Origin of the sequence: Mycobacterium sp. (assembly GCF_040509115.1) — a bacterium.
In the GTDB taxonomy this organism is placed as follows: domain Bacteria; phylum Actinomycetota; class Actinomycetes; order Mycobacteriales; family Mycobacteriaceae; genus Mycobacterium.
This window is the reverse complement of sequence record NZ_JBEVLO010000359.1, coordinates 1-48,153: the sequence shown is the minus strand read 5'-3', so window position 1 is coordinate 48,153 and position 48,153 is coordinate 1. Positions and strand designations below refer to the sequence as shown.

Genomic DNA, 48,153 nt, shown 5'->3' with positions numbered 1-48,153 from the left:
CCCCCGCGCTCGGCGAGCACGCCCTTGGCCTGCTCGATGATCAACCGGGTGTTCAGCGCCATTTGAAGCTGCTGGTTGACCATCTCGGAACGCGTGAGGATCCGTTGATGCAGGATGCCGATGGCGGCGACGTCGGCGAGGGCCTGAGCGACGGAGACGTCGGCGGGCGGCATGTCGCCGACCTCGGCACGGAACAGATTCAGTGCGCCGACCCGCTCGGTGCGCAGCCGCAGCGGCAACGCGGTAACCGAACGGAATCCGTATTCCGTGGCCCGCTCTGCAAACGCCGGCCAGCGGGTGGCTTCCGCACTCAGGTCGGGGGCGGTCACCGGCTCGCCAGCGCGATACGCCTCGAGGCACGGGCCAACGTCGGCCTCCACCTGGAGGACTTCGAGCAACCTGGTCTGCTCACTGCTGGAGGCGAAGACGTGAAGTTCGCCCTTCGAGTCGCCGAGCAGGATGCCCGCCGCAGTGATGGGCAGCACGTTCATGCTGGTGTCGATGAGCTGCTGCGCCAGCTCGATTACGTCGTAGTCCGCGACCAGCGTGTCTGCCAGGCCAACGAACGCATTGGCCAAGCGCTCATAGCGATCCATCGCACGTCCCTCCCTGCTGAAGCGTCCCACGGATGTCGCAGGGCGCGAAGTCGAACTCGAGGTTCATCGGCCTCATGTTCGTTGTGCCGCCTCTCGCGGCTCCCCGTCGCTATCAAAGCGGAGTTTGCGCTGCACGACGTCTCGCGCAACTTCGGTGAGCATCCGACCGTTCGCGAACGCGAAGGCCTGCATCCGAACGAAGGCCTCGTGAGCGGTGACGCCGAGTTGCGCCACGATCATTCCGGTGGCCTGATGCACCTCTCTGGTGCTCAACGGCTGGTCCCACCACGGGCCGAGGGTGTCGTCGACCCGCCCGGTCCGCCCCACGGTCAGCAGGATCGCGGTCACCAGCTCGGCGACCGCAACGCTGGCGGCGAAGTCTTTGGCGTTCAAGGCTTCCGGCCGATCGCGGTACAGGTCCAGCACGCCGACGCGGATGGCGCCCACCTCCAGCGGGAATGCGTACAGCGCGCCGACGCCGTTCTCGACCGCCGCTGGCGCGAAGTTCGGCCATTGCCCACCCGGGAACCACAGATCCGACGCCAGCATCGGTCCGCCCGTCCTCACCGCGTCCAAACCGGGCCCCTCACCGAGGGTGATCTGAGCCCACTCGACCCTCTCGGCGACTTCGTCGCTGGCGCAGAGCACTTCGAGCCCCGCTCCGTCGACGTGGACGGCGATGGCTGCCCGTCGTACCGGGAGCGTGCTGACGCAGGCCTCACACAGGCTGGCTGGCCCGTCCCCGTCGGCCTTCAGCCTGCTCAGTTCGGCGAGGAAGCGGGCGCGGGTCCCGAGCGGGTCGGTCACGTCCACGTCAGCCCACCTCACCCTCTATCGTCGGGCGGGTTGCCTCGCTCGGCCACGGACACGCACACCAACCTCGACACTACGGCGTACGGCCGTGCGGTGATAGCAGGATGGCACCCTAGGTGTCGCCGCTGGCCGTGATCCACTCGTCGGTGAATTCGTGGATCTCGCGGATACCGCTCGCGAGCTGCACGGCGACGAAACCGGCAATGGTGCCGCCGAGCAGCGGGACGCGCACGTCGACCGTCCCCCGGCCGATCATTCGCGAACCGCCGTCTGCCGGCGTCACCGACAGCTCGCCGTGACCGGAGACGGGGGCCCCCGGCGCGTCGACGTTGATCGTTCCGCGCAGGATTCCGTCGTCTCCGGCGCGCCAGGACTCGACCTGCACGATCCGAAGAGCGCCGCCAGGCAACAGGTTCATCGGCGGCGGCAGCTGCTCGACCCCGAAGTGGAGGGTCATCGTCACCGTGGTGGTGCCGTCGGTGCCGGTGGTCAGCGATTCCAGCGTGGGTCCGCCTGCGTCGAACTTCGAGAGCCTTGCCCGCCAGTAACTTTCGTTACTAAAGGCGGCGTGGATGCTCGCGACGGGGAAGGGTGACTCGGCGGTCAGTTCGAAGGAGCGCGGCACGGTGCCACGCTACTGGTAGCCAGGGTCTGGCGGGCGCTAGAGTCGGATCCATGCGCTTCGGACTGTTCATTCCGCAGGGTTGGCGACTCGATCTGGTGGACGTACCCCCCGCCGAGCACTGGGGGGTGATGAGGGACCTCGCCCAGTACGCAGACGACGGCCCGTGGGATTCGCTGTGGGTCTACGACCACTTCCACACGGTGCCGGTTCCGACGGGCGAGGCGACGCACGAGGCGTGGTCGCTGATGTCGGCGTACGCGGCGACGACGTCGCGGATCAAGCTCGGCCAGATGTGTACGGCGATGAGCTACCGCAACCCCGTGTACCTGGCCAAGGTCGCCGCCACCGTGGACGTCATCTCCGGCGGCCGGGTGCAGATGGGCATCGGCGGCGGTTGGTACGAACACGAGTGGCGCGCATACGGTTACGGGTTCCCCTCAGCCGGAGTCCGGCTGGCTCGCCTCGACGAGGGCGTCCAGATCATGCGGGACGCCTGGCGCGACGGCACCGTCAGTCTCGACGGCAAGCACTATCAGGTCGACGGCGCCATCGTGCAACCGAAGCCGTTGCAGGACAACGGTATTCCGCTGTGGATTGCGGGCGGCGGCGAGAAGGTGACCCTCAAGATCGCCGCCAAGTACGCGCAGTACACCAACTTCGTCTCCGAGCCCGAGGGGTTCGCCCACAAGTCGCGGGTGCTCGAAGCCCACTGCCGGGACGTGGGCACCGATTACGGCGCCATCGTGCGGTCGGCCAACTTCAACGCCGTCGTCGGATCGTCCGAGCTCGAGGTCGCCGACCGCGTCGAGCGGATCCGCGCCAGGCAGATCGCCAAGGCCGATGCGGATGCCGTCGAGGGGATGCTGTCCAACGTCACCTCGACCGACTCCGCCAGCGGTACCCCGGAACAGATCGTCGAGCGGCTGACCCGGATGCGCGATCTGGGCTGCGAGTACGCGATCCTGTACTTCCCCGAGGCCGCCTATGACCGCACCGGCATCGAACTGTTCGAGCGCGAAGTCATCCCCGCGCTGAGCTGATCAGCGGGCCGCGCTGGCGCTAACCCTCGGGCGACGACAGCTCCCAGACCGTGTTCGACATCGCGTTGGCCACCGCCGCCGCGGTCGCGGGGCCGTCCTGTCCCTCCGTGCAGGCGAACACCCGGATGATGACGTTGTTGCGGCGGCGGGCGTCGCCGGAGCAGCGCCACTCCTGATCCACCAGGTCGGTCTGCTCCGCGGTCCACGCATACGAGTCGGCCGTCGACTCCGCGATCTTCGGCATCCAGGTGTAGCCATCGGAGGTCCGTCGTTCCTGGTCGTCGCACTCCTTGGCCATGTCGCCTGCGGACTCGAACGCCGTCGTAGCGGCCTCGGCGTCGGGGTAGACGGCTGCCACCTCGAGCACGATGTGATCGGCGTCCTGATCGTCACTGGGGGCGTCGTCGAGCTTGCGCAGATAGAACCCGTCCCAGTCATCGCCGAGCAACGCCACCTGGCCCTTGATGCCGAGGATCTCGCAGTCCTCGAGATCGCTGTCGTCCAGCGGGCTGTCGGTTTCGTACAGGTCGGGCAGGTCGGCGCCCACGATGTCCTCGACGGCGGCGGCGTCGATGATCACGCTCTCGGTCTGCCCGCCGTCGACCGGCTTACTGGCTTGATCGGAGATCCATTGGGCCGAGCCCTCGGCGGTCTGCGTGCACCCCGTCGTCAGAGCCCCGACGCAGGCGGTCACGGCAACGGCGACCAAGAATCGCTGACGGCTCCCCATGCGCTGATTTTAGGCGCGCCGAACGTCGGCCGCAGAGGTTTGCCCGTCCGGCAGTTAGATGGCAGGCCCCAGCAGGTCGTCGGCGTCCTTGATGACGTACCCGTAGCCCTGCTCGGCCAGGAAGCGCTGTCGGTGGGCGGCGTACTCGGCGTCCAGACTGTCGCGCGACACCACCGAGTAGAACACCGCGCCACCGCCGTCGGCCTTGGGACGCAGCAACCGGCCCAGCCGCTGTGCCTCCTCCTGCCGCGAGCCGAAGGTGCCCGAAACTTGCACCGCCACACTGGCTTCCGGCAGATCGATGGAGAAGTTCGCCACCTTGGACACCACCAGGGTCTGGATCTCACCCGTGCGGAATGCCTCGAAGAGGGTCTCGCGCTCCGCGGTCTTCGTCGATCCCTGGATCACCGGGGCGTCGAGCTCGACGCCGAGCTCGTCGAGCTGATCGAGATACGCACCGATCACCAGCGTCGGCTCGCCTGCGTGACGCGCGAGGATCGACTTCACCACCGCGATCTTGGTGTGCGCCGTCGCGCACAGCTTGTAGCGCTCCTCGGGCTCGGCCGTCGCGTAGATCATCCGTTCGTTGTCGGTCATCGTCACGCGGACCTCGATGCACTCCGCCGGAGCGATCCAGCCCTGCGCCTCGATGTCCTTCCACGGCGCGTCGTAACGCTTGGGACCGATGAGGCTGAACACGTCGCCCTCCCGGCCGTCCTCGCGGATCAGCGTCGCCGTCAACCCCAGGCGTCGCCGGGACTGCAGATCGGCCGTCATGCGGAACACCGGTGCGGGCAGCAGGTGCACCTCGTCGTAGATGATCAGGCCCCAGTCACGGCTGTCGAACAGCTCCAAGTGGCGATACTCGCCCTTGGTCCGCCGCGTGATCACCTGGTACGTCGCGATGGTGACCGGTCGAATCTCCTTGCGCTCGCCCGAGTATTCGCCGATCTCCTCCTCGGTCAGCGACGTGCGGGCGATCAGCTCGCGTTTCCACTGTCGACCCGCAACGGTGTTGGTGACCAGGATCAGGGTGGTCGCGCCTGCCTTCGCCATCGCCGCAGCGCCGACCAACGTCTTGCCCGCACCGCAGGGCAGCACCACGACGCCCGAGCCGCCCGCCCAGAACGAGTCCGCAGCCATCTCCTGGTAGTCGCGCAGCTGCCAGCCGTCCTGCGCCAACTCGATGTGGTGCGCCTCCCCGTCGACGTAGCCTGCCAAATCCTCCGCGGGCCAGCCGATCTTGAGCAGCATCTGCTTGATGTGACCGCGCTCGCTGTTGTGCACGATGATCGTGTCGTCGTCGATGCGGGCGCCGAGCATGGGGGCGATCTTCTTGTTGCGCAACACCTCTTCGAGCACCGCCCGGTCGAGGCTCACCAGAACCAACCCGTGCACGGGGCTCTTCACCAACTGCAGGCGGCCGTACCGCGCCATGGTGTCGACGATGTCGACCAGCAGCGGCTGCGGCACCGCGTAGCGCGAGAACGAGACCAGCGCATCCACCACCTGCTCCGCGTCGTGACCCGCCGCGCGGGCGTTCCACAGGGCCAGCGGCGTGATGCGGTAGGTGTGGATCTGTGCGGGGGCGCGCTCCAGTTCGGCGAACGGTGCGATCGCCGCGCGAGCCGCGCCTGCGAGCTCGTGGTCGATCTCGAGCAGCACCGTCTTGTCGGACTGCACGATCAACGGGCCGTCAGTCATGCGTGGACTCCATCCCGACCATTATCCCGACTCCGCCGACACGACCGACGTCACACGGTGGATCGCGAACTCTCGCACCCTCCCGGCGGCCGGATCGTAGGCGGTCAGCTGGCCGCCGCGGACGTTGATCGGGGCGACGACGCGCTGAGTGGCCACCCCGGCGGGATCGACGTAGCCGATGACGACCGACGCCTGCCGGTGCGCTGCGCTGTGCAACTGGGCCATCGCCTCGGCGGGATCGAGGCGGGTGCCGTCGAACGGAGTGGCCGCCACCTTGCGCAGCACGGCGACGATCGCGCCGAGAGTCTGCGCCGAAGGACCCTGCGGCGGCCGGTAGCCGCGCCTGCGGGTCGGGGCGGGCACCCGGGCGCCGCGCGAGCGGATGTCGACGATGGTCCCCGACGAGTCCTCGGCGGCGGGCGCGAAGCCCGCGGAGCGCAGCGCAGCCAGCACCTCACCGATCGGCGACTGCGACACCGCGACCGTGGGCGCCAGCGCACGGACGTCGAGACGCTCCAGCGCGGGCGCGGAGATGGCCTGGGCGAGCAGCGAGGGGTCCTCGCAGCGGATGAAGGACGCCGCCATCCCGACGCGCAACTGGCCGTGGCGCCGGGCCACGTCGTCGATCAGATACGTCAGCCCCTGGGGCACTGGCGTCTTCGAGTGCTTCCCGAACAGCGTGTGCAGCTCGCTCGCGGTACGGCCCGCGTCGAGGGCCCGCCGGACCGATGCCTCACTGATCCGGTAGACCATCGCCGCGCCCGCCGACTCGACCGTGGCCACCTCGGACAGCTGCTCGGCGAGAACGCGGTCGAGCGGCCCAGGCACGGTGACCGTCAGGTCGGCCTGCAGCAAGAAGTAGTCGATCGGGGCGGGCAGCGCCTTGCCCATGGCCTTGACGACGTCCTCGTCAGGGTCGCCTGCGAGCAGTTGGCGGATCGGGGTCGGCATGGCGCCACGCCCGAGCGCGCCGACGGCATGTGCCTCGGCGATCAGGTCCGTGACGGGTTTGGGCTGCAGCCGCGCCGCCCATCGGGGTCTTCTCCACGTCAACGCCACCGACGCGCTCGCCGCGTCGACGCCCGCCCCTGGCGGCAGGGCCGCGACCGTGGCCAGCAGCAGACGCCGGTCCAGCGGTGCGGCGGTCGAATACAACGAATCCGAGAGCGCCGCATACGGTTTGTCGTCGGGTCCGCGTTGACCGATCAGGCTGGGGCGGGCCGAGAGGTCCAGCCAGGACGACGCGATCAGGTGCCAGCGCGCGGCGGTGGTGGACTCGATGAAGCGATCCGCTGCCACCGTCGGCGTCCAATAGGAGCCGGTGCCGTCGGTCGGGTCGGGATCGGGGATGCCCGGCGCGATGAGCGCCGCAGCCGCCGCCACTTCGAGGATGAGGCCGAGCCGCTGGTCGTCGATGCCGGTGTTCTTGGCCAGGCGCTTGAGCTCGCGAATTCCGAGACCGCCGCTGCGCAGCTCAGGGATGGGCGATGCGGACAGCGTCTCGAGGACGACGTCGATCTCGCGCAGCAGGTCGATCGCCGAACCGGCCGCCGCGGCGTCGACGTCCCGCACCGTCGTCGTCGCGATCGTCGGGTCGGGCGCGACGAGCCCCGTCGGTCCTGGCGACTCGCCGCGCAGCACCTGGCCGACGAGGCGCGGCAGGATCACCGTGTCGGCGTCCACCTGGCGCAACAGGCCGACCGACAGCAGTCGCTGCACGGGGCGCTCGGGCGGGGTGCCAGGCGCGGCGTCGCGGGTACGGCCGATCGGCGACCCCTCGAGGAGACGATTCAACAGGTCGCGCTGGGGTTGGTCGACGTCCTCCAGCAGTTCGACGATTCGATCGGCGTCGAGCCCGTCGGCTTCGAGGGTGACCTGGCCGGGATGCCAGGCCAGGCCCGCGGCGGCTTCCGGCGCCACCCGGACGGCGGTATCGCCCCAGACGATGCCGCGGGACACCAGCTCCTGCAGGGCGGCGGTGACGTCGTCCCGACCAGATCCCCCGGTCGCGTCGCTCCTGCCCGCCGTCCCGGCCCGGTCGCCGAGCAGGGCATACAGCTTGGTCAACGGAACCCCGTCGCCGCCGTCGGCGTGCAGCACGAGCAGCGCGTCGAGGATCACCAGGGCGAGGAAGTCCAGCCCGTCCGTCGCAGCCTTAACGGACTGGCGCGATTGCGCCCTGGCGGCCAGCGCGGCGATCGACCCCGGCGGTGGTTGGGCGAGGTCTGGCCGCAACTCCAGTAGTCGGACGAGCTGCTCGTCGGTCAGCTCGGCCAGCCATGCGCCCAACGGCACGACGGGAGCTGATTCGGACATTGCTCACCAGCCTAAGCCAGCACGTCGGTGAGAACCTGCGTGAGCCACCGCTCTCGCCAGCTCAGGCCGCGCCTGCCACAATGTGGAGCGTGGCTGACAAGAAACCGCAGAAGAACCGGTACGTCGACAACGGCTGGCCGGCCACCGAAGAGGGTGACCATCCAGTGAGCGAGCTCGCCGCCGACCGTACCGGAGCGCTCTCCCCGTTCGGCGAAATCACGTTCCCGTTGCCCGCCGAGGACCTGCCGTACACGCACCCGGTCACCGTTATCAACAAGTAGCGTGACCGACGGGCCCGAGCGACTGTCGCACCTCGACGAGTCGGGTGCTGCGCACATGGTCGACGTGACGGCCAAGCAGGCCACCAAGCGGACCGCCGTCGCGACGGGCGTCCTGCGCACGCGCGCCGACGTCGTCGACATGATCACCACGGGCGGACTGCCCAAGGGCGATGCGCCCGCCACCGCCAGGGTGGCCGGCATCCTGGCGGCCAAGCGAACCAGCGATCTGATACCCCTGTGCCACCAGCTGGCACTCACTGGTGTCGACGTCGAATTCGATTTCGGCACAACGGATGTCACCATCACGGCTACCGTCCGTACCACCGATCGCACCGGTGTCGAGATGGAAGCGCTGACCGCGGTCAGCGTGGCCGCGCTGACGCTGTACGACATGTTGAAGGCCGTCGACCCCGCAGCGACCATCGACGCAATACAGGTGGTGCGCAAGGACGGCGGCAAGACCGGCACCTGGGAACGGGAGCGATGAGCGCTTCCGCGACGAGTAGGAGGCCCCGAGCATGAACCGAACGGCCAGGGTGATCATCGCGTCAACGCGCGCGGCCACCGGCGTGTACGACGACCGCACCGGCCCGGTGATCGTCGACTGGCTGGCCAACCGCGGCTTCGAGGTCCCCGGCCCGGTGGTCGTCTCCGACGGCATCGGGGTGAATCACGCGCTGTTCGCCGCGCTCGGCGAGCGCGTCCACCTCATCCTCACCTCCGGCGGCACTGGCATCTCACCGACCGACGGAACGGCTGACGCGACGGCCAACGTCGTCGACTACCAGATTCCCGGTCTCGCCGACGCGATCAGGAGCTCCGGGCTACCCCACGTGCCCACGTCGGTGCTGTCACGCGGTGTGTGCGGGGTCCGCGACGGCACGCTGATCATCAACCTGCCCGGCTCACCGGGCGGAGTGAAGGACGGCCTCGGCGTGCTCGACGACGTTCTCGAGCATGCGCTGGATCAGCTCGCAGGCCGCGACCACTCCCGATGAGCGCCACGGTTCTGCGGGCGGAGCTCAGCGAGGACGTGATCGACCTCGCCGAGCACGAAGCGCTGGTCGCGCACCGGGCGGCGGGCGCCGTCGTCGGCTTCGTCGGGCAGGTCCGTGACCACGACGGAGGCCGGACGGTCACGCGGCTCGAATACTCGGCGCACCCGAGCGCACGGCAGGTGATCGCGGAGGTCGCCGCCGAAGTGGCCCGCGACAGCGAGGGCGTCCGCGCCATCGCGGTCAGTCACCGCATCGGCACGCTCAGCATCGGTGACGCCGCGCTGGTCGCCGTCGTCGCCGCCGACCACAGGAGGGCGGCCTTCGAGACCTGCGCGCTGCTGGTCGACACCGTCAAGGACCGACTACCGGTGTGGAAACACCAACTGTTCGTCGACGGATCCGACGAATGGGTCGGATCCGCCTGACGACAGCGGGTTAGGGAAGCGGCGCCGGGGGAGGCGGCAGCAGCGGCACGGCCGGATCGGCAGGAGGCGGCGGCACCGCGCCGTCGACCGGAGCGGCGGGCGCGAGCGGCACGTTGGGGCCGGGAGCCTGGTTCGGGTACGGGGTGTTCATCCCGCGTTGCGCCAGCCCGAGCAGCAGGGCTTCCTTGCCGCTGATGTCCTGGTTCTGCACCGCGTGGTACAGGTCCTTGAGGTAGCTGACGTTGGGGGACTCGGCGCCAGCGGCGTTCGGATCCATCGTCGAGCCCGGCGGCAAGGCGTCCGGGCTGGCGAGGTGCGGCATTCCTTCGGCAGGGACGGGAGTTCCGTCGGCTGACACGGCGACCGGGGCCAGCGGATCGGGTGCGGGGGCAGCAAGCGGGGCCAGCGGATCGGGTGCGGGTGCGGCGATCGGGGCCTGCGCATCAGGGGCCGGTGGCAGCGGCGGTGCGGGCTGTGGGAACACGGGCTCCTGGGGAAGAGGCGTTCCGTGCAGTGCCCACGCCTGCGGCGCGTCGGGGGTGGTGGGAGCGACGTCCCAGTTGGCGACGCTCTCCGCGGGGATCGGGGCGGAGGGCAGCTTCAGCGGGCCGAGGCCCGGCGGCAGCTCGGGTGCCGGCGGCGGCATCGGTGCGTCCAGTGAGACGGCAACGGCTTCCGGCGGGGGCGGCGGGAGCATGGGGTCGGCCGGGGGCGGCACCGGCGCGTCGAGCGAGACGGCCTGGACCTCGGGCGGCGGGGGCGGGAGCATCGGGTCGGCCGGGGGCGGCACCGGCGCGTCGAATGAGACGGCCTGGACCTCGGGCGGCGGGGGAGGAAGCATCGGGTCGGCCGGGGGGAGGGGGGCGTCGAGAGCGACGGCCTGGGCCTCGGGCGGCGGGGGAGGAAGCATCGGGTCGACGGGAGGCGGCACCGGCGCGTCCAGACCGACGGCCTCGGGGGGCGGCGGCGGTGCGAACGGATCGATCGGCGGGGGAAGTTCACCGGCCTGCTCGGGGTTGTCCAGCGGAGCCGGGGCGTCCGCGAGCACGTTGCGCGGCGTGGCGCTGGACAGGCCCGTCCCGCACACCGGCCAGGCGCCGCGGCCCTGGGTGGCCAGCACCCGCTCCGCGATCGCGATCTGCTGGTCCTTGGTGGCGAGGTGTGCCGCCGGGGCGTACTCACCGCCACCGTGGCCGGACCAGGTGCTCGGCGAGAATTGCAGCCCGCCCTGATAGCCGTTGCCGGTATTGATGGCCCAGTTACCGCCGGATTCACAACCGGCGACCCTGTCCCATTCGCCGTCGGTTGCTGCGCCTGCCTGCGCCGCGAAGGCGAGGCTGCCACTACCGATCACGGCGCCGGTGAAGGCGATCTTGGCGACGCTTGCTGCTGATGTAGTGGTCTTGCGGTGCCGTCCACTCATGGGTACAGAAGGTCCTCTCGTCCACGCCCACGAGGTCAGCTGTCGGGTTCGGGCTTGAGAGGTCGCCCGGCCGTCACCTTTCGGATCCGGCTTCACCCCAAGAAGTCGAAATCGACTCCTGGTCCTGCAAACTCGGTGGACCGGTGGGTCCCCCGCCTCCATCCCTGAGGTAGGTCTTGACCATGCCCGACGGATGGAGCTCGGCGTATCGGGCGTGGCGGGCCACCGATTAGGGTCGCGTGGCTTGGGAACTGACCGTAATGGGTACTTCGAAGATCGTCACCTTCGACCGGTGTCGGCGTTTTCGCACGCAGCAAATATTGTGAGAACGTTAAAAGGGCAGCACGGCGTGGCGTTTACCTAGGGTTTTATGCCGGTGAACTGCGGGTGTGGCACTTTGTGATCATTCCGTAATGTGATGCAAATCACGCTCAACCGCCCGCGAACGGCGGTAACACATCGAGCGTCTGGTTTGTTTGGAGCCGTTTTCCGCGATCGCGGACGGCGATGCCGTCGCACAGAAACGAGCAGCGATCCAGCACGCCTGCCAACGTCGCATCTCGGGCGCGCAGCGCCGTGACCAGGTCGGTAACCGTCGCACCGGCGGCAATCGCGACGACCTCGGTCTCCACGCCTGCCGCTGCTCTCGCCGCCGCGAAGTAACGCACGGTGACGTCGATGGTCGTCGCCGTCACGTCAGCCCCCGATGGCGCTCATGGGCCGCACCGGCTGGGTGAAGCCCGGCTCGTTGATGCCGTGTCCCGCCGGCTTGGCCCACATCGCGTCGCGCCAGGCCGCCTCGATCGCATCGTCGTCGGCACCCCGGCGCAGCTGGAGCCGCAGATCGGTCTCCTCGCTGGAGAACAGACAGCTGCGGACCTGACCGTCGGCCGTGAGCCGGGTGCGGTCGCAGGCCCCGCAGAACGCGTGCGACACCGACGCGATGACGCCGACCACGGCAGGACCGCCGTCGACGCGCCACAGCTGCGCAGGCGCAGACCCCCGCGGCTCCGCGTCCGGCACCAGCTCGAAGTGCTGACGGAGCGCACTCAGGATCTGGTCGGCACCGATGGTCTGATCGCGCTGCCAACTGTGGCCGGCGTCCAGGGGCATCTGCTCGATGACCCGCAGTTGATAGTCGTGGGCCAGGCAGAAGCGCAGCAGTCCGACCACGTCGTCGAGGCCCGTCGCAGGATCGAGGACGGCGTTGACCTTCACCGGGGTCAAACCCGCCTCCGCGGCCGCGGCAAGGCCGGCGACGACGTCGCTCAGGCGGTCGCGGCGGGTGATGCGGGCGAAGTTCTCGGCGTCGACGGTGTCCATCGACACGTTGACCCGGTCGAGGCCTGCCGCCTTGAGGGCAGCGGCCCGCCTGGCCAGACCGATCCCATTGGTCGTCACCGAGATCTCGGGGCGTGGCCGCAGTGCCGCCGCCGCGGCGATCGCCCCTTCGAGGTTGCGCGACACCAGCGGCTCGCCGCCGGTGAACCGAACGGCGGTGACGCCCAGCCGGGTGACGGCGATGTCGAGCAGCCGCGCGAGCTCGTCGGGACGCAGCAGATCGTCGCCGGGAAGCCAGTCGAGCCCCTCGGCGGGCATGCAGTAGGTGCAGCGCAGATTGCAGCGGTCGGTGAGCGACACCCGCAGGTCGGTGGCCACCCGCCCGTACGTGTCGATCAGCGGGCCACCGGAGGGTGCCTCACCGACAGCGCGTGCCGTCCTGCGCACCGACGGGACGCCCAGTGCAGTCACGGTCACGGAAGGGACCCCACCGACGAGGGCACGATCTCTTTGCCCAACGGGAACAGCGACACCGGAATCAACTTGAGATTGGCCACCGCCAACGGGATTCCGATGATGGTGATGGCCATCGCGATCGCGGTGAGGACGTGGCCGATCGCCAGCCAGATCCCGCACAGGATCACCCAGATGACGTTGCCGATCATCGCCCCGGGCCGCGGCCCCGGCTTCTCGACGACCGTCTGGCCGAAGGGCCACAGGGCGTACATGCCGATCCGGAACGCGGCGAACCCGAATGGGATGGTGACGATGAGGATGAAGCAGATGATGCCCGCGGCGAAGTATCCGAGCGCCAGCCACAGGCCACCAAAGATCAACCAGATGACGTTCAGGATCAAGCGCATGTTTCCCCTCCAGCGGTGGTTCCCAGACTACCGACCAACGTCGGGCAGGGGGTTAATAGGTAACTGCCGGCGAGGAGGCCTTGTAGGATCATCGCATTCGCGTCCTGCATAGGCGGGACGCGTTCGTCATGTGATCGAACGTGTAGAGCCAAGCAAGAGCGGGTGAGAGCAGTGCCGACCGGCAAGGTGAAGTGGTACAGCGCCGAGAAGGGCTTCGGCTTCGTGTCCCAGGAGGACGGGGAGGACGTGTACGTCGGATCCTCGGCGCTTCCCTCGGGCGTCTCAGAGCTCAAGGCCGGTCAGAAGGTCGAGTTCGGCATCGCGGCCGGGCGTCGCGGCCCGCAGGCGTTGAGCCTCAAGGTGATCGAACCGCCGCCCAGCGTGGTCCGGACGCGCCGCGAAGCCACGACGGTCGAGCACAAGCACACCCCCGACGAACTTCACGGCATGGTCGAGGACATGATCACCCTGCTCGAGGGCGCTGTGCAGCCCGAGTTGCGCAAGGGTCGCTACCCCGACCGCAAGACGGCCCGCCGGATCTCCGAAGTCGTCAAGGCGGTTGCGCAGGAGCTCGACGCCTAACCAGACTGGGTGCGTGGCCTACGTCAATCCCGCGGGTGAGTTCAACCGCGACACGAAGTACATCGAGACCCGTATCACCGTCGACGGGCGCGACGGCTACCCCGTCGAGCCGGGCCGCTATCGGCTCGTCGTCGCGCGCGCCTGCCCGTGGGCCAACCGGGCGATCATCGTCCGGCGCCTGCTGGGGCTGGAAGACGTTCTGTCGATGGGTCTTTGCGGACCCACCCACGACGAGCGCAGCTGGACCTTCGATCTGGACCCCGGCGGGGTTGACCCCGTGCTGCAGATCCCACGTCTGCAGGACGCCTACTTCAGGCGCTACCCGGACTATCCCAAGGGAATTACGGTGCCCGCGATCGTCGACGTCCCGACGGGTGCGGTCGTCACCAACGACTTCCCCCAGATCACGCTGGACCTGTCAACGGAATGGTCGGCCTTCCATCGCCCGGGTGCGCCGCAGCTCTATCCCGAGCCATTGCGCGACGAGATCGACGAGGTTGCCGCGCGGATCTACACCGAGGTGAACAACGGGGTGTACAGGTGCGGATTCGCGGGCTCGCAGCCCGCCTACGACGCTGCCTACGACCGCTTGTTCGTCGCCCTCGACTGGCTGACCGAAAGGCTTGGCGGACAACGCTTTCTGGTCGGCGACTCGATCACCGAGGTCGACGTCCGACTGTTCACCACACTGGCCCGCTTCGACGCCGTGTACCACGGTCACTTCAAGTGCAACCGGCAGAAGCTCGCCGAGATGCCGGTGCTGTGGGCGTACGCGCGAGATCTGTTTCAGACCCCGGGCTTCGGCGACACCATCGACTTCGTCCAGATCAAGGAGCACTACTACGTGGTCCAGGCCGACATCAACCCGACCCGGGTGGTGCCGAAGGGGCCGGATCTGTCGAACTGGCTGGAGCCGCATGGTCGGGAGGCGTTGGGCGGCAGACCCTTCGGCGACGGGACACCGCCCGGGCCGACGCGTGAGTCAGAACGGGTGCCAGCGGGACACTCGATCGGTTAAGGCCATTCGGTCGGTTAGGGCCATTCGGTCGAGACCGACCACTCGGCGTGGCGCCACTCCAGTTCGGTGCCGGACTCGTCGACCGCGAGTGTCTTGAGCTGCACGGCGATTCCCGCCAGCCTGCCCCGTTCGGGGTCGGTGGTCGCAATGGTGACGGCCAGCCGGTCGCTGCCGGGCAGGTACTCGGTGATCTTCGGTGGCGTCTGCTCCCCGTAGTCTTGGCGCAGTTCCCACCAGCTGCGGGCGATCGCCGGCGGTAGTGACAGCTGCACCGCGTCGCGGTCGTTGACGACGAGGTGGCCGATGGTTCCTGGTGATTCGCAGGCACCGTTGGTCCTGGGTTGGCAGTAGAAGTACGGACCGACGCGCACCAGCTGACCGCGCGTGTAGGCGCTGATCTCCGGAAGCTCCGAGGTCGGGGTGCGGCTCAACTGCCAGACGAGGACGCCGGTGGCGATGGCGCCGAGCAGGGCGACCGACGCGAGGATGGCGATGACGCGCTTCATTCCCGGCTTTCCTGTTGGGCGAACACCGGCCGGTTCCCGCCGAGCCCGGGGATCAGGGAGTCGCCGCCGTTGCTGACCAGCGTCTGCGCGAGGCCGAGGATCAGCATTGCGCTGATCGCGGTGAAACCCGACCAGAGTTCGGTGTAGATCAGTACGCCCGTCGCGCCGCCCGCTACCCACGCGAGCTGCAACAGTGACTCCGAGCGGCCGAAGGCCGAGGCGCGCGACTCCTCGGGAAGATCGTCTTGCAGCGAGGCGTCGAGCGATGCCTTCGCGACGGCGCTGGCCGCCGAGGAGATCAGCGTGGCGAACGCGGCGACGTACATGCTGCCGCTGACGGCAGTGGCCAAGGCCACCACGGTCACGGCGATCGTCGCGCGCACGACCAGGCGCGCCGGGTGTCCGAGCTGGAGTCGGGCGGCGGTGAAGTTGCCGCCGAAGTTGCCGATCCCCGCGGCGGCGCCGATCAGGCCGAGGGTCTGCAGCTGTTCCCAACCGCTCTCGCCTTGGGACTTGGCCACGAAGGCCGGGTACAGGAACAGGAAGCCGATCATCACCTTGATGGTGCAGTTGCCCCATAGTGACGTAATGATGTTGCGCCCCAACGGTTGTCGCGTCGCCTTGCCTGGCTTGGAGAAGACGGGCGGCCCGAACTGATCGCCTGCGCCGTGGTAGCTCAGCGTGGTCGGCACCTCGCCCTCGGTGATCTCCACCCACTTGGGGATGCGCATCGACAGCGCGGCGCCCGCGACGGTCACGGCTACCGTCACGTACAGCGCCCCCGGCAGGCCGAACAGCCCGAAGAGGTACTCCACCCCCGCGGCGATTGCCCCGCCGAGGATGGTCCCGCCGAGCAGGCCGAACATGGTCAGCCGTGAGTTGACCCGCACCAGGTCGATGGACGGCGGGAGCACCCGCGGGGTCACGGCGCTGCGGAGCACGCTGAACGACTTCGACAGCACCAGCATCCCGAGCGCGCAGGGGTACAGCACCCACGGCGGGAAGCTACCGGTGGCGCTGTCGTAGTTGGCGATCAGGACCACGACCAGCGCAGTGCGCACCGCGAACGACGTGGCAAGCGCAACGCGACGGCCGTGCTGCAGCCGGTCGAGCGCGGGACCGATCAGTGGGGCGATGACGGCGAACGGGGCGATGGTGATGAGTAGGTACAGCGCGACCTTGCTCTTGCTCTCACCGGAGGCGGCCGCGAAGAACAAGGTATTGGCCAGCGCGACGGCCATCGCCGAGTCGGCGGCGAAGTTGGCCATCACGGGGTACGTCAGTGCCGTCAGCCCGGACTTGTCGGCTCCGTCTGCCGTCGCGGCCTTCTGAAAGAGCCCGTACATCTTCGAGCCCATTTCGCGGCTGCGCCGAGCGGCCCCGCCGCGCCCCGGTTCCTGGCGCGCCGACGGTCCCGAGTCGTAGAGATCGTCGCCGCCACCCGTGCGCGTCTTGGCATCGTCGATCGGCGGAAGCCAGCGGTTGGCGCTGGAGGCGTGACCGCCCCGGCCCGCTCGTCCCGCGCCGGCCGGAGAGTGAGGGTAGTTCGCCATGCCGGGGTGTTGCTCGCCGGGCGGACGGGGTGGGTGGTACCGAGGATCGCCGGGACCCGTTGGGGGGTCACTGCTCGATCCGGTCACGGCCTCGATTGTTCCCCATGCGATCCCCTGTCGCCCGCAGGGCGGCCGGTGTGGCTTTGCTCGCTGGTCGTGAGGCAGTATTGGGGGCGATGGATGCCATGATCGAACCCGCCGAGCACGACGCCGACGGCCTGCTTGCCGACGAGCAACGAACTCCTGCGGACCTTGCCGCCGTCCTGATGGGCGCCGTCGAGGTGGCCAGGGCGGCGATCGTGGAGTTCGAGGGGGCGGCCGCCGAAGAACTGGTCGGCGAGTACCTTGGCGCCAGTTTCGAGGACACGACGGCCGCCACGCACCGGTTCCTGGCCACGATGCCGGGCTATCAGGGCTGGCAGTGGGCGGTCGTCGTGGCGGCCCACCCTGGTTCGGATCACGCCACCATCAGCGAAGTGGTGCTGGTGCCAGGTCCGACGGCGCTGCTGGCGCCGCAGTGGGTGCCGTGGCACGACAGGATCCAGCCGGGGGACCTGAGCCCGGGGGATCTGCTCGCGCCCCCCGCCGACGATCCGCGCCTGGTGCCGGGTTATTCGTCCTCAGGGGACGAGGAACTCGACGAACTGGAGGCCGAGGTCGGCTTCGGTCGTCGCCAGGTGCTCAGCGGCTGGGGTCGGATGGAGGCGGCGCAGCGCTGGAACGACGGTGAGTACGGGCCGGGTTCGGCGATGGCCCGCTCGACCCGCAAGCAGTGCCGGGACTGCGGCTTCTATCTCCCGCTGACCGGTTCGCTGGGCACGCTGTTCGGGGTGTGCGCCAACGAGATGTCGGCCGACGGGCACGTGGTGGCGGGCGAGTACGGCTGCGGTGCGCATTCCGATACCCCGCCGCCTGCCACGATCGGTTCGCCGATGTTCGATCCGTACGACGACGGCGTCCTTGACATGACGCAGGACGTGCCGTCCGAGGCCACGCTGGGCGTGCCGTCCGATACGTCGCTGGACGTGCCGTCCGAGGCCACGCTGGACGTGCCGTCCGATACGACGCTGGACGCGCCGTCCGACACGACGCAGTCCTGACCGCCGCTCAGCTCTCGGCCGCGGCCTTGATGCGGCCGAGCGATGCGTTCATCCCGTCGATCAGCTCGCGTTCGAAGCTCGGCACTCCACCCATGAAGGCACCGATCGCGAGGTTCGACAGCGGCTTGACCCCGTTCTCGGCGTGGCGGCTCTCGATGACGCGGGTGCCGGTCGCGGTCGGTTCCAGCTCGTAGGTCCAGACGGTGTTGTTGGTGTTGACCCGGAAGGCGAGCTTGCGTTCGGGGATGAACTCGGTCACTTGGCTGGTGGTGGGCCAGACGAGCAACTTGCGACGGTTCACGTTGATGGTTCTGGTACCCGCACGGAGCGGGCCCAATGCCCGCATGACGCGGCATTGGGGACTCCACTGCGGCATGCGGCGCAAGTCGGACACCAACGCCCACACCTTCGCCGGTGGTGCGTCGATGTCGATCTGCGCTTGTAACAACGGTTCTGCCATCAGTCCTCCGTCATGTCAGGCCGCTCTGCGCGCCGCGGGATCCGCGCCGGAAGGCCCGACGCTGCCACAGGAAGATCGACGTGCCGAGCACGCCGACGCCGAGGCCCGCCACGCACACCGGCCGCCAGTCGTGCAGGCCGGGCACCGTGAAGGCCAACACCACCGCGACGAGCCAGCCCGCGGCGATCGTCACGATCACGGGCCACGGGCGCAGCAGAGCGTCGGGCAACGCCGGGGGCTCTGCCGGGGGCTCTGCCGGGGGCTCTGGCGGGCCGTCCCGCTGCGGCGTCGTCGCATCCATTGCGGACCAACCTAACCGATGGTTTGACGGGTGTCGGTACTGTTTGCGTCGTGAACGACGCCGATGCCCGGCTGGCCAGTGACCTGTCGTTGGCCGTCGTGAGGTTGGCGCGTCAGCTGCGTTTCCGTCGTCCCGACTCACCGGTGTCGCTGTCGCAGTTGTCGGCATTGGCGACGCTGGCGAAGGAGGGGCCGATGACGCCAGGCGCTCTTGCCCTCAGGGAGCGCGTCCGGCCGCCGTCGATGACCAGGGTCATCGCATCGTTGGCCGAGCTGGGATTCGTCGACCGCAGCGCCCATCCCGACGACGGACGTCAGGTTCTGGTGGCGGTGTCCGCGTCGGGGCAGGAGCTGATCGAGGTCGAGCGCCGGGCCAGCCGGGAGTGGCTGCAGCAACGGCTTGCGGCGCTCACGCCCGAGCAACGCAAGACGCTGCTTTCGGCCGCCGACCTGATGCTGACCATCGTGGACGAAGGCACTTGAGCGCACCCAGCGCCGAGATCAACGTCGTCGACGTCGACGATCCCACCGATCCGCGGCTCGACGACTTCCGGGACCTCAACAGCATCGACCGCAGACCCGACCTACCGAGCGGCAAGGGTCTCGTCATCGCCGAGGGCGTCCTGGTGGTGCAGCGGATGTTGGCCTCGCGCTTCGCCCCTCGGGCGTTCCTCGGCACCGATCGCAGGCTCGGTGAGCTGACCGAGGACCTGTGTCGCACCGATGCGCCGTTCTACCGGGCCGCCCCGGAGGTGATGGCCGAGGTCGTCGGCTTCCACCTCAACCGCGGCGTGCTTGCGGCCGCCCCCCGGCCGCCCGAACTCACGATGGAACGGGTGCTCGACGGTGCCCGCACCGTCGCGGTGCTCGAAGGCGTCAACGATCACGAGAACCTGGGGTCGGTGTTCCGCAACGCGGCTGGACTGGCCGTCGATGCGATCGTGTTCGGCACGGGCTGCGCCGACCCGCTGTACCGGCGGGCGGTGCGGGTATCGATGGGGCACGCGCTGCTGGTGCCCTATGCGTGGTCGTCGGCGTGGCCGCAGGACATCGAGGTGTTGCGCGACAACGGTTTTCGCATGCTTGCGATGACTCCCAACCCCGCGGCGGGCACGTTGGCGGAGACGATGCCTGGCCTGATCGACGACAAGGTCGCGATTCTGGTCGGCGCAGAGGGGCCCGGTCTGACCGAGCGGACGATGCGTGCCAGCGACGTGCGAGTGCGCATCCCGATGGCGAGGGGCACCGACTCCCTGAACGTGGCGACCGCTGCCGCGCTGGCGTTCTACGAGCGAGCTAGGCTCGCCTCGTGACCGAGGACGCCACGCCACCGGGGACGTCAGGAGCAGAAGTGCCCTGGGGTACCGGGCTGACGGTGGCGGCGTTCGTCGCGGCCGTGACGGCGAGCGCGATCATCGTGTTGAGCCTCGGCCTCACCAGGGTGCATCCGCTGCTCGCGGTCGGCCTGAACCTGGTGGCCGTTGGCGGGCTGGCCCCGACCGTGTGGGGCTGGCGGGCGCGCCCGGTGTGGCGCTGGTTCGTGCTGGGCAGCGGTGTCGGCGTGGCCGCTGGCTGGCTGGCATTGCTGGCGATGGCGCTCGGCTCGTTGGTGGCGTAGGTCCCGCTGCGCTAGGCACGCATGTTGGTGCGGGCGGCAGCTAGTCGACGCCGCCCGCTGCGAACTGGCCTCTACGGCGCACTGCCTACGGTTGGGTACCGGAGCGCACGCCGAGCAGGACGTCCTCCCAGCCGGGAACCTCGGGGCGCTTGCGGCGCGGCTTGGGCTTGGGTTTCGGCTGCGCGTTGGTTGGCGCCGGTTCGGGTGCCGGCGCGGCGGGTTCGGGCAGAACCGGTTCGAGCGGCTCGGCGAAGTCGAGGGTGGGCACGGCCGCCACCGACCGCAACGGTGGGCGGTCGAAGTTGGGATCGATGAGCTCGGCGGCCGCGTCGTCGAACGCCGTCGCCGTGCCGCCGTGCGCGCCGGGCACGAACCGGAAGTGGGCGACGTTGTCGGAGCGGCCCGCCTTCCAGGACAGCTGAACCGTCCAGCGACCGTCTTCGTTGCGCCAGGCGTCCCACGCCGTGGCGTCGGGGTCGAGACCGCGTGCCACCAGCGCCGTCGACACCGTCTCCAACAGCGTCAGCACGGCGGGTCCGTCGGCGAGCACGGGATGCGAGGCGGTGGCCAGTTCGGCGGCGCGGGAGCGTTCGAGCAGCACGGGATGCGCGAATCGCTCGACACGGCTGGCCTCGGCTCCGGCGGAGCTCGCGACCTGTTCGACGGATGCGCCCGCGCGGATCCTGGCTTGAATCTCCTTGGGGGTCAGCACCGTTGGGACCTCGTCATCGACTCGTGGTGGGCTGACGGCCACCCGCTCACCGCTCAGCGCGGCTCGAAGGCGGTCGTCGGGACGCAGAATGTACTTCTCGCCGGAGTCGGCCGTTTCGCAGATGATGCGTGTGCCATCGACGTCGAGTCCGACGACCTTCAGTTCCCGCATTTTGCGACCTCCTAGGGCGCGGCTTAACGGCTCACCCTACGTCGTTATCCACCCGTAACCGGGCTGACACGCTGGTCCGGCTACAGGCGTTCGACGACCCAGTCCACGCAGGCGGTGAGGGCGCTGACGTCGTCGGGGTCCACGGCGGGGAACATCGCGACGCGAAGCTGGTTGCGGCCGAGCTTGCGATACGGCTCGGTGTCCACGATGCCGTTGGCCCGCAGGGTGGCGGCCACGGCCCCTGCATCGATCTCGTCGGCGAAGTCGATGGTGCCGACGACCTGCGAGCGCAGGGCGACGTCCGTCACGAAGGGGGTGGTGTAGCTGGTGGCCTCGGCCCAGGAGTACAGCCGCGAGGACGAGTCGGCGGTGCGCTTGACCGCCCAGTCGAGCCCGCCGTTGCCGTTGAGCCAGTCCAACTGGTCGGCCATCAGCACCAGCGTGCCGATCGCCGGGGTGTTGTAGGTCTGGTTCTTGAGGCTGTTGTCGATGGCGATGGGCAGCGACAGGAAGTCGGGCACCCAGCGGCCAGATGCGGCGATCTGCTCGACCCGTGCCAACGCGGCCGGGCTCATGATCGCCAGCCACAAGCCGCCGTCGGAGGCGAAGTTCTTTTGGGGCGCAAAGTAATACGCGTCGGTGTCGGTGATGTCGACGGGCAGGCCACCCGCTGCGGACGTCGCGTCGATGACGACGAGCGCATCTCCATCGGGACGTCGTACCGGCACTGCGACACCGGTCGAGGTCTCGTTGTGTGCCCACGCCACGACGTCCACGGAAGGGTCCGACTGGGGCTGCGGGGCAGTGCCTGCGTCGGCCTTGACGATGATCGGATCGCCGACGAACGGGTTGGCCGACACCGCCGAGGCGAACTTGGCGCTGAACTCACCGAAGGTCAGGTGCAACGAGCGCTTGTCGATCAGACCGAACGCGGCGGCGTCCCAGAACGCGGTCGAGCCGCCGTTGCCGAGGATGACCTCGTAGCCGTCGGGCACCGAGAACAGCTGTCGGACGCCGTCGCGGACCCGACCGACGAGGTTCTTGACGGGAGCCTGCCGGTGCGACGTGCCGAACAGGTCGCCTGCCGCCGCGAGGGCTTGCAGCTGCTCCGGTCGGACCTTCGAGGGCCCGGAGCCGAAGCGGCCGTCCTTGGGCTTGAGTTCGGCCGGAATGGTGAGCGCCATGGCGACCAGCCTAAAGAACTAACCCAGGAGCGAAGCGACCGGACCTCGGACTCGGTCGTGGGCACCACCGTCGACTATGACCTACATCACATGTGACCGGGATAACGCGGCTGGCCCACAACGGACGGAACGCCCTGTTCAATTCCCGGGACCTCCGGTACCGTCTTAGACATCAAGCCCGCATATGTAAACCTCGAGTAGGAGGCACGGAATGGCTGTGACGCGAACCGTTCGGCGCTGGCGCAAGAACATGGACGTGCTCGATGACACCCGATACGTGGAAACTCTCACCACGCTGTCCGAGGGGTCGGTGCGGCGCAACTTCAATCCATTCACCGACATCGAATGGGATTCACCGGAGTTTGCCGTGGTCGAGAACGACGAACGGTGGATTCTGCCGAGGACAGATCCGCTCGGCGCTCACCCGTGGTACCAGGCCCAGTCGAGAGAACGTCAGATCGAGATCGGCATGTGGCGTCAGGCCAACGTCGCCAAGGTCGGCCTGCACTTCGAATCGATCCTGATACGCGGGCTGATGAACTACGCGTTCTGGACCCCCAACGGCTCGCCCGAGTACCGCTACTGCCTCCACGAGTCGATCGAGGAGTGCAACCACACGCTGATGTTCCAGGAGATGGTGAACCGCATCGGGGCCGACGTGCCCGGCATGCCGCGGATGCTCAAGTGGCTGTCGCAGTTCATCCCGCTGGCCGCAGGCCCACTGCCCATCGTGTTCTTCTTCGGCGTGCTCGCCGGCGAGGAACCCATCGACCACACGCAGAAGAACGTGCTGCGCGAGGGCAAGGCGCTGCATCCGATCATGGAACGCGTGATGGCGATCCACGTCGCCGAGGAAGCGCGCCACATCTCGTTCGCCCACGAATACCTGCACAAGCGGGTGCCTGTGATGGGTCGACGGCAGCGATTCATGCTGTCGCTGCACGTGCCGATCATCATGCGCGTGCTGTGCCAGGCGATCGTGGTGCCGCCGAAGGCGTTCTGGAAGGAGTTCGACATCCCGCGGTCGGTGAAGAAGGAGATCTTCTTCGGGACGCCCGAGGCTCGTCAGTTCCTACGCGACATGTTCGGCGACGTTCGGATGCTGTGCCACGACACGGGATTGATGAACCCGCTGGCCAAGCTGATCTGGCGGATCTGCAAGATCGACGGCAGGCCAAGCCGCTACCGCAGCGAGCCGCAACGCCAGCACGTGGTGTCCGCCGCCTAGGGGCGGGTCTGTCATGCCCCACGTCGTCACCCAGTCGTGTTGCAGCGACGGGTCCTGTGTCTACGCCTGCCCGGTGAACTGCATCCACCCGGCGCCCGACGAGCCCGGCTTCGCCACCGCGGAGATGCTGTACATCGATCCCGTCGCATGTGTCGACTGCGGGGCGTGCGTCTCGGCGTGCCCGGTCGGGGCGATCTCGCCCGACAGCAGGCTCGACGACCCCCAGCTGCCGTTCGTCGAACTCAACGCGGCCTTCTACCCGAAGCGCGATGGCAAGCTGCCGCCGACGTCCAAGCTGGCCAGCGTGATCGAGGCCCCGGTGGTGCACGCCCGCCCGGGCGGTCCCCTGACGGTGGCCGTCGTGGGATCCGGTCCTGCCGCGATGTATGCCGCCGACGAGCTGCTCACCCAGCGCGGCGTCCGCGTCAACGTGTTCGAGAAGCTGCCCACCCCTTACGGTTTGGTACGCGCAGGGGTGGCACCCGATCACCAGACCACCAAGCGCGTCACCCGGTTGTTCGACCGGACGGCGCGGATGCCCGGTTTTTCGTTCTACCTCAACGTCGAGGCGGGCAAGCACGTCACCCACGCCGAACTCCTGGCGCACCACCATGCGGTGCTGTACGCCGTCGGTGCCCCCAACGACCGCCGCCTCGACGTCGAGGGCATGGGCCTGCCCGGCAGCGGGACCGCCACCGAACTCGTCGCATGGATCAACGGTCATCCCGAATTCGCTTCACTGCCGGTCGATTTGAGCAATGAGCGGGTGGTCATCGTCGGAAACGGCAACGTCGCGCTGGACGTCGCACGCATTCTGACCAGCGATCCCGACCAGCTCGCTCGCACCGACATCTCGGACCACGCGCTGGCAGTTCTGCGCGATTCGCGCGTCCAGGAGGTCGTGATCGCGGCCAGGCGGGGGCCCGCGCAGTCCGCCTTCACGCTGCCGGAACTGATCGGGCTGACGGCGACGTGCGACGTGGTGCTCGACGCGACCGACCACGACCTGGTGTTGCGTGATCTGGCCGAGCAGCCGGATCCGTTGACCCGCAACAAGCTCGAGATCCTCGCCAAGCTCGGCGACGCCGCCGCCCCGACCGGACGCCCGCGCATCCGGCTGGCCTACCGGTTGACGCCACAGCGGATCCTCGGTGAGCAGCGCGTGGCGGGGATTGCCTTCACCGAGACGGGTGGCGGCGAGGTCAGGCGGCTGACGGCCGGTCTGGTCTTGACGTCGATCGGCTACCGCGGCAAGCCAATTCGGGACCTGCCGTTCGACGACGCCACCGGCACCGTTCCGAACGAGGGTGGCCGGGTGCTCGACCCCGTTTCGGGTGGGCCGCTGAAAGGCGCGTACGTGGCGGGGTGGATCAAGCGCGGTCCGACGGGGTTCATCGGGACGAACAAGTCGTGCGCGGCCCAGACCGTTCACGAACTCGTCGACGACTTCAACGCGGGAAACCTGGCCGACCCGGTCGCGCGCCAGTCGGCACTGGCGAAGCTGATCAAGGCGCGCCAGCCCGACGCGATCGACGGGGCGGGCTGGAAGGCGATCGACGAGGCCGAGATCGCCCGCGGTGGAGCCGATCGGCCCCGCGACAAGTTCATCGCCATCCCCGACATGCTTGCTGCCGCGGCCACCGCGCAGGAACCGTCGCTGGGGCAACGGTTGCTCGCGAGCCTGCGCCGCTAGCCCGTCGGCGGGCTACTCCTGGCTCATCGCGGCAGCGATCTCCTCCATGCTGACCTCGCGCACGGGCTGCCCGAGCGACCACTGATGCCCGAACGGATCCACGACCATGCCGAAGCGATCCCCCCAGAACTGATCCTCCAGCGGGGCGACGACGACTGCGCCTGCATCGACCGCCCGCTGGAAGGCCGCCTCGACGTCGGTCACCTGCAGATGGATCGTCACGGGCGTGCCGCCCAACGCCTTCGGCGTCGACGACTTGCCATCGGCGTGTTCGGGGAAGTCGTCGTTGAGCATGACCGTCGACCCGTTGACGGTCAGTGCGGCGTGCACCAGCCTGCCGTCGGGGTGGGGCACCCGGCCGAGTTCGGTGGCGTCGAACGCCTTGACGTAGAAGTCGATGGCCGCCGCGGCGTCGTCGACGACGAGCATGGGGGACAGGGACGGCTGAACTTCGATGGCCATGGGAGTTCCTCTCGACGGTGGGTGTCGAAACTACCGACTGGCCGAACGGACCATTCTCATCGCGGACTCACGTGACAGAGAAGGAGCGCGGGAGTTCGGTGCGCCCCGTCAGGGCCAACAGCAGCTGTTCCCCGTCGCCGAACGCGACTGCGATGCGAGCGGCCAGCACGGTCGCCTCCTCCACCGCGGCTGCGGGCGGCTCGAAGGTGAGCCCGGTCGCGCGGGCGATGTCGAGGCCGTGCACCGTGAGCTCGAACACCCGGGTCGGCAGGTAATTGCTCAATCGAATGCCCATGCCGCCGATCACCTGGATCAATGGATCATCAACTGCGGCAAGGTCGTCGAGCGCGCGTTCCAGCAGGGTGTCGACCGCCGCGGCTGGTTGATCACCCAGGTCTCGGCCCGCCTGCCTGCCGCGTTCGACGATCGCTGCGGCGCCCGCGTTCGACGTGAAGTCGCGCACCATCGCGTAGTAGGCGGCCGCGCTCGCGATGTCCTCGCGGTCGGCTGGTTGCCGCAGGTAGCTGCTCACGGTCACCAGCGAGCGCGACGTATGCCCCACCAGCGACCGGAGCTCCCAGTCGCCCAGACCCGGCCCATCCCACGCTGATTCGGGGATGGCGCGGACCTGCGCGGCGAACGCCAGGGCCGCCGCGGTGAAGGTCTGGACGCTCGTCACGAAGCCGCGATCTGGTCCCAGCCCTCGACGGATTCCGGACTGCGCGCGTCGGGGCCGACGTAGATCGCGGCGGGCCGCACCAACTTGCCAAGTCGCTTCTGCTCGAGGATGTGGGCGCACCACCCCGCGGTGCGTCCACAGGTGAACATGGCGGGCATCATCTTCGCGGGGACGCCCGCGAAGTCGAGGATCACCGCGGCCCAGAACTCGACGTTGGTTTCGATCGCGCGGTCGGGACGGCGCTCCCGCAACTCGGCCAGCGCGGCCTGCTCCAGGGCGGCCGCCACCTCGAAGCGCGGGGCCGCCAGGCGTTCGGCCGTGGCGCGCAGGACGCGTGCCCGCGGGTCCTGGGCGCGGTAGACGCGGTGGCCGAAGCCCATCAGCTTGTCCTTGCGGTCGAGGATGCCCTTGACCACAGCGCGGGCGTCGCCGGAGCGCTCGACCTCCTCGACCATCGGAAGGACTCGGGCAGGTGCCCCACCGTGCAACGGGCCGCTCATCGCACCCACCGCGCCGGACAGCGATGCCGCGACGTCCGCGCCCGTCGACGCGATCACCCGCGCCGTGAAGGTCGAGGCGTTCATACCGTGCTCGGCGGCCGTGACCCAGTACGCGTCGATGGCCTCGACGTGGCGCGGATCGGGATCACCCTTCCAGCGCGTCATGAAACGCTCTGTCACGGTGGAACATTCGTCGATCGTGCGCTGTGACACCGCAGGCTGGTGGATACCACGGGCCGACTGCGCCACGTAGGACAGCGCCATCACCGAGGCGCGTGCCAACTGATCACGGGCGGTGTCGTCGTCGATGTCGAGTAGTGGCAGATAGCCCCAGATCGGGGCGAGCATCGCCAGCCCGGCCTGCACGTCGACCCGGACGTCGCCGGTGTGGATCGGCAGGGGGAATGGTTCGGCGGGGGTCAGTCCGCGCCCGAACCGGCCGTCGACGAGCAACGCCCACACGTCGCCGAACGTGACGCGCTTGCTCACCAGGTCCTGGATGTCGACGCCGCGGTACCGCAGCGCGCCGCCGTCCTTGTCCGGCTCGGCGATCTCGGTGGTGAACGCGACGACGCCCTCGAGGCCATCGGAGAACCCGTCGGGGAGCTGTAACGCACGAGTCATCACCAGATTCTCGCACCAGGGGAGTTGCCGTCTTCTACCGGCCGGTAGCCAGCGTTCAGGTTCACCGGCGTAGCGTCGCCACCGTGGTTTTGGAGGGCGGTAGTGACGTGACCGGCGACGACGAGCAGCTGGCGAGGATGCGCGTCGAGTACGGCTCGCCCGAGAAGGACGGTAGCCCCGACCTCGATGCCGACTGGCTCGCCGACGGCTGGATCGCGTTGCTGCACAGGTGGTTAGCCGATGCGCGGAATGCGGGTATCGCCGAACCCAACGCGATGGTCGTCGGCACCGTCGACGCCGAGGGAAGGCCCGTCACGCGGACCGTGTTGTGCAAGGGCATGGACGACGCGGGCATCACCTTCTACACCAACTACGACTCGGCCAAGGGTGAGCAGCTCGCTGCCACGCCGTACGCGTCGGCGACGTTTCCGTGGTTCGCCCTGGGCCGTCAGGTACACGTCCGTGGTCGGGTCACGAAGGTGCCCGCCGAGGACACGGCCGCCTACTGGACCAAGCGACCGCGCGGCTCCCAATTGGGGGCGTGGGCATCACACCAGTCCCAGCCCATCGAGTCGCGGGAGGCGCTCGAGCGCCAGCTCGCCGACGTCTCGACGAGATTCGCCGACGTCGAGGCGATCCCCGTGCCGCCGCACTGGGGTGGTTACCTCATCGCGCCGGACGTGGTCGAGTTCTGGCAGGGCCGAGAGAACCGGGTGCACAATCGCATCCGGGTGACCGGGCCCACGGGTGCGGCCGTCGTCGAGCGGCTGCAGCCGTAGTGGCGACGTTCTTCGCCGACACCACACCACTCAAGACGCCCGACTTCCGCAAGCTGTGGCTCGCGGGCATCGTCACGGTCATCGGCGCCAACCTGACGATCTTCGCGGTGCCCGTACAGCTATACGCGCTGACGCAGAACTCCGCATACGTCGGACTGTCCGGGTTGTTCGCGCTGGTCCCCCTTGTCGTCTTCGGGCTGTGGGGCGGCGCATGGGCCGACGCCATGGATCGCAGACTTCTGCTGGTCATCGCGTCGGTGGGGTTGGCGGTATCGTCGGTCCTGCTCTGGGTTCAGGCCGCGATGGGCCTGAACAACGTGTGGGTGGTGCTGTGTCTGCTGTCGGTGCAGCAGGCCTTCTTCGCGATCAACAGCCCGACGCGGGCCGCCGCGATCCCACGGATGCTTCCGCCAGAACAGTTGCCCGCGGCCAATGCCCTGAACATGACGGTCATGCAGTTCGGGGCGATCGTCGGACCGCTCTTGGCAGGCGTCATGCTGCACTTCGTCGACCTCTCGACGCTGTATGCCATCGACGCCGTGACGTGCGTGGCGCCGATCTGGGCGACGCTGCAGCTGGCGAAGATGCCGCCGACGGGCACTGCGCAGGGTTCGGCGCGGTGGGGCTTCGCCGCGGTGCTCGACGGGTTCAAGTACCTGGCGGGCAACAAGGTGGTGTTGATGTCGTTCGTCGTCGACCTGATCGCGATGATCGCAGGCATGCCGCGGGCCCTGTTCCCGCAGATGGCCCACGAAAGCTTCGGCGGGCCCGTCGAGGGCGGCACGACGATGGCCTACCTCGCCTCGGCGATCGCGGTCGGCGCCGTGCTGGGCGGGGTGTTCTCGGGATGGTTGCCACGAATTCACCGTCAGGGTCTGGCCGTCGTCGTCGCGATCATCGTGTGGGGGGTCGCGATCGTCGGATTCGGGGTGGCGGCCGGACTTGCCGACGGAACTGCCGGAGCGTTGCTGTGGGTCGCCGTGGGATTCCTGGCGATCGGCGGAGCGGCGGACATGGTGTCGTCGGCGTTCCGCAACACGATCCTGCAGCAGGCGGCTTCCGACGACCTGCGCGGCAGGCTCCAAGGCGTGTTCACGGTGGTCGTGGCGGGTGGACCGCGGTTGGCCGACGCCGTGCACGGTGCCGCGGCTGCGACGGTCGGCACCACGATGGCCGCAGCCGGTGGCGGTGGCCTCGTCGTCGTCGGCGTCGTGGTTGCTGTTCTCGTCGTCCCCGCGTTCATTCGTTATCGGGTTTGACTGGGCAGTCAGTCACTCGAGCGCGCTCCCGGGTTAACATCTCCGTGTGGCGGACGTGTCGGGTGAAATGTCGCCGGGTCTGCGTGAACGCAAGAAACAGCGCACCCGAGCAACGCTCATCGAAGCTGCCATGGACCTCTGCCTCAAGCATGGCTACGAGCACACCACCGTCGAGCAGATCGCGTCGGCCGCCGACGTGTCGCCGCGCACGTTCAGCCGCTACTTCTCGACCAAGGACGCCGTGTTCCTCACACTCCTCGAGGACTACGCGCACGAGGTCGCCCTCGAGCTGGAGCAGGTGCCATCGGACGCGGGTCCGCTGGAGGCGATGCGGCGGGCACACGTCGCGGTACTCACACGCGTCGCCACCAGGCGGGTCGGCCGACTCAGCACGGATCGCATCATCCTGATGCTTCGCGTCATAAATGCATCAGATGCCCTGAAGCAGGCGGCGTTCGAGTTTAGACACGACGTGACCGAGGTCGTGCTGGCGAAGCGGATGGGTGTCGACATCGAAGACCGAAGGGCGCGTTTGGTTTCGGTGATCTTCTCGGCGACGATCGTCGCGGCGTGTGGGGATCTGATCGCCGATACCGAAACCGTTCGGCTCGGTCCGATGGTGATGGTCGACCGCCTCAACGAGGCGTTCGGGCAGCTGGCCGCGATGACCGCCGACCTCCGATCGCCAGAACCGTCTCCCGATTACGAGCCGGTGTATGGCTGAATCGTCCGGAACCTTCGGACTGCGGGAACGCAAGAAGCTTCGAACCCGCGCCACGTTGATCGAAGCCGCCGCGGAACTGTGCCTCAAGCAGGGCTATGACAACACCACCGTCGAGCAGATCGCCGCGGTCGCGGACGTGTCGCCGCGGACGTTCAGCAGGTACTTCCCCACCAAGGAGTCGGTCATCATTGCGATGAGCGGCGACATGGACGAGTTGGTGGCCGAGGCGCTCGCGCGGCAGCCGACGGGCATCACGGAGTACGAGGCGTTGCTGCGGGCGTTCCTCGACGTGTTCGGGCCGTATCAGCCGTACCAGACGCCGGGTTTCAAGCGGATGGCCGTGCTGATCCAGATCATCAACAACGCGGCGTCGCTTCGGGCGTCGGCGTTCCTTCATCAGCGGCCGATCGAGGAGCGGACGGCCCTGTCCGTGATGGGGCAGCGGATGGGCCTTGCGCCAACGCATCCGGCCGTGCGGCTGATCTCCGACACCTGGACCGTGCTGTTCACCAACGCCTTCGCGGGACTGGGCACGCCCGGCCACGACCCGCTCGAACCGCGCGTTCTGTGTGACCGCATTCACGCCCAGTACGACCTCTTCCGCCGAACGTGGTCGCCGTGGATTACCGAGGACGCTGGTGACCGGAACCCCACGCAAGCGCGCCAAGTGGATAGCGACTACCTTCCAGTAGTGACGGACAGCTTCGTTCCGGTCGACAACCGTAGAAGGGGTTAACGTGCCCGAAGACTCCAGTTCTCGCCACGATTCGGACGAGGTGGCCACCCTCCGTTACCCGGGAGGCGAGATCGACCTGGAGATCATGAAGGCGACGGAGGGATCCGACGCCATCGCCCTGGGTTCGCTGCTGGCCAAGAGCGGCTACACCACGTTCGACGGCGGGTTCGTCAACACCTCGTCCACCAGGAGTGCGATCTGCTACATCGACGGTGACGCTGGCATCCTGCGGTACCGCGGGTACCCGATCGAGCAGCTGGCCGAGAAGTCGACGTTCATCGAGGTCAGCTACCTGCTGATCTACGGGGAGTTGCCGACGGCCGACCAGCTGGCGACCTTCACCGATCAGATCCAGCGGCACACCCTGCTGCACGAGGACCTCAAGCGCTTCTTCGACGGCTTCCCCCGCAACGCGCACCCGATGCCGGTGCTGTCCAGCGCGGTGAACGCCCTGTCGGCTTACTACCAGGATTCGCTGGACCCGCTGGACAAGGAGCAGGTCGAGCTATCGACGATCAGGTTGCTGGCCAAGCTGCCGACCATCGCCGCCTACGCCTACAAGAAGTCGGTCGGTCAGCCGTTCCTGTACCCGGACAACTCGATGACGCTGGTGGAGAACTTCCTGCGGATGACGTTCGGGCTGCCCGCCGAGCCGTACGAGGTCGATCCGGAGATCGTGCGGGCGCTGGACCTGCTGCTGATCCTGCACGCCGACCACGAGCAGAACTGTTCCACCTCGACGGTGCGCCTGGTCGGCTCGTCGCAGGCCAATCTGTTCACGTCGATCTCCGGTGGCATCAACGCGCTGTGGGGCCCGCTGCACGGCGGCGCCAACCAGGCGGTGCTCGAGATGCTGGAGAGGATCCGCTCCGGGGACGACGACGTGGAGACCTTCGTCAAGAAGGTGAAGAACCGCGAAGAGGGCGTGAAGCTGATGGGCTTCGGTCACCGCGTGTACAAGAACTACGACCCGCGGGCGCGGATCGTCAAGGAGCAGGCCGACAAGATCCTCGGCAAGCTCGGGGTCCAGGACGAGCTGCTCGACATCGCCAAGCAGCTCGAGGAGGTCGCGCTCACCGATGACTTCTTCGTCGAGCGCAAGCTATACCCGAACGTCGACTTCTATACCGGTGTGATCTACCGCGCGATGGGCTTCCCGACCCGCATGTTCACGGTGTTGTTCGCGCTTGGGCGGCTGCCGGGCTGGATTGCGCACTGGCGTGAGATGCACGGCGAGCCGAGCCGGATCGGCAGGCCACGTCAGGTGTACACCGGGTACACGGAGCGGGACTACTCCGAGCTCGGCGGTCGCTAGCTCCCCGTCCTCCCCGCGGTGAGTGTTCGATCGGCCACACTGGTTTGCAAAACTAACAGTTGTAGTTTCACAATAGTTGTGTGAATACAACTGATGATGCTGGTGGCTTTCGGCCCAGCTCCGTCGATGCGCTTACTGCACGGCGCAAGGCCATCATCCTGGGGTCCTGCTGCCTGAGTCTGCTGATCGTCTCGATGGACGCGACGATCGTGAACGTCGCCATCCCCGCGATCCGGACCGACCTCCACGCGTCGGCCTCCAACCTGCAGTGGGTCATCGACGTCTACACGCTGGTGCTGGCTTCCCTGCTGATGCTCTCTGGCGCGATGGGGGACCGCTTCGGCCGTCGACGCGTGTTCCAGACCGGGCTCGCGGTGTTCGCGGTCGGCTCGCTGCTGTGCAGCCTGGCGCCCAACATCGAGATGCTGATCATCGCTCGCCTGCTGCAGGCCATCGGGGGATCGATGATGAATCCCGTTGCGCTGTCCATTATTTCGCAGATCTTTACCGGCCGCGTCGAGCGCGCCCGCGCGCTGGGCCTCTGGGGCGCGGTGGTCGGCATCTCGATGGCGTTCGGCCCCGTAGTCGGCGGCCTGCTGATCGAGTTGGTCGGCTGGCGTGCGGTGTTCTGGATCAACCTCCCGATCTGTGCAGTCGCCATCGTCCTGACCGCGATCTTCGTGCCGGAGACCAAGTCGGCCACCATGCGAAACGTCGATCCCGTCGGACAGGGGCTGGCCGTCGTGTTCCTGTTCGGGACCGTGTACGCCCTGATCGAAGGGCCTGCGCTGGGCTGGTCCCACCCGCGCGTCACCATCGCCGCCGCCGTCGCCGCGGTCGCCTTCGTGGCGTTCCTCCGCTACGAATCACGACGGCACGATCCCTTCATCGACCTGCGCTTCTTCCGCAGTATCCCGTTCTCGTCGTCCACGGTGACCGCGGTGTGCGCGTTCTCCGCGTGGGGCGCGTTCCTGTTCATGATGTCGATCTACCTGCAGGGCGAACGCGGCTACTCCGCGATGCACACCGGCCTGATCTTCCTGCCCATCGCCATCGGCGCGCTGGTGTTCTCGCCCATCTCCGGCCGGCTGGTCGGCAGGTTCGGCGCCAGGCCGTCACTGCTCGCCTCCGGGATGCTGATCACCCTCGCCTCGGTGCTGCTGACGTTCCTCACCGCGACCACCCCGGTGTGGGCGCTGCTCGTCATCTTCGCGGTCTACGGCATCGGCTTCTCGATGGTGAACGCCCCCATCACGAACGCCGCCGTCAGTGGAATGCCGCTGGACCGGGCGGGCGCCGCCTCGGCAGTGACGTCGACCAGCCGCCAGGTCGGCGTGAGCATCGGTGTGGCGCTGTGCGGTTCGGTCGCAGGGCAGGCCCTGAACCCGTCGGGAGTCGACTTCGCCGCGGCGTCCCGCCCCCTGTGGTTCGTCTTCGTCGGGGCAGGCGTTGTCGTCACGGCGCTCGGATTATTCTCGACCTCGGGGCGGGCGATCACGTCCGCCGAACGACTCGCGCCGCTGATCGCGGGCGGTGCGGCGCCGAAGGTAGGTGCGCATGCCGGATGACGCGACCGCCGACGAAGTCTGGCGCGCCATGGCCGCGGTGGTGTTCGACAACCGCGACGCCTGGAAGCGCGACGTCATCGAGGCCACCGGACTGCCGTTCAGTAGGGTGCGCGTGCTGCGCAGGCTGGCCAGAAGACCGATGACGGCGAAGGAAATAGCCGAGGCGGCCACGATGGACGCGCCGGCGACCAGCGTCGCCGTGAACGATCTGGAGGGTCGCGGACTCGTCGTCCGCGAGACCAACCCGACCAATCGGCGGTGCAAGGTCATCTCGCTGACCGAGGAGGGTCGCCGCGTTATGGCGAGCATCGACGACGTCGACGACCCCGCGCCTCGCTCGTTCACCAACCTGGATGAGTCGGAACTGCGCGGCCTGGCCGCAGTTCTGGCAAAGCTGACCACGAACTGAGCGAAATCAATTGGCGTGCCCGTAGGGTGACGATTACCTATATTTGACGTTCCGGGTGATTCGGGGTCACCCGCGAAGGGGCGGATCACGGTGGCGCCAACGTGCACGAGATGCGGTGCCGCACTGCGCGACGGTGCCCGATTCTGCGACGCCTGCGGGTCGCCGGTGGCCAGCACGGACCCGCTCGCCGAGTACAAGCAAGTCACCGTCCTGTTCGCCGACGTCGTGCACTCGATGGACATTGCTGCCGCGCTCGGCCCAGAGCGGTTGCGCGACATCATGACTCGGCTGTTCGCCGCCTCGGCTCGCGCCGTCCGGCGCTACGGCGGCACCGTCGACAAGTTCACCGGCGACGGCGTCATGGCACTGTTCGGGGCTCCGGTCGCCCTCGAAGATCACGCGGTCCGCGGCTGCCTCGCCGCCCTCGCCCTTCAGCGGGAGGTGCAGCGCCTGGCCGCCGAGTTCGAGCGCGAGGGCGTCGAGATGGTCGTCCGCGTCGGACTGAACTCCGGGCAGGTCGTCACTGGCGAATTCGGCTCGAGCCCGCCGTCCTACACGGCGATCGGCGAGCAGGTGGGCATCGCCCAGCGGATGGAATCGGTCGCGCCGCCGGGCGGGGTGATGATCTCGGAGTCGACGGCGCGACTCGTCGAGGGCGTCGTCGAACTCAGCGAACCCGAACTCCTGTTCATCAAGGGCAGGCGCGAGCCCGTCCCCGCCCGGCTGCTGCTCCAGGTCAAACCCCACCATGCGCTCTCCGGGCGCACCGACTCCGCCCTGGTGGGACGCACGTGGGAGCTGGCCGCACTCGGGGCGATCTTCGACAGGGTCGTCGAAGGCAACGGCGGTGCGATCGTCGCGATGTGTGGCCCTGCCGGGATCGGCAAGAGCCGACTGGTCCGCGAGGTCGCCGCGATCGCCGCGACGCGCGGTGTCGAGGTGTTCGGCGCGGCCTGCGAATCGCATGCCCGCGAGTTGCCGTTCCACGTCGTCGCCGAACTGCTCCGCGCCGCGATGAAGGTCGGTGACGGCGACCCGGCCGCCGCGGTGGCTCAGCTGGAGTCGCAGCTGCCCGATGCCGGACCCGAGGACCTGCTGCTCGTCGGTGATCTGCTCGGCGTCAACGAGCCGCAGGTCGAGGTGCCGCGGTTGGATCCCGATGCCAGGCGCAGGAGGCTGACGGCGGTCATCAATGCGGCATGGATGAACCGCAGGACGCCTGCGGTGTACGTGATCGAGGACGTGCAGTGGGTCGACGAGGTCAGCGAGTCGATGCTCGCCGACTTCCTCGCGGTGGCGCGCAGAACCCTGTCGATGGTGCTCATCACCTACCGGTCGGACTACCGGGGTGTGCTGTCCCGACTGCCCGATGGTCAAACGATCAACCTCGCCGCGCTGAGTCGTTCGGAGGCGGAGACGCTGATCGCCGAACAACTCGGGTCCGACCACACCGTGGCCGGACTTTCCGAGACCATTGCCGACCGCGCGGTCGGCAATCCCTTCTTCGCCAAGGAGATCGTGCGTGACCTCGCGGAGCGGGGCGTGCTGCACGGTGAGCGCGGCCGGTACACGTTCGACACCACGGTGAACGGGGTGAGCGTGCCGCCGACGCTTCACGCCGCGATCGCGGCGCGCATCGATCGACTCGGCAGGGATGCCAAGCGCACGCTGAACGCGGCCGCCGTCGCCGGCTCCCGCTTCGGGAAGGATCTGCTGGCGGCGATCGGTGTCGATCCGGCCTTCGACGTGCTGGTCGACGCCGATCTGGTCGACCAGGTGAAGTTCTCCTCGCCGGAGGAGTACGTGTTCCGCCAGCCCCTGATCCGCACGGTCGCCTACGAGTCGCAGCTCAAGGCCGATCGCGCCGATCTGCACCGACGGTTGGCGGCGGCGATCCGGGAGCGCGATCCCGATCAGGTCGAGCAGGACGCCGCGCTCATCGCCGAACACCTCGAGGCGGCAGGCGATCTGGCAGGCGCGTACGGGTGGCACATGTTGGCCGGTGCATGGGCGAGGAATCGCGACATCACGGCGGCAAGGATGGGCTGGGCCAAGGCCAGGCAGGTGGCCCACGAGCTGCCGGTCGACGACCCGACGCGACTGTCGAAGCTGATCGCGGCGGGCACCCTGCTGTGCGCGACGGCATACCGCACCGCCGCGAGCATCTCCGACTCGGGATTCGAGGAGCTGCGCGAGCTGTGCAATCAGGCAGGCGACAAGCGGTCGCTGGCGATAGCGATGTTCGGGCAGATGACCGACCACATGGCGCACGCGCGGGTGCGGGAGGCCTCGGCGCTTGGCACCGAGCAGATGGCGCTCCTCGAGGCGATCGACGACCCGGTCCTGACGGTCGGTCTCGCGTTCGCGCCGTTGACCACCATCAAGCAGCAGACGGGTGAGATCGCGGAGATCCTGCGGTCGTCGCAGCTGGCGATCGACCTCGCCGACGGTGATCCGGTCAAGGGCGACTTCGTGTTCGGCTCGCCGCTGGCCCTGGCCCTGGTGTTCCGCGGCATCGCCCGGTATTGGCTCGGCATCCGCGGCTGGCGGGAGGACTTCGACGAGGCGCTCGGGATGGCGCGGCGCGTCGACGAGGTCACGTTCGGCAAGTGCGTGGTGTACAGGTCCGGCACGGCCGTATTGCACGGGGTGCTGGTTGCCGACGACGAGATGGTCGCCGACGTCGAGGAGGCGTTGCGCATCGCCGGCCAGTCGGGCGACCACAGTGCGGTCGGCATGGCCAAGTACACCCTCGGCGGCATCCTGCTGGAACGAGGCGACCGCGATCGTGGCCGCATGCTGCTTGCCGAAATCCGCGAAATGTGTGGCCGCGGTCAGTTCTTCAAGAGTCAGCTGCCCGTACTCGACTTCCTCGATGCGCGCGAGAAGGCCAGGGACGGCGACGTCGACGGCGCGGTCCCGCCGATGCGTGCGGCCGTGGACGACATGTTCGACCTTGGCCAGTTCACGTATGCCGCGACCGCGACCCGGGTGCTGGTCGAAACGCTGCTGTCGTGCGGCCGCCTCGACGAGGCCGAAGCGGCAACCGAGCGACTGGTGGCAGCACCGCTGGCCGGGCTCGTCGTGGTCGAGGCCATCGTGGCGCGCCTATACGCGTTGCTGGCCAGGGCCCGCGGGGACGAGGACGGCTACCGGCGCTTCGTCGATCGCTACCGCGAGCTCGCGGAGTCCCACGGTTACGCGGGCCACGTCATGATGAGCAGGCAGATGACCTGACCGCGAGCACCGCCATGGCCGCGTTGTGTCCACCGATGCCCGAGACGGCACCGCCGCGTCGAGACCCCGAGCCGCACAACAAGATTCGGTCATGATCGGTGGCCACGCCCCAGCGTCGGGCAGGTGTGTCGAGCGGTTCGTCGTCTTCGGTGAACGGCCAACTCAGCGCCCCGTGGAAGATGTTGCCCGCCGTCATGTTGAGCGTGGCCTCCAGATCCGCGGTGGTCTTGGTCTCCACGCACGGCGCACCGTGCGCATCCGTCATCAACACGTCTTGAATGGGTTCGGCGAGAACGGAGTTCAACGACGCGAGGACGGCGTCGGTGAGCTGCCCCCTGGCCGCATCCGGATCGGCAGCGGCGAGGTCGTGCGGCGTGTGAAGGCCGAACACCGTGAGCGTCTGCGCACCTGTGCGGCGTAGCTCGTCGGACAGGATGGTCGGGTCACTCAGCGAGTGGCAGTAGATTTCGCACGGCAACGGGTTGGGCACGCTGCCCGCCTTCGCCGCGTCGTATGCCGCATCCAACTGTCCAAGGGTCTCGTTGATGTGGAATGTTCCGCCGAAAGCCTGTTCGGGAGTTACCTTTTCGTCGCGAAGCCGCGGCAGCCGTCGTAGCATCAGGTTGACCTTGACCTGCGCGCCGGGTGTCGCCGTGGGCGTTGGCTCGTCCAGCAGCCGCGCCAGCACCGTCGGCGTCACGTTCGCAAGCACGAACTCCGCCCTTGCCGTCCGCTCTGCGCCGCCCTCGCGGTAGTGCACGGCACCGTCGGGATCGATGGCGTAAACCTCTGCGCCGGTGACCAGTTCGGCACCGTGTGAGGCCGCGGCCGCCGCCAGCGCGCCGCTGACGGCGCCCATGCCGCCGATGGGTACGTCCCACTCGCCGGTGCCGCTACCCAGCAGGTGATAGAGGAAGCACACGTTCTGGGTGAGCGATGAATCGTCGGTCCTGGCAAAGGTGCCGATCAGCGCATCGGTGGCCATCACACCGCGAAGCAGGTCGTTGTCGACGGCGTCGGAGATGGTGACGCCGATGGGCTGCTCGACGATCTCCCGCCAGGCGGCATCGGCGTCGGCGGCACCGCCCGCCGCGACGTGGCTGCGCGCTTCGGACCGGCTGCGCAGCGGCTGGAGCAGCGTGGGCCACATGCGTTGCGTGACGATCCGGCAGCGGCGGTAGAAGTCGTCGTAACCCGGCACGTCGTCACCCGCGCCGACGCTCGCGAAGTCACCGCCGGGACCGACGAGGAGCCCGGTGCGTCCTCCGGTCGCCGGGTCGGGGGTGTAGGACGAGTAGCGTCGCCGAGCGAGGCGGACCCTGGCACCGAGGTCGTCGGTGATCGTTCTCGGCAGCAGGCTGACCAGGTAGGAATACCGCGACAGCCGGGCGTCCACGCCGTGGAACGCATGCGCGGAGACGGCGGCGCCTCCCACGTTCCCGAGCCGCTCGAGAACCCTCACCCGCAATCCGGCGCGGGCCAGGTAGGCCGCCGCGACCAGGCCGTTGTGGCCGCCGCCAACGACGACGGCGTCGAGCTGGTCGGAAGGCGTCATGGGCGCTCAGCCCAGGTAGCCTTCGACTTCATCCTCGGGGCGGACACTGGCCTGGTCGGGGTCCTGGCCGGTCTCGCGCAGCGCGCGTCGCTGCCGGAGCAGATCCCAGCACTGGTCGAGCTGCACCTCGAGACCGCGAAGACGCCGATGCTCCTCGGTCTCGTCGATCTCGTGGTGCTGCAGCTTCGCCCGCAGTTCCTTCTCCTCGGCCACCAGCGAGTTCACTTGGGCGAGGATGTTTGCATCTGTATTTGGGTCCGTAGCCACCGGTCCAGTCTGCCCGACTACGGTGTGAACCGTGGCCACTAAACCCGAGATCGAATTCCCCGACGGTCCCGCACCTGCCGAGCTCGTCATCGAAGACGTCATCGTCGGCGATGGCGCCGAGGCGGTACCCGGTGGCACCGTGACGGTGCACTACGTCGGTGTCGAATACGACACCGGCGAGGAGTTCGACAGCTCCTGGAACCGCAACGAATCCATCGAGTTCCCGCTGCGGGGCCTCATCGAGGGCTGGCAGGACGGCATCCCAGGCATGCGGGTCGGCGGACGTCGCAAGCTCGTCATCCCGCCTGCCAAGGCATACGGCCCGGCCGGATCGGGACACCAGCTGTCGGGCAAGACGCTCATCTTCGTCATCGATCTGCTCGACGTCCGCTGACCCGGCGAACGTCGACCGACCCGGTGGCCGGCAACGACACCCCGCCGGGGCGGGCCCAGACTCGCCGCGTCGAGATCGCCGTCGGCGCAGGCTAGGACGGGCCGGGCAAGCGCAGCAACAGCCGCACTCCGCCCAGCGGGCTGGGCTCCAACGATGCCGTGCCGCCGTGCAATTCGGCTTGCTGTGCCACCAACGCCAAGCCGAGTCCGGAGCCCGAGTGCGACGCAGTCGACCCGCGCGAGAATCGCTCGAACACGATCTCTCGTTCCTCCTCGGGGATGCCGACCCCGTCGTCGTCGATCGCGATCTCCACGCCGGCGCGCGAACTGACCGCCGACAGCTGAACCCGCGTGGCGCCTCCGTGCTTGACCGCGTTGGCGATCGCGTTGTCCACGGCCAGCCGTAGCCCGGCGGGCAGGCCGACGAGAATCACGGTGGGCGCGGGCACCATTGAGACGTCGAGCTCGGGGTACACGCGCATGGCGTCGTGGGCGGCGCGGTCGAGCAACTCGGTGATGTCGACGGGCACGTGGTCGTCGGAGGTCGAAAGTTCGCCCTGGGCAAGCCGTTCGATGGCCCACAGCGTGGCCTCGATGCGGGTCTGGGTGCGGATCACGTCGCCGAGCACCTCCTTGCGCTGATCCTCCGCGAGATCCAACGTGGCCAGCACCTCGAGGTTGGTCCGCATGGCGGTCAGCGGCGTGCGCAGCTCGTGCGACGTCACGGCGGCGAAGTCGCGGGACGAGACGAGGGCGGCCTTGGTGCGGTCCTGCTCGTCCCAGATGCGTTGCACCATCCCGTTGACCGCCTCGGCGATCTCGACGGCCTCGGTGGCGCCGCGCACGTCGATGTCGGGTGCCTCGCCGCCGACGTCGATCGCGCGGGTCTGCTGGGCGAGGCGCTTGAGGGGCCGTACCGCGAACGCCGCGAGCATCCAGCCAGCCACCGCGGCCGCCCCGATCGCGAACGAGCAGATGATGATGACGCGGCGGTGAAGGTTGTTGGTGTCGTTGATCGTCGCGTCGTACGTCGCGCCGACGGCGGCCGTCATCGGCCCTTGCGGGCCGCTGATCTCGACCGTGCGAACCCGGTAACGCTGCCCGTCCATGGTGGTGTCGGCGTATCCGGCGGGCAGCTCCGGCAGCGTCACGTCGGAATTGGACGTCACCTGGCCGTCCGCGCTGCGCACGGTGATGATCGCGTCCTGGTCGTTGGGGGACTTGGGGATCTGGTCAAGACCGCGGGGCAGGAACGGGATCGCGAAGCCCGCCGCTTCGTCGAGGCGACGGTCGAGGCGCTCCTTGCGGTCGTTGGTGATGCCGATCCACACGATCGTGCCGACGATGCCGACCACGATCGCCGCCGCGATGGCCGTCGCGAAGGCCACGCGTGTTCGCAGGGACGGTGTCCGCCGGAAGACGCGCGACAGGGTGTTCACGTGCTACTGCTGCCGGAGGACGAAGCCCACGCCGCGCACCGTGTGCAGCAGCCTGGGCGCACCGCCCGCCTCCAACTTTCGTCGCAGGTAGCCGATGAACACGTCGACCACGTTGGTGTCTGCGGCGAAGTCGTAGCCCCACACCAGCTCCAGCAGCTGAGCGCGAGACAGTACGGCGGTCTTGTGTTCGGCGAGCACGGCGAGGAGGTCGAACTCCCGTTTGGTCAGGTCGACGTCGACGCCGTTCACGCGGGCCCGCCTGCCGGGGATGTCGACCTCGAGTGGGCCGACCGCGATGGTCTCCGACGAGAACGTTGCCGTCGCGCCGCGGCGCCGCAGCAGGGCCTTGACCCTGGCCACCAGTTCGGCGAGCACGAACGGCTTGACGAGGTAGTCGTCGGCGCCGGCCTCGAGGCCGGCCACCCGGTCGTCGACGGAGCTGCGGGCCGACAGCACGCAGACCGGCACGTCGTTGTCCATCGCCCGCAGTGCCGTCACCACGCTTACCCCGTCGAGGACGGGCATGTTGATGTCGAGGACGATCGCGTCGGGCCGGGTCTCCGTGGCGCTGCGCAGGGCCTCGGCGCCGTCGACGGCGGTGGACACCTGGAACCCCGACAGTCGCAGGCCGCGTTCCAGGGAGGCGAGCACATCGGGGTCGTCGTCCACCACGAGTACTCGGGGTGCAGCGCCGGCTCCCATTTCCATGGGGTCATCTTGCCTGATGCGTCATCGCTGATGCGGGAGGCGCGTGGCGGCAGCGGATAGCCGCTGGCGGGTGCTAGCTTCGACAGTCGTGCAGCCGAGCGGCCCCAGCCTGATCGTCGAACCCGACGATGGGCTCGAACCGGTCCGTCAGTTCATCGCGTCGGCGCGGTCATCGCTTCTGGTCAAGCAGTTCACGTTCACCGACGAGAGCCTCATCGACGCCGTCATCGAGCGCAAGCAGGCCGGCGTCGAGGTCCGGGTGATGCTGAACGCGGCCCGTTCGGGCGGGGACCGGGCCAACGACGAGACCCACGAGCGCTTCGCCGCAGCGGGGATCGACGTGCAGTGGGCCAGCCCGAAGTTCTACGTCACGCACGAGAAGTCGGTGGTCGTCGACGAGAAGGCCGCACTGGTGGCCACCTTCAACATGTGCCTCAAGTACTTCACGCATACTCGCGACTACGGCGTGATCACCCACGACCCGGAGCACGTCGCGCAGATCGTCGAGGTGTTCAACGTCGACTGGAACCACCAGGACTGGGTGCCGTCCGGATTCGAGGGTCTGCTGTGGAGCAACTCGGGCTCCCGGTCGCACATGGCTCACTTCATCGACACGGCCACCCGCCGCATCGACGTGCAGCACCCCAAGTTCGTCGACGCGGTCATCACCGACCACCTGGCGGCCGCGATCGCTCGCGGGGTCAAGGTGCACGTGCTGTGCGGCGGCAAGCACGGCATCAGTGAGTGGGACGTGCTCGACACGTTCGCCTCGCTGCGGACGCTGCGCCGGTTCGGCGCCAAGGTGCACAAGCAGAAGAACCTCCGGGTGCACGCGAAGCTGCTGATCGTCGACGACGAGCGCGCGTTGGTTGGCTCGATGAACATCGACCGCAGTGCGTTCGACCTGCGCCGTGAACTCGGCATCACGGTCGACGACCCGGCCGTCGTCGCGCGTCTGAAGGCGGTCTTCGACGCGGATTGGGAACTCTCCCACGCGTACTCACCACCGGATCCGCTGGACCCGTCGACCCATCACGAGGACGACTTCCCGCACGACCCGGAACTCGCCCACGAGTGACCACCCCGGCACCTGCGAAGGTCGGACTGTTCGAGCTGGCGTTGACGTTCAACCACATCGCGTTGGCGTCGTTCGGCGGCGGGCTGTCGGCGTGGTCGAGGGAGATCCTCGTCGTCGAGAAGAAGTGGATGGGCGAGGCGGAGTTCCTGTCGGCGATGACGATGTGCCGGATCCTGCCCGGCGCCAACCAGGTGAACATGGCGGTGTTCGCAGGTACCAAGATGCGGGCCATCCCCGGTGCGGTCGCCGCCATCGTCGGGCTGTGCTTCTTGCCGATGGTCTTCGTGTTGGCGATGTCGTTCCTCTACTTCAGCTTCAAGGAAGTGCCCGCGGTGAAGGGCGTCCTGCACGGCGCGTCCGCGGCGGCGGTGGCACTGACGTTGACGATGGTGATCAAGACGGGGCAGAAGTGCCTGAACGGGTTGGTCCCGGTGGCTTTGTTCGCGGGGGCGTTCGTGCTCAACGGTCTGCTGCGCTGGCCGCTGCTGGTCACGCTGGCGATCATCGCGCCGCTGAGCCTGCTGTGGGCGTGGCCGAGGAAGCCACCCGCGTGAGCACGTACCTCGAGCTGATCGTCATGTTCGGCTCGTTGTCGCTGATGTCGATCGGCGGTGGCAACGCGGTGCTGCCCGACATGCATCTGCAGGCCGTCAAACAGCACCATTGGATGACCGACAGCCAGTTCGCCGATCTGTTCTCCATCTCCCAGACGGCGCCGGGGCCGAGCATCCTGATCGTCTCGATGGTCGGGTACGGGGCGGGTCTGCACGTCGGTGGGGTGCCCGCGGCGATTCTCGGCGGCGTCATCGCCACGATCGCGATGGTCGTTCCGGCGGCGTCGCTGGTGTACGTCATCACGCAGTTCTGGCAGAAGGCGCAAGAGTCGAAGTGGCGGGTCGCGGTCGAGAAGGGCCTCGCGCCGCTGACGGTCGGGCTGATCCTGGCGAGTTCGCTGGTGATGAGCCGCGCCGCCGACCACGACTGGCGGGCCTACACGCTGACCGGCCTTTGCACGCTGATCTTCGTCTTCACCAAGATCAACCCGTTGATCATCGTCGCCGCGGCGGGCGTGATCGGCTACTTCGGCGTCGTCTAGCCGTGATTTCGGCGCGCTCGCGTTCGCTGAGCAACAGTTTGCGCGCCGAAGTCACGGGCTGGTGGGCGAGAAACGGGTATAGCGCCTCTGATGAATAGCGTGGGTAATGAATTGACCTCATCAATTGTTGAGGTTTTACGGTGATGAAATGAGCATGGAGTATGCGGCCAGCCGGGCCCTCTACCGGCAAAAATCCGCACGCGGGGGTGACCTGCGCGCGCTGGCCAACCGTGCCCTCTTGAGGCGGATCTGGAGCTTCTCCGCCCGCCACCACCGACGCCTCGGCTGGTTCGTCCTGGTCAGCGTGGTGGGCGCCCTGCTGGCGGTGTCGACGCCGGTGCTGGCAGGCCGCGTGGTCGACGCGATCGTGCACGGTCCGGACGCGCGAAGCATGCTGGGTCTCAGCCTGCCGGGCACCGTCGTGCTGCTGGCCTCCGTCATCGCCGCGGTGGCGCTGGCCGAGGCGGCGGTCGGACTGCTGACGCGGTGGCTGTCGTCGAACATCGGCGAGGGGTTGATCCTGGACCTGCGGACCGCGGTGTTCGACCACGTCCAGCGGATGCCGGTGGCGTTCTTCACTCGGACCAGGACCGGCGCCCTGGTCAGCAGGCTGGGCAACGACGTCATCGGCGCGCAGCGCGCCTTCTCCGACACGCTCTCCGGCGTCGTCGGCAACGTGGTGACGCTGGCCCTGACACTTGGGGTGATGCTCAGCATCTCCTGGCAGATCACGGTGCTGTCGCTGGTGCTGACGCCGCTGTTCCTGCTGCCCGCCCGACGGATCGGCCGCACGATGGCGACGCTGAGCCGCGAGAGTGCGATCTACAACGCGACGATGAACACCCAGATGACCGAACGTTTCTCGGCTCCCGGCGCGACGTTGGTCAAGCTCTTCGGCAATCCGGTGCACGAGTCCGGTGAGTTCGCAGCACGCGCCGGGCGGGTCCGCGACATCGGGGTGAAGACCTCGATGCTGCAGGCCACGTTCATGAACTCGCTGACGTTGATGTCGGCGCTCGCGCTTGCGCTGGTGTACGGCCTCGGTGGCGTGCTAGCCATCGGCGGGCATCTGCAGGCCGGTGCGATCGTCTCGCTCGCGCTTCTGCTGACCCGGCTGTACGCGCCGCTGACCGCCCTGGCCAACGCGCACGTCGAAATCGCCAGTGCGCTAGTCAGTTTCGAGCGGGTGTTCGAGGTGCTCGATCTGGTACCGCTCATCCAGGAGAGGGACGACGCCCTCGCGCTGCCCGATGGTCCAGTGGGTGTCGAGTTCGACGACGTCCGGTTCGGCTATCCGTCCGCCGACAAGGTGTCGCTGGCCTCGCTCGAAGAGGTCGCGGTGCTCTCGGAGGGAGACGTGCGAGCCGGAGCGGAAGTGCTGCACGGCATTTCGTTCACCGCCGAGCCCGGTCAGATGGTGGCCCTGGTGGGCTCGTCCGGTGCGGGCAAGTCGACCATCGCCTCGCTGCTGGCCAGGTTGTACGACGTCGACTCCGGTGCGGTCAGGCTGGCGGGCACCGATGTTCGCGACGTGACGTTCGCGTCGCTGCAGGACACCGTGGGCGTCGTCACGCAGGACGGGCATCTGTTCCACGACTCGATCCGCGCGAATCTGACGCTGGCCGCTCCCGGCGCGTCCGACGATCGACTGTGGGACGCCTTGCGGCGGGCCAGGCTCGCCGACGTGGTCGCCGACATGCCCGATGGCCTCGACACCGTCGTCGGGGAACGCGGATACCGGCTCTCCGGCGGTCAGCGGCAGCGCCTGACGATCGCGCGCCTGCTGCTCGGACGGTCTCGGGTGGTCGTGCTCGACGAGGCAACGGCGTCATTGGACTCCGAGTCCGAGGTGGCCGTGCAGCAGGCGCTTGCCGAGGCGCTGGCGGGCCGCACCTCGCTGGTCATCGCCCACCGGCTGTCCACGATCCGCGCGGCCGACGTGATCCTCGTCGTCGAGGACGGTCGAATCGTCGAACGCGGGACGCACCGCAAGTTGCTGGGCCGCGGCGGTCGATATGCGGAGTTGTACGAGACGCAGTTCGGCGACGAGAAGACCGCCGCATGACGGATCCGGCACGAGGATCCGGCATGAACCGAGCCGATATTCGGTTGTCCAGCGTGGGAACCTGGATGTCGGGGGAGTGACCGCCACTCGCGATGACGACGCAGTGTCGCAGGGATCGGATAGACGTCGCAGGGATGGGATAGACAAGGGACTGATGGGTGAAGTGATGGGCGCGCGCGAATCGGGGTTCCGCTCCGAGCCTGCCGTCGCGCCACCGCCCCGTCGGATCAGATCGTCGTCGGACATCCTTCGGCTGCTGCCCTACCTGAAGCCGTATCGCACGCGGTGGATCGCCATGCTCGTCGCCGCCTTGCTCAGCCTGGTCGCGACGGTGGCCATCCCGCTGATGACGAAGGCCGTGATCGACGGACCGGTGCGGCACCAGGATCAGCGTGGTCTGTGGATACTTGGCGGCGCCGCGCTGGCGGTCGGCATCTCCGAGGCGCTGCTGTGGTTCATCAGGCGTTGGCTGGTGTCGCGGGCGACGATGGGCGTCGAGGCCGACATCCGCAAGGACCTCTATGCCCGCCTGCAGATCCTGCCGATGTCGTTCCACGGCAAGTGGCAGTCCGGGCAGTTGCTGTCCCGCGTGATGAACGATCTGAGCGCCATCCGCCAGTTCCTGTCTTTCGGGCTGATCTTCTTGCTGCTCAACGTCACTCAGATCGTCGTCGTCACGGGCATCCTGCTGGCGATGTATTGGCCGCTCGGCGTCGCCGTCGTCGTGTCCATCGTGCCGATCACCGCGACCGTGCTGCACTTCCAGCGACAGTTCACCAAGCTTTCGCGCGCGTCCCAGGATCAATCGGGCAACGTCGCAACCCACGTCGAGGAGCAGGCACTCGGGCTGCGGGTGGTCAAGGCGTTCGGTCGCGAGGAGTACGCCTACCGACGGTTCGACGAGCGGGCCCGCGATCTGTTCGACACCGAGGTCGGCAAGGTGTCGGTGTCGGCGAAGTTCTGGACGCTGCTCGAAGCGATTCCGAACGTCACCCTGATCCTCGTTCTGGGCTTCGGCGCGTACGCGGCGGGTAGCGGTCTGGTGACCATGGGGACGCTCGTCGCCTTCATCACGATGATGCTGTCGCTGGTGTGGCCGATCGCGTCGCTGGGCTTCCTGCTGTCGATGATGCAGGAGTCGATGACGGCGGCCAACCGCGTCGTCGAGATCTTCGATGCGCCACGGGAGATCACCGACGGCCCCGCGATCGACGCACCCCGCGGCGGACGGCTGGAGCTCGTCGACGTCGGCTTCCGCTTCGCGGGCAGCGACGACGGGGCCGCGTCCGGCGAGCCGGCGAAATGGGTTCTCCGCCATCTGAACCTGGTCGTCGAACCGGGGGAGACCATCGCCCTCGTCGGGGCGACCGGTTCCGGCAAGACCGTGTTGACGGCACTGCTCTCACGGCTCTACGACGTGACGGAGGGCTCGATCCGCATCGACGGCCGCGACATCCGCGAGATGTCACTGCCCGTGCTGCGCAAGGCGGTGGCCACCGCGTTCGAGGATCCGACGCTGTTCTCGATGTCCGTGGCTGAGAATTTGCGGCTCGGCAGACCGGACGCTACCTCCGAGCAGGTCGCGCAGGCCGTCGAGGTCGCCGCCGCGCAGTTCGTCTACGACCTGCCGTTCGGCCTCGACACGCGCATCGGTGAGCAGGGCATGAGCTTGTCCGGTGGTCAGCGGCAACGGCTTTCGCTCGCCCGAGCCCTGCTGGCCGGGCCGTCGATCCTCGTGCTCGATGACACGTTGTCCGCGCTGGACGTGCACACCGAGGCGATCGTCACCGAGGCGCTGGATCGAGTGCTGCGGGAGGTCACCGGCATCGTCGTCGCCCACCGGGCGTCTACCGTGCTGCTCGCCGATCGCGTCGCCCTCCTCGACGGGGGGACCATCACACGGGTCGGTACCCACGCCGAACTTCTGGCCGACGCGCCGGAATACCGGTACCTGCTGGCCGCCGACGAGGACCTCGATGACGGCGCCGAACGCGATGCCGACTGGGAGGACGACGAGGAACGCGACCAACTCGAGCGCGC

General features: G+C 68.3%; 50 protein-coding genes and 1 riboswitch. Of the genes, 27 read left to right on the top strand and 23 right to left on the bottom strand.

Annotated features, from left to right (window positions below; genetic code table 11):
• The 3 genes from ABW137_RS25215 to ABW137_RS25205 all read right to left on the bottom strand — a co-directional run.
• Positions 1–596: GAF domain-containing protein (locus tag ABW137_RS25215; protein ID WP_526404191.1), on the bottom strand; the 596-nt coding region annotated here is incomplete at its 3' end.
• 72 nt (positions 597–668) lie between these two features.
• Positions 669–1,409 carry a GAF and ANTAR domain-containing protein gene (locus tag ABW137_RS25210; protein WP_526404190.1) on the bottom strand — a complete coding sequence of 247 codons (741 nt, stop codon included), beginning with the start codon at positions 1,407–1,409 and terminating at the stop codon, positions 669–671.
• 112 nt (positions 1,410–1,521) lie between these two features.
• Positions 1,522–2,034, bottom strand: a complete 513-nt coding sequence (locus ABW137_RS25205) for a DUF2505 family protein (protein WP_526404189.1) — start codon at positions 2,032–2,034, stop codon at positions 1,522–1,524.
• A 50-nt stretch (positions 2,035–2,084) separates the two neighbouring features.
• Between ABW137_RS25205 and ABW137_RS25200 the strand changes: the two genes are divergently transcribed.
• Positions 2,085–3,074 carry a TIGR03560 family F420-dependent LLM class oxidoreductase gene (locus tag ABW137_RS25200; protein ID WP_526404188.1) on the top strand — a complete coding sequence of 330 codons (990 nt, stop codon included), beginning with the start codon at positions 2,085–2,087 and terminating at the stop codon, positions 3,072–3,074.
• Between the two features lie 19 nt (positions 3,075–3,093).
• Here the strand turns inward: ABW137_RS25200 and ABW137_RS25195 are convergent, their stop codons facing one another.
• The 3 genes from ABW137_RS25195 to ABW137_RS25185 are packed head-to-tail and all read right to left on the bottom strand — an operon-like array spanning position 3,094 to position 7,824.
• Positions 3,094–3,804, bottom strand: coding sequence for a sensor domain-containing protein (locus ABW137_RS25195; RefSeq protein WP_526404187.1), 711 nt, complete (start codon positions 3,802–3,804; stop codon positions 3,094–3,096).
• A 54-nt stretch (positions 3,805–3,858) separates the two neighbouring features.
• A complete protein-coding gene (locus tag ABW137_RS25190) occupies positions 3,859–5,508 on the bottom strand; it encodes a DNA repair helicase XPB (RefSeq protein WP_526404186.1) in 1,650 nt (549 codons plus the stop codon).
• A gap of 21 nt (positions 5,509–5,529) precedes the next feature.
• On the bottom strand, positions 5,530–7,824 hold the full coding sequence (locus ABW137_RS25185; RefSeq protein ID WP_526404185.1) for a helicase-associated domain-containing protein: 2,295 nt from the start codon (positions 7,822–7,824) through the stop codon (positions 5,530–5,532).
• An 80-nt stretch (positions 7,825–7,904) separates the two neighbouring features.
• On the opposite strand from ABW137_RS25185, the gene ABW137_RS25180 reads away from it, so the two are divergent.
• From ABW137_RS25180 to ABW137_RS25165, 4 genes are read left to right on the top strand one after another with little or no spacing between them, the layout of a single operon-like run.
• On the top strand, positions 7,905–8,105 hold the full coding sequence (locus tag ABW137_RS25180) for a hypothetical protein (protein ID WP_526404184.1): 201 nt from the start codon (positions 7,905–7,907) through the stop codon (positions 8,103–8,105).
• Between the two features lies 1 nt (position 8,106).
• Positions 8,107–8,592: a cyclic pyranopterin monophosphate synthase MoaC gene (moaC, locus tag ABW137_RS25175; protein WP_526404183.1), complete on the top strand. Its 486-nt coding sequence runs from the start codon at positions 8,107–8,109 to the stop codon at positions 8,590–8,592.
• Positions 8,593–8,623: 31 nt separating this feature from the next.
• Positions 8,624–9,103 (top strand): MogA/MoaB family molybdenum cofactor biosynthesis protein, encoded by a 480-nt coding sequence (locus tag ABW137_RS25170; RefSeq protein ID WP_526404182.1) that lies wholly within the window; start codon positions 8,624–8,626, stop codon positions 9,101–9,103.
• Positions 9,100–9,528: a molybdenum cofactor biosynthesis protein MoaE gene (locus tag ABW137_RS25165; protein ID WP_526404181.1), complete on the top strand. Its 429-nt coding sequence runs from the start codon at positions 9,100–9,102 to the stop codon at positions 9,526–9,528. Before ABW137_RS25170 ends, ABW137_RS25165 begins: the two co-directional genes overlap by 4 nt.
• 10 nt (positions 9,529–9,538) lie before the next feature.
• Here the strand turns inward: ABW137_RS25165 and ABW137_RS25160 are convergent, their stop codons facing one another.
• From ABW137_RS25160 to ABW137_RS25145, 4 genes are all read right to left on the bottom strand, one after another.
• A complete protein-coding gene (locus ABW137_RS25160; protein ID WP_526404180.1) occupies positions 9,539–10,951 on the bottom strand; it encodes a transglycosylase family protein in 1,413 nt (470 codons plus the stop codon).
• A gap of 9 nt (positions 10,952–10,960) precedes the next feature.
• A riboswitch (cyclic di-AMP (ydaO/yuaA leader) is annotated at positions 10,961–11,137 on the bottom strand.
• 245 nt (positions 11,138–11,382) lie between these two features.
• On the bottom strand, positions 11,383–11,646 hold the full coding sequence (locus ABW137_RS25155; protein WP_526404179.1) for a MoaD/ThiS family protein: 264 nt from the start codon (positions 11,644–11,646) through the stop codon (positions 11,383–11,385).
• Position 11,647: 1 nt separating this feature from the next.
• Positions 11,648–12,709 carry a GTP 3',8-cyclase MoaA gene (gene moaA, locus ABW137_RS25150; RefSeq protein WP_526404178.1) on the bottom strand — a complete coding sequence of 354 codons (1,062 nt, stop codon included), beginning with the start codon at positions 12,707–12,709 and terminating at the stop codon, positions 11,648–11,650.
• A complete protein-coding gene (locus tag ABW137_RS25145) occupies positions 12,706–13,095 on the bottom strand; it encodes a YccF domain-containing protein (RefSeq protein WP_526404177.1) in 390 nt (129 codons plus the stop codon). The genes moaA and ABW137_RS25145 overlap by 4 nt, the downstream gene beginning before the upstream one ends.
• A 171-nt stretch (positions 13,096–13,266) precedes the next feature.
• Here ABW137_RS25145 and ABW137_RS25140 point away from each other — a divergent pair, with 171 nt between their 5' ends.
• Positions 13,267–13,677: a cold-shock protein gene (locus ABW137_RS25140; RefSeq protein ID WP_526404194.1), complete on the top strand. Its 411-nt coding sequence runs from the start codon at positions 13,267–13,269 to the stop codon at positions 13,675–13,677.
• Between the two features lie 13 nt (positions 13,678–13,690).
• Entirely contained in the window at positions 13,691–14,695 is a 1,005-nt protein-coding gene (locus ABW137_RS25135) for a glutathione S-transferase family protein (RefSeq protein ID WP_526404176.1), read from the top strand.
• A 14-nt stretch (positions 14,696–14,709) separates the two neighbouring features.
• On the opposite strand, the gene ABW137_RS25130 is transcribed toward ABW137_RS25135, so the two are convergent.
• On the bottom strand, positions 14,710–15,201 hold the full coding sequence (locus ABW137_RS25130; RefSeq protein WP_526404175.1) for a DUF2771 family protein: 492 nt from the start codon (positions 15,199–15,201) through the stop codon (positions 14,710–14,712).
• Positions 15,198–16,754: an MFS transporter gene (locus tag ABW137_RS25125; protein WP_526404174.1), complete on the bottom strand. Its 1,557-nt coding sequence runs from the start codon at positions 16,752–16,754 to the stop codon at positions 15,198–15,200. Before ABW137_RS25125 ends, ABW137_RS25130 begins: the two co-directional genes overlap by 4 nt.
• Positions 16,755–16,939: 185 nt before the next feature.
• Here ABW137_RS25125 and ABW137_RS25120 point away from each other — a divergent pair, with 185 nt between their 5' ends.
• Positions 16,940–17,854, top strand: coding sequence for a DUF3027 domain-containing protein (locus ABW137_RS25120; protein WP_526404173.1), 915 nt, complete (start codon positions 16,940–16,942; stop codon positions 17,852–17,854).
• Between the two features lie 7 nt (positions 17,855–17,861).
• Here ABW137_RS25120 and ABW137_RS25115 read toward each other — a convergent pair whose 3' ends face one another.
• Entirely contained in the window at positions 17,862–18,314 is a 453-nt protein-coding gene (locus ABW137_RS25115) for an SRPBCC family protein (protein WP_526404172.1), read from the bottom strand.
• A 10-nt stretch (positions 18,315–18,324) separates the two neighbouring features.
• Positions 18,325–18,615, bottom strand: coding sequence for a DUF2530 domain-containing protein (locus ABW137_RS25110; protein WP_526404171.1), 291 nt, complete (start codon positions 18,613–18,615; stop codon positions 18,325–18,327).
• 50 nt (positions 18,616–18,665) lie between these two features.
• Between ABW137_RS25110 and ABW137_RS25105 the strand changes: the two genes are divergently transcribed.
• The 3 genes from ABW137_RS25105 to ABW137_RS25095 are packed head-to-tail and all read left to right on the top strand — an operon-like array spanning position 18,666 to position 20,232.
• Positions 18,666–19,097 (top strand): Rv0880 family HTH-type transcriptional regulator, encoded by a 432-nt coding sequence (locus ABW137_RS25105; protein WP_526404170.1) that lies wholly within the window; start codon positions 18,666–18,668, stop codon positions 19,095–19,097.
• Positions 19,094–19,927, top strand: a complete 834-nt coding sequence (locus tag ABW137_RS25100; RefSeq protein ID WP_526404169.1) for a TrmH family RNA methyltransferase — start codon at positions 19,094–19,096, stop codon at positions 19,925–19,927. Before ABW137_RS25105 ends, ABW137_RS25100 begins: the two co-directional genes overlap by 4 nt.
• 38 nt (positions 19,928–19,965) lie before the next feature.
• Positions 19,966–20,232: a DUF2537 domain-containing protein gene (locus ABW137_RS25095; RefSeq protein WP_526404193.1), complete on the top strand. Its 267-nt coding sequence runs from the start codon at positions 19,966–19,968 to the stop codon at positions 20,230–20,232.
• Between the two features lie 85 nt (positions 20,233–20,317).
• Here the strand turns inward: ABW137_RS25095 and sepH are convergent, their stop codons facing one another.
• Both sepH and serC read right to left on the bottom strand, forming a co-directional pair.
• Complete coding sequence (gene sepH, locus ABW137_RS25090; RefSeq protein ID WP_526404168.1) at positions 20,318–21,115, bottom strand: septation protein SepH; 798 nt, start codon at positions 21,113–21,115, stop codon at positions 20,318–20,320.
• Between the two features lie 80 nt (positions 21,116–21,195).
• A complete protein-coding gene (serC, locus tag ABW137_RS25085; protein ID WP_526404167.1) occupies positions 21,196–22,299 on the bottom strand; it encodes a phosphoserine transaminase in 1,104 nt (367 codons plus the stop codon).
• 211 nt (positions 22,300–22,510) lie between these two features.
• Here serC and ABW137_RS25080 point away from each other — a divergent pair, with 211 nt between their 5' ends.
• Both ABW137_RS25080 and ABW137_RS25075 read left to right on the top strand, forming a co-directional pair.
• Positions 22,511–23,527, top strand: coding sequence for a diiron oxygenase (locus ABW137_RS25080; protein WP_526404166.1), 1,017 nt, complete (start codon positions 22,511–22,513; stop codon positions 23,525–23,527).
• A 13-nt stretch (positions 23,528–23,540) separates the two neighbouring features.
• A complete protein-coding gene (locus ABW137_RS25075; protein ID WP_526404165.1) occupies positions 23,541–25,220 on the top strand; it encodes a 4Fe-4S binding protein in 1,680 nt (559 codons plus the stop codon).
• A gap of 12 nt (positions 25,221–25,232) precedes the next feature.
• Here ABW137_RS25075 and ABW137_RS25070 read toward each other — a convergent pair whose 3' ends face one another.
• From ABW137_RS25070 to ABW137_RS25060, 3 genes are all read right to left on the bottom strand, one after another.
• Positions 25,233–25,682, bottom strand: a complete 450-nt coding sequence (locus ABW137_RS25070; protein ID WP_526404164.1) for a VOC family protein — start codon at positions 25,680–25,682, stop codon at positions 25,233–25,235.
• A 67-nt stretch (positions 25,683–25,749) separates the two neighbouring features.
• Positions 25,750–26,361, bottom strand: coding sequence for a maleylpyruvate isomerase N-terminal domain-containing protein (locus tag ABW137_RS25065; RefSeq protein WP_526404163.1), 612 nt, complete (start codon positions 26,359–26,361; stop codon positions 25,750–25,752).
• On the bottom strand, positions 26,358–27,485 hold the full coding sequence (locus ABW137_RS25060) for a citrate synthase (RefSeq protein WP_526404162.1): 1,128 nt from the start codon (positions 27,483–27,485) through the stop codon (positions 26,358–26,360). Before ABW137_RS25060 ends, ABW137_RS25065 begins: the two co-directional genes overlap by 4 nt.
• 107 nt (positions 27,486–27,592) lie before the next feature.
• Here ABW137_RS25060 and pdxH point away from each other — a divergent pair, with 107 nt between their 5' ends.
• The 8 genes from pdxH (at position 27,593) to ABW137_RS25020 (ending at position 37,512) form a co-directional block, all read left to right on the top strand.
• Positions 27,593–28,264, top strand: coding sequence for a pyridoxamine 5'-phosphate oxidase (pdxH, locus tag ABW137_RS25055; protein ID WP_526404192.1), 672 nt, complete (start codon positions 27,593–27,595; stop codon positions 28,262–28,264).
• On the top strand, positions 28,264–29,523 hold the full coding sequence (locus tag ABW137_RS25050; protein ID WP_526404161.1) for an MFS transporter: 1,260 nt from the start codon (positions 28,264–28,266) through the stop codon (positions 29,521–29,523). Before pdxH ends, ABW137_RS25050 begins: the two co-directional genes overlap by 1 nt.
• Positions 29,524–29,569: 46 nt before the next feature.
• Positions 29,570–30,247 carry a TetR/AcrR family transcriptional regulator gene (locus ABW137_RS25045; protein WP_526404160.1) on the top strand — a complete coding sequence of 226 codons (678 nt, stop codon included), beginning with the start codon at positions 29,570–29,572 and terminating at the stop codon, positions 30,245–30,247.
• Positions 30,240–30,983, top strand: a complete 744-nt coding sequence (locus ABW137_RS25040; RefSeq protein ID WP_526404159.1) for a TetR/AcrR family transcriptional regulator — start codon at positions 30,240–30,242, stop codon at positions 30,981–30,983. Before ABW137_RS25045 ends, ABW137_RS25040 begins: the two co-directional genes overlap by 8 nt.
• Before the next feature lies 1 nt (position 30,984).
• Positions 30,985–32,298, top strand: coding sequence for a citrate synthase (locus tag ABW137_RS25035; RefSeq protein WP_526404158.1), 1,314 nt, complete (start codon positions 30,985–30,987; stop codon positions 32,296–32,298).
• Positions 32,299–32,378: 80 nt separating this feature from the next.
• Positions 32,379–33,866: an MFS transporter gene (locus tag ABW137_RS25030; RefSeq protein ID WP_526404157.1), complete on the top strand. Its 1,488-nt coding sequence runs from the start codon at positions 32,379–32,381 to the stop codon at positions 33,864–33,866.
• Complete coding sequence (locus ABW137_RS25025; protein ID WP_526404156.1) at positions 33,856–34,275, top strand: MarR family winged helix-turn-helix transcriptional regulator; 420 nt, start codon at positions 33,856–33,858, stop codon at positions 34,273–34,275. Before ABW137_RS25030 ends, ABW137_RS25025 begins: the two co-directional genes overlap by 11 nt.
• Positions 34,276–34,365: 90 nt before the next feature.
• The gene (locus ABW137_RS25020) at positions 34,366–37,512 is read left to right on the top strand and encodes an ATP-binding protein (RefSeq protein WP_526404155.1); all 3,147 of its coding nucleotides are present in this window, start codon (positions 34,366–34,368) and stop codon (positions 37,510–37,512) included.
• On the opposite strand, the gene ABW137_RS25015 is transcribed toward ABW137_RS25020, so the two are convergent.
• Together ABW137_RS25015 and ABW137_RS25010 are read right to left on the bottom strand one after the other, a co-directional pair.
• Positions 37,487–39,067 (bottom strand): phytoene desaturase family protein, encoded by a 1,581-nt coding sequence (locus tag ABW137_RS25015; protein ID WP_526404154.1) that lies wholly within the window; start codon positions 39,065–39,067, stop codon positions 37,487–37,489. The genes ABW137_RS25020 and ABW137_RS25015 overlap by 26 nt on opposite strands.
• Positions 39,068–39,073: 6 nt before the next feature.
• Complete coding sequence (locus ABW137_RS25010) at positions 39,074–39,334, bottom strand: DUF2630 family protein (RefSeq protein ID WP_526404153.1); 261 nt, start codon at positions 39,332–39,334, stop codon at positions 39,074–39,076.
• 31 nt (positions 39,335–39,365) lie between these two features.
• Between ABW137_RS25010 and ABW137_RS25005 the strand changes: the two genes are divergently transcribed.
• Positions 39,366–39,728, top strand: a complete 363-nt coding sequence (locus ABW137_RS25005) for an FKBP-type peptidyl-prolyl cis-trans isomerase (protein WP_526404152.1) — start codon at positions 39,366–39,368, stop codon at positions 39,726–39,728.
• Between the two features lie 91 nt (positions 39,729–39,819).
• Here ABW137_RS25005 and ABW137_RS25000 read toward each other — a convergent pair whose 3' ends face one another.
• Complete coding sequence (locus tag ABW137_RS25000) at positions 39,820–41,166, bottom strand: HAMP domain-containing sensor histidine kinase (RefSeq protein ID WP_526404151.1); 1,347 nt, start codon at positions 41,164–41,166, stop codon at positions 39,820–39,822.
• Between the two features lie 3 nt (positions 41,167–41,169).
• Positions 41,170–41,874, bottom strand: a complete 705-nt coding sequence (gene prrA / locus ABW137_RS24995) for a two-component system response regulator PrrA (RefSeq protein ID WP_526404150.1) — start codon at positions 41,872–41,874, stop codon at positions 41,170–41,172.
• Between the two features lie 88 nt (positions 41,875–41,962).
• On the opposite strand from prrA, the gene ABW137_RS24990 reads away from it, so the two are divergent.
• The 5 genes from ABW137_RS24990 to ABW137_RS24970 all read left to right on the top strand — a co-directional run.
• Complete coding sequence (locus ABW137_RS24990) at positions 41,963–42,952, top strand: phospholipase D-like domain-containing protein (RefSeq protein ID WP_526404149.1); 990 nt, start codon at positions 41,963–41,965, stop codon at positions 42,950–42,952.
• The gene (locus ABW137_RS24985; RefSeq protein ID WP_526404148.1) at positions 42,949–43,506 is read left to right on the top strand and encodes a chromate transporter; all 558 of its coding nucleotides are present in this window, start codon (positions 42,949–42,951) and stop codon (positions 43,504–43,506) included. The genes ABW137_RS24990 and ABW137_RS24985 overlap by 4 nt, the downstream gene beginning before the upstream one ends.
• Complete coding sequence (locus ABW137_RS24980; protein WP_526404147.1) at positions 43,503–44,048, top strand: chromate transporter; 546 nt, start codon at positions 43,503–43,505, stop codon at positions 44,046–44,048. The genes ABW137_RS24985 and ABW137_RS24980 overlap by 4 nt, the downstream gene beginning before the upstream one ends.
• Positions 44,049–44,196: 148 nt before the next feature.
• Positions 44,197–46,113 (top strand): ABC transporter ATP-binding protein, encoded by a 1,917-nt coding sequence (locus ABW137_RS24975; protein WP_526404146.1) that lies wholly within the window; start codon positions 44,197–44,199, stop codon positions 46,111–46,113.
• 154 nt (positions 46,114–46,267) lie between these two features.
• Positions 46,268–48,153, top strand: a 1,886-nt coding sequence (locus ABW137_RS24970) for an ABC transporter ATP-binding protein (protein ID WP_526404145.1), incomplete at its 3' end; no start/stop codon positions are given.

Coding starts and splice junctions, on each gene's coding strand:
- ABW137_RS25200 (WP_526404188.1), top strand. CDS start 2,085: ATGCGCTTCGGACTGTTCATTCCGCAGGGTTGGCGACTCGATCTGGTG.
- ABW137_RS25195 (WP_526404187.1), bottom strand. CDS start 3,804: ATGGGGAGCCGTCAGCGATTCTTGGTCGCCGTTGCCGTGACCGCCTGC.
- ABW137_RS25190 (WP_526404186.1), bottom strand. CDS start 5,508: ATGACTGACGGCCCGTTGATCGTGCAGTCCGACAAGACGGTGCTGCTC.
- ABW137_RS25185 (WP_526404185.1), bottom strand. CDS start 7,824: ATGTCCGAATCAGCTCCCGTCGTGCCGTTGGGCGCATGGCTGGCCGAG.
- ABW137_RS25180 (WP_526404184.1), top strand. CDS start 7,905: ATGTGGAGCGTGGCTGACAAGAAACCGCAGAAGAACCGGTACGTCGAC.
- ABW137_RS25170 (WP_526404182.1), top strand. CDS start 8,624: ATGAACCGAACGGCCAGGGTGATCATCGCGTCAACGCGCGCGGCCACC.
- ABW137_RS25165 (WP_526404181.1), top strand. CDS start 9,100: ATGAGCGCCACGGTTCTGCGGGCGGAGCTCAGCGAGGACGTGATCGAC.
- ABW137_RS25160 (WP_526404180.1), bottom strand. CDS start 10,951: ATGAGTGGACGGCACCGCAAGACCACTACATCAGCAGCAAGCGTCGCC.
- ABW137_RS25145 (WP_526404177.1), bottom strand. CDS start 13,095: ATGCGCTTGATCCTGAACGTCATCTGGTTGATCTTTGGTGGCCTGTGG.
- ABW137_RS25130 (WP_526404175.1), bottom strand. CDS start 15,201: ATGAAGCGCGTCATCGCCATCCTCGCGTCGGTCGCCCTGCTCGGCGCC.
- ABW137_RS25125 (WP_526404174.1), bottom strand. CDS start 16,754: ATGGCGAACTACCCTCACTCTCCGGCCGGCGCGGGACGAGCGGGCCGG.
- ABW137_RS25120 (WP_526404173.1), top strand. CDS start 16,940: ATGATCGAACCCGCCGAGCACGACGCCGACGGCCTGCTTGCCGACGAG.
- ABW137_RS25115 (WP_526404172.1), bottom strand. CDS start 18,314: ATGGCAGAACCGTTGTTACAAGCGCAGATCGACATCGACGCACCACCG.
- ABW137_RS25110 (WP_526404171.1), bottom strand. CDS start 18,615: ATGGATGCGACGACGCCGCAGCGGGACGGCCCGCCAGAGCCCCCGGCA.
- sepH (WP_526404168.1), bottom strand. CDS start 21,115: ATGCGGGAACTGAAGGTCGTCGGACTCGACGTCGATGGCACACGCATC.
- serC (WP_526404167.1), bottom strand. CDS start 22,299: ATGGCGCTCACCATTCCGGCCGAACTCAAGCCCAAGGACGGCCGCTTC.
- ABW137_RS25080 (WP_526404166.1), top strand. CDS start 22,511: ATGGCTGTGACGCGAACCGTTCGGCGCTGGCGCAAGAACATGGACGTG.
- ABW137_RS25075 (WP_526404165.1), top strand. CDS start 23,541: ATGCCCCACGTCGTCACCCAGTCGTGTTGCAGCGACGGGTCCTGTGTC.
- ABW137_RS25070 (WP_526404164.1), bottom strand. CDS start 25,682: ATGGCCATCGAAGTTCAGCCGTCCCTGTCCCCCATGCTCGTCGTCGAC.
- ABW137_RS25060 (WP_526404162.1), bottom strand. CDS start 27,485: ATGACTCGTGCGTTACAGCTCCCCGACGGGTTCTCCGATGGCCTCGAG.
- ABW137_RS25040 (WP_526404159.1), top strand. CDS start 30,240: ATGGCTGAATCGTCCGGAACCTTCGGACTGCGGGAACGCAAGAAGCTT.
- ABW137_RS25025 (WP_526404156.1), top strand. CDS start 33,856: ATGCCGGATGACGCGACCGCCGACGAAGTCTGGCGCGCCATGGCCGCG.
- ABW137_RS25015 (WP_526404154.1), bottom strand. CDS start 39,067: ATGACGCCTTCCGACCAGCTCGACGCCGTCGTCGTTGGCGGCGGCCAC.
- prrA (WP_526404150.1), bottom strand. CDS start 41,874: ATGGAAATGGGAGCCGGCGCTGCACCCCGAGTACTCGTGGTGGACGAC.
- ABW137_RS24975 (WP_526404146.1), top strand. CDS start 44,197: ATGAGCATGGAGTATGCGGCCAGCCGGGCCCTCTACCGGCAAAAATCC.